The organism is Polyangiaceae bacterium (assembly GCA_020633205.1).
Lineage (GTDB): Bacteria > Myxococcota_A > Polyangia > Polyangiales > Polyangiaceae > JAHBVY01.
This window is the reverse complement of record JACKEB010000024.1, coordinates 1-57,671: the sequence shown is the minus strand read 5'-3', so window position 1 is coordinate 57,671 and position 57,671 is coordinate 1. Positions and strand designations below refer to the sequence as shown.

Below are 57,671 nucleotides of genomic sequence, written 5' to 3'. Positions count from 1 at the left end.
TCCAGCTCGAGCACCTCCGCCCACGGGTCGCATTCATTGAGCCAGCTTCGGGCCGCCTGCGCTTCGCCCGCGCGGATCGCGCACAGCGCAAGCTCGCAGCGCAGCAGATGCCGCAAGCCAGAGTCTTCGACCAAGTCGAGCGCCGTTTCGAGCTTGGCCCGCGCCTCACGGGGGCGGCCGGTTTCGCTGAACGTGGTCGCAGCGCGGATGGCGACCCAAGTCAGAGAACGTTGGTCTTCCAGATCTCGAGGTCCGGAGTTCGCTCGAAGCTGGTTCCACAACGCGGCGTACTCAGCGGACGCCATGCGATTGTGAACGCGCTGGTGAGCGAGCCGCGGTGGTGGCGAGTCCATGTCGTAGACATGCCCGGGCACTGGATGATCGAATTGCGCCTTCAGCGCCGACATGCGGGCGATCTGTTGCGCTGGCGTGAGGGTCTTCGCCGTCGCCCGCGGCCGGAGTTCCACGTGGTTGGTTGCTCCGCAATAGCTACAGCGTACCTGCGTTTGCTCACTTCCGGCTAGCGGAGCTCCGCAGTGGGCGCACTCGATCACACGCGTCAGCGTGTCGAAGGTCTGTTGCTGCACGGTCTAGAGATTAGACCGATGCGAGACGCCGCATCGGAAAAAAACGCACCTTGCTTGACCCGTGTCTGAGGCGAATCGAACGGCGTAGTCCGTGTCGAAGTAAGCGCCCTCGAGGTAGCACGGGCACCAGACCACCTGGACCTCCGTTGCCCGAGCATGGCGGGCGACAGCTGCCTCATGAAGACGGCGCCCATCATCACGTTCAAGCGCAGTGTATCCGCGCAGATATGATCGCAGCTCCCTTGTCGGCCAGTCGCTGCTCGAGTTCTCGATGTCAAGCGCTTCGCGTTGACGCTCGCGTATCGCGCGTGTCGCCAAGACAGATCATGGAGGGGGTGTCCATGCACCCGCTCTCCGCAGATCCTCCGGAGGTCTCCGGGGTGCAGCGAGGCGACGCACTGTCGCAGCGGTAGGTGTTGCAGCGACGTGTATGCAGCGGTCAGAGGCGCCAAGTTTCATCAGTGCGCCGAACGCGCCTGTACAATCCGTCGCTGCAAAATGCCCGCTCACGAACCCGATCTTGATGACTCGTAGACGATGGACGCCACGGTCGATCTCAAGCTGAGATGCACGCGTACCCAGCGGCACGATTCAGATCACTCATTTGCGTTGCAGGTCGGGCTTTGACTCGCGCGCCGTCGTGTGGTCCCATCTCCTGCTGAGGAGTCATGGGTGCGGACTTCATTGGCTGGCGTGCTTGCCAACTGCAGACGGAGCTGAAGCCAGAGGGCTTTCTCGGTCGGCTCAAGTTGCGTGCATACAAGCGACTCGTAGAGGAGCGCGTTCCTGAGGAGCGTCGCGAAGCCATTCAGATCACTGTCTCCGTCACCGGTCGCGGTCCTCGCACGTTGACCTATCCTGGCATCGTCCGCGAGGTCGCGAGTTTCGAGCGTGGCATCCCGGATTGCGCCAACTGTCCACTGTCTGGCGGGCAGCCACTCGGATGCTATCGCTATGTCACCTATCCGGTGGATGCGGTGTTCGAGCAGGCCCTGTTCGAGTTCTTCGTGACCCAGGTGGAGACGAAGGACACGATCTGCCAACAAATCTATGCGGATTTGATTTCTCAGCTTGAGGTGGGAGCTGGTTGGTACGCGCCCAGAGGGGAGCAGCCCGGCGCGCTTGCTGCGTTGCACGAGCCGGTCGAGCACAACTGGATCGATGGTGAAGGCTCGGAGCACTACCTCGACAGCGCGATGGTGCTCGAGGTCGCTTTCATCTCCCTCGAGTCCCGGGAGATGCTCGAGGCGTACACTCGCTTCTGGTTGGAGTTCCTCGAGCATGCGTCCAGGCGATCTTCGCCCGACCTGCGAGCTGACCTCACGAACTCCCGTACCGTGGCGGAGGTTCAGCAAGTGTGTAACTTACTGGCCGCAGTCTCGCCGGGTGCGGAAGACGAGGGTTGGGTGGTCCTTGCGGACAGCTGAGCCCGTGTTTGATAGGCAGCCACGGGAGTTCCCGGGCCTCGCTTATTTTGGTGGTTCGAGGTTGCAGTACACCGGCTTGTGGTCGAAGTAGGTGGTGCTCGTGACACCAGGCACCCCGTCGCTCACGCCCGCCGTGACGCAGTTGCCCGTGTAGTAGTCACTTACGATGTGGTCGATGTTGAATAGGCCACCGTAGGTTGGCGTAGCCGTAGGTCCTACGTCGGTCACGAAGTGAAACTTCGTCCCGTCGGCGTGGTCGGCGAAGTAGGCGGCGCTCTCGTCGAAGTCGAAGTTGCGACCGGGATCGGTGTTCAGGTCCCCGAGGATGAGGTTGCGGCTGCCATTGGCCCCGGGTGCGCCCTTGAGCCCATCGACGCCTGGGTCTAGCTGCTGAAAGATCTGCTGGAATTGTTGCATCCGGCAGTCCTGATCCTTCTGCTCGATCCCACTCGAGCCGTGCACCAGCACGACGGTCAGCTCATCGCCGCTCGTCAGCTCTAGCTCCGCGCGTCCCACCCTAGAACCGCCGCCGCAGTCGGGGACCCGCGCACCCGCCAGGGCATCCAAGCATAGGTCCTGGTCGCATCCGCGGATCGTTGCGAAGGATTTCCTTACGGCAATGCACTTGTCCGGCTTCTCGATGTTGCACGCCACCTGGTAGCCGGCTCCAAGTATCAGCTGGGCGACGCTAGGGGTTCCGGGTTGCCAGGTCTCGCAGACAAACCCTGGCTTGGCCTCTTCGGGCACACTCACGCAGTCTCCGGAGTAAAAGATCTCCTGAAAGGCGATCACATCGATCCCCGTGTCTGGATCCGAGTTGAGCCGGTCGAAGAAGGCGCGAGTGTCGTCCACCACCGTCTGCCACGCCAGGCCGTCGCCGTAGTACATATCTGACAGCGCGGCTTCTGCCGAAGTGTAGCCGTCGTCCGGTGGCTTGTCGTGGGCGAGTCCACCGGTGGTGCCGGTGTTGAACGTCAGGGCGCGTAACGTGCTCGGAGGGTCCTGGTTTGCACTGCTGTCGCCAGAGTCCGCGTTGCCGCAGCCTGTAAGCCCTAACCCCCAAAAAATCGCGAGGCAGGTCCAGGTGCCTCGGATGATGCCGTGAGGAAACGAACCCGGCTCTGTTCGGCCAGCCATGCCCGAGAGTGTCTCGGACAATCAGCCGTGTGGCAATTCGAGGGTGACTATCGCTAGCGGATCATCACGAATGTCTGTTGATTGAGGCCCACCAGAGCGCCCTGAACCGTCCATAGCTCACGAAACTCGGCGCAAAAGCCGTCGTGCATGGCTTCGCTGCGCGCTCGATAGAACAGCGGTGCATCGTCCAGACTTGCGGGGTCCACCAACAGCTCTGCGGTGTAGGTCAAGGTAGCCATCGGCCGCGGCGCGGTCTCCAAGACGAAGGAAGCTGGCCACCAAGCGTCGAGTAGCGCGAGCACATCGGCGGCGCTGAGCTTGGACAGCGCGGGACGGTTTCGGATCCAACCGCTCGCGATGGGTTCGCTACCTCCACTGAAAGGAGGTGCTCCAACGGGGCGAAACTCGAAGTGCTGAGCAAACTCGGGGCCCAGCGGTGCCCGCATGTTGACGACGTCCACCTCTGACCAGTGGGGGTGCCCCGTAGGAGGCTGGGGCGACCAACCCGCCGTCGAGACTCGCTGCTTGCCGTAGACCAGCGTCGCTTGCGCACGCACCTCGTTCTCTTGAACCAACAGTGATTGCCACGTAGAAACACCGCTTCCGATGCGCAAGGGACTGACGTACACGTCAGCGGGGCCCGCGACCACCGGGGCGGGGATCGTGGAAGTCAGCGAGCGCAGTTTGCGGTCCGCGTTGCTCTCGAGTTGATCGGTCGCCCGAGTCAACGCCGCGATCACGTAGCCACCGAACGCTCCGCGCCCCTGGCGCCAGCCCTCGGGTACATCGAGCTTGAAGGCGTGCTGGGGAAGCGCAAACGCTGCTGCAGCCGTTGGCGCGGGGGTGGAAACGTGGACGAAATCGGGAGCGGCCGGGGGCATGTGACCTCACATGGGGCATCGAGGGGAGGGGTCAACTGGCAATCTACCTGGCAGGCGCCCTGCAGAGGTGCAGTCTCCCGCTGCGAGCTTGCAGTCCTCGATTGCGCACCCCCGAATCGGCGCTGTAGCTTCCCGACGCACGGCGCGTCGCCGTGGTCATAGACGCGGTTGGTTCGGTGCACGGGGTCGTTCAAGATGAGCGGGTCGGTCGAGGTCGAGCGGGCGAGCGCGAAAGCGGACGGGTGGGGCTCACGCCTGGGAGTCATCCTGGCGGTGGCCGGGAGTGCTGTCGGGCTTGGGAACTTCCTGAGGTTTCCAGGGCAGGCGGCTCAGAACGGAGGCGGAGCGTTCATGATTCCGTACTTCGTTTCCCTATTCATCCTGGGGATCCCCATCGGTTGGGCCGAGTGGACGCTGGGCCGCAAAGGCGGAGCACATGGGTACCACTCCGCGCCGGCGATCCTGGGTCGTGTGAGTGGGCGCAAGGCGTTTCGCTACCTTGGGGTGATCGGCGTCCTCATTCCCTTGGTGGTCTACATGTACTACGTGCTGATCGAGTCGTGGTGCCTGTACTACGCCGTTCAGTACGTCATTGGCGGTATGGACTTGGGAACGGATCCCGGAGGATACGCCAAGGCGAGCGAGGCGGTGTTCACGCGGGCCACGGGCATCGGTGGCAATGGTCAACTGTTTGCTCACGGGCTCGACACCGAGAACATCGTGTTGATCGTCGTGCTCGCGCTGAACGTGTGGCTCTGCTACCGCGGGCTGTCCGCAGGCATTGAGAAGTTCTGCACCTATGCGATGCCAGTCATGGCGTTGTGCGCGGTGGTGGTGTTGATTCGGGTGCTGACCTTGGGCACCCCGGACCCAACGTTTCCGGAGCGGAACGTCCTCGCGGGCCTGGGGTACATGTGGAATCCAGACTTCTCGAGACTCTGGGACTTCAAGACCTGGCTCGCCGCGGCTGGACAGATCTTCTTTTCGTTGTCCGTCGGCTTCGGCGTGATCATCAACTACGCCTCCTACCTGCGCCGTAAAGACGACGTGGTGCTGAATGGCTTGACCGCCACCGCCACGAATGAACTCTTCGAGGTGGGCTTCGGTGGGATGATCACCATCCCGGCAGCGTTCGTCTTCTTGGGCGCGAGCGGCGCTGTAGGCGGGACGTTTGGACTTGGCTTCAACACGCTGCCGGTCGTGTTTCAGTACCTCGGGGCGTTTGGACGCTGGGTCGGTGCGATTTGGTTCTCCATGCTGTTCCTTGCGGCAATAACCAGCTCGCTCTCGATGCTGCAACCGGTCACCGCCTTCTTGACAGAGTCGCTGGGTGTCTCGCGGCGTCGCGCGACCAGCGTGCTCGTCGGCCTGGTGGTACCCGGGGTGGCTTGGGTGATGTGGTTCAGCAAGGATCTCACAGCGCTCGATACGATGGACTTCTGGGTTGGGACCACGCTGATCTTCGTGATGGGCTCGCTGCAGCTCTGGGTGTTCGCTTGGGTGTTCGGTGCTGAGCGCGGGATTGCCGAGGCGAATCATGGATCGGACGCGCGCATTCCCACGTGGTTCCGCTGGATGTTTCGTTGGGTCTCGCCGCTGTTCTTGCTGGTGGTGTTCGTCGGCTTTTGCATTCAGAGTCTGCCCGGCTACTTGAAGGCGCTCGGCGCCAATCCCATCGCACTGTGGACACTCGCGGTGGTGGGGGCGGTAGCGGGGGTGCTGGTGGCTTGCGTTTGGAGGGCTGAGGGGCGCTGGGCTACGGACCGCGGTACGGAGCAACCGGCAGTCGAGGAGGCGGAATGACCACGATGGGATGGGTGAGCATGGTGGTGTCGCTGAGCTTCGTTTGGGGTTTCGCCGCTTGGTGCTACGCAAAGGTGCTGAGAGGCCCCAAGGCGTAGCCACTCGAGCTCTTTCGCGTTTCCGGCGTGAATCGATTGCCGCTGGAATGCTCTGCTCACGCAGGAGCAAGCTCGGCCGCGGAATCGAGGGGAATTCGGTTTCCGCGACGCGCCTCGAGACCCAAAGGAGCGCTCTCAACGCGTCCTGAAGTCCGCCGGCGATTGTTCTTTACAACCCCCCACGACTTCCGGCCTGCTGATGAGAGGAGGCGACAATGGATCCGTTTGCACCCATCAATGGGATTTCACTGGAGCGCTACGCCGAGCTCGGCGCGGCCCTCGATGGCAAGGACAACGACCCTGCAGGCACTGCCCAAGTGTTGGCTCAAGAGGGGGTGAGTCAGGCCGACTACGAGGCGGCGAAGGCCGGCTGGACGGCGCGCATGCAGGACATGAGCCTCATGGGGCGCGTGGCCACTGCCTTCATGCCCCTTTACCAGGCGGCACTCGCGAAGCGGCAAGGTGGTGCCACGCGGATCAGCTACGACGACTTCGTCTACGTGTCGGCGATGATCAAGGTGTACAGCTTCGAGCCAGCCGTTCAGGCAGTTGGACTGACGCAAAGCGAGTGGACTCAGGCCGCGGGCTACTGGAACAACCAGATGGCTCAGAACATGATGCAGTACGCGGGGCACCCGCAGAAGCTGCAGCAATGGGAGGCGCAGATCCGAGGCGGCGCTCCCCCGCGTCAGGTGCAGAAGAGCGTCGACTCGAGCGCGGCGGCCCAGCAGGGGCCTTCGCAACAGCAGGCTATCAACTACGCCAATCAGGATCCGATCGCCGCGGCGATGAACAACCCCGCGATGATGCAGCAACAGGCCGCGGCAGCCAGCATCATGCAGAACCCGCTCGGGTTTGGCTTCGGGCAAGCCGCGGCCGTGCTAACCGGAGGCATCACCGCGGGCTCGCGCGTGATGGTGATGTGGTCAGATGGGAATCGCTACCCGGGGCAGGTCCTGCAAGCGGCGCCCAATCAATACCTCGTGCAGTTCGAAGGCGGCTCCCAGCAGTGGATCCCGTCGAACGCCGTCGTGCAGGCGTAGAAGAAAAACCATGCGGAAACGCCGCGCCGTCTCGCAGGGCCACGGCGACTTGCATGATCTGAGCGCCGTGTCCTGCACACTCAAGAAAGCGAGGGGGACGTGACCCAGCCGACGATGAACTGTCAGCACTGTGGTGGAACGCTAGCGCTCAACGACATGACGCGGCCAAACTGCCCGTTCTGCGGTCAGGTGCTGCCTCACCACGCGCGAGCGGCGGAGCATCAAGTGCTCATCAATCGCATGCTCGCCCAACAAATCGGGGCGCAGTACCCCGGCACCCCCCAGGATAAGATCCCGCAGGTGGGTTACGGCTACGGCGCTGGCATGAACAACCTTCAGCAGTTCCAGCAGTACCACGTGGATCAAGGCTTCAAACGGGCCCGCAACATGACGGTGATCATGTTGGTCGCTAGCCTGGTCTTCATGCTCGTGATCTTCGGTATCGTCGGCGCCATCCTGTTGCTGGTCTAAGGGCGTTGCTAAGGGTGCATCTCCCGGTTGGGGGATACGCTCGTCGGCTGACGTCGGGCACCTTTCCCCGTTGAGGCTTTCTCGACGGAGGGTGGCGATGGCTGACAAGCGAGTACGCGGGCGGGACGTATTGGGGTTGGGACTGGTGGCAGCAGTAGCGCTCTTGGCGTGCGCGTCATCTACGCCGTACATGGATCTTCCGCAGCAAGATCAAGACATGTACGACGCCTGTCGCGAAGACGCCGTGGACTGGTGCCTCGAGACCAAGTTCGGCGCCCCGCCGTTACTCACGGACGCCGACAAGAGCGTGGGCCGTGCCGAGGAGAACCTGCGCCGCGCGAAAGCGCGGGAGAAGGCGGTCGAGCAGCACTTCGACGAGTGCAACGGCGAGTTCATGGAGGACGGCATCGCTCGCTCTGAATATGTCGGCAAGGGCAACGCCCAGCAACGGAAGGCGTGGTTGCTCTCCATCGGTTGCTCAGAGACCAAGATGGCGAAGGCCAAGGACCAGCCCAAGCGAGAGTAGCCACTGCGGGCTCGAGGCGACGCGGGTGTCGTCTCAGCCCTGCGCGTGGCGCGGCGTGTCTCGTTCCAAGGCACTTGAACGGGGTAGTGCGCGCACGCCTTTTGCGATTACTCCTGCGGAAATAGACGTCCGCGGGCAAGCTGCGCCACGGCATCGGGTGTTGGTACGTGCCTTGCTGAGCGGCGTGCGCGATGCGCGCTCACGCGCCAGCAAGTGGGCTGTCTCACGCTGAGCCATACCCTTGCGCTACCCATCGCAGGAGACAGAGCATGAGCTTGGGACGACGCGCGGCCGCCGAGGCCTTTGGGACGTTTTGGTTGGTATTCGGAGGCTGCGGCAGTGCCGTGTTGTCGGCGGCGTTTCCGAACGTCGGGATCGGACTCCTTGGAGTGTCCTTGGCGTTTGGCCTCACAGTGTTGACGATGGCGTACGCCATCGGGCACATCTCTGGCTGCCACCTGAACCCCGCGGTTACCGCTGGCTTGGTCGCCGGCGGTCGTTTTCCGGCCAAAGAGGCGCTGCCTTACGTCGTCGCGCAGGTGGTCGGCGGTGTGGCTGGCGCTGGGGTGCTGTTCGTCATTGCCTCGGGGAAAGCGGGATTTGATGTACACGCCGGCTTCGCGTCGAATGGTTTCGGCGACCACTCTCCGGGCGGATACAGCATGCTGTCCGCGCTCGTGGCGGAGGTCGTGCTGACCTTCTTCTTCCTGTTCATCATCCTGGGCTCGACCCACGGCAAGGCGCCCGCTGGTTTCGCACCAATCGCTATCGGTCTCGCTCTAACGCTGATTCACCTGATCGGTATCCCGGTCACGAATCTCTCGGTGAATCCCGCGCGGAGCACCGGGCCCGCACTGTTCGCAGGGGGCTGGGCGCTCGCTCAACTCTGGCTATTCTGGCTCGCACCGATCGTCGGAGGCGTGCTCGCGGGGTTGCTGTTTCCCGTGCTCTTCAAGGACGAAAAGGCGGATTGAGGCGCGGACGGTGACTTCGGTGGCGTCAGGCGGGCCGCAAATCGGCTGCCTGGCGCTTGAAATGGGGCGACGGTGGACGCTTCCTTCGATGAGTGTAGAGTCCGCGCCGTGAAGCGAACTGCACTCTACTTCGGGCTCCTGGCGGTCACGGCTTGTGGCGGCGCTACCTCACCCCCAAACCCGCCCGTGGCTGAGCCTTCGGCGACGTCGACTGCTACAACCGCGACGGCTGAAGTCGCGCCAAAAGAGCCGGAATGGGTGTCCCCTTATGATGCCGTGAGCCAGGCGGGGGCAGACCCCGAGACCGACAAGAAGCTGCGTAGCGCTATTTCCTCAGGGCAACGAACTCGGCAGGACCAAGAGCGCGACGTCTGGCGGCACCCGCTGGAGACCCTGGAGTTCTTCGGTGTGAAGGACGACATGCAAGTGCTGGAGCTTTGGCCGGGCACTGGCTGGTACACCCAGATCCTGGCGCCGCTGCTCGCGGAGAAGGGTGGCCTACACGTCACGAACCTCGATCCGTCAGGCCCCCAGGACGTCACTCCGAACCGCATTGCGAAGCAGTTCGATGAGCTGTTGAAGGGCTCGCCTGATCGATTCGGCAAGGTGCAGGTGCATCAGGTCGCGCCGCCCGAGAAGATCGAACTTGGCCCGGACGGCTCCATGGATCTGGTGCTCAGCTTTCGCAACACCCACAACTGGGTGAAGGGTGGTTACGCGCTTGCCGTCTACGACGCCGCGTACCGCGTGCTCAAGCCGGGCGGGACCTTGGGCATCGTTCAACATCGGGGGGCGCCGGGCAAGACCCCCGAGCAGACTGGCTATGTCGGCTATCTCGCACCTGACTACGTCAAGCGATTGGTGGGCGCAGCGGGCTTCGAGTTCAGCGCCGAGAGCGAACTGAACGCCAATCCGAAGGACACCAAAGACTACCCCGAAGGCGTCTGGACGCTTCCGCCGGTGCTGCGCTTGGGCGAGAAGGACGCAGCGAAGTACCAAGCCATCGGTGAGAGCGATCGCATGACGTTGCGCTTCACGAAGCCAACGCAGATCGTGCCCAAGCTCAAGGGAGATGATGGCAAGCCGCTGCCCCAGCTACCCCAAGCCGAGGGGGACCCGAGTTTCGAGAGCCCTTTGTTCAAGCAGCACCTTCGGCTGCTCACTCGGGCAATCATCCTGGATGATCCCGAAATCGCTCGCTCGGTCTTTTTCCCTGTGGAAGCATACCAACAGGTCAAGGACATCCCCAAGCCTGAGCGCGACTGGGAGTATCGCTTGTGGAAGAACTTCAAGCGTGACGTTCACGACTATCACAAGCGGTTGGGTGACAACCCGAGGTTTGCCAAGCTGCTGCGGCTGGACACCTCCGGGCGGAGCAAGTCCTGGATGCAACCTGGTTCCGAAGGGAACAAGATTGGCTACTTCCGCATGACTCACCCGAAGCTCGTCTTTCAGCGCGCCGACGGCAAGGAAATGCGCGTCGACTTGACTAGCTTGATCAGCTGGCGAGGCGAGTGGTACGTCGTGCACCTCAACGGCTTCAAGTAGCGTTCGCTCGCCTGATATCGCGTCGTCTACGTCGTGCCGGAGCGCAGGATCTCGTCCAACTCCGCGGGAGAGAGCGGCTTCTCGTAACGGCGGTTAGGGGCCTCTTGCAGTAAGCGCTGTGCTTGCGGGGTCACCGCGCCACCGCTGAGGAAGACGATGCGCCTGGCTAGGTCCGGCGCGACCTGACTGAGTTGCTTGTAGACGTCCATGCCGGTGACGCCAGGCATCATCAGGTCGCACAGGATGATGTCGAAGCTCTGGTCTTCTGCGAGGTGAGCCAGTGCCTCGCTTCCCCCTGACATCAGCGTCAGGTCGTGACCGTTCAATACGCGCTTGAGCGAGCGCAAGATCATCGGGTCATCATCGATGATCATGACGCGCCGCTTTGGACCATGTTTCCGTGGGGTTGCCTTCATGCTCGCAACGCTCCCGCCGCTCTTGTGCAGCGGTAGGCGAATGCGCATGGTGGTCCCCACGCCTAGATGGCTATCGACCTCGAGGGTGCCCTGATAGCTCTCCACGATGTTCTTGCAGACGGAGAGGCCCAAGCCCGTGCCCACACCAACGGGCTTGGTGGTGAAGAACGGGTCCATGATCCTATCGACGAGCTCAGCGGGGATTCCCGTGCCGTTGTCCGAGACCTCGAGCCAGACCTCAGCGCCTTCAACCCGTGAGCTGATGGCGATGCGCCCTTCTCGGTCCTCGGGTACGGCCTGAGCCGCGTTGACCAGCAGGTTGAGGAGCACCTGCGACAGCCGAGTCTCGGTAGCCAGCACGCGCGCGTTACGACCTGCGGTCACCTCCAAGCGTGCGCGGTGCCTGATTTGTGCAGAGGCAATTTTCACCGTCGCCTGGATCACCTTCGCGACCAGCACGGACTGCGGCTTTTGGTCGTCATGGGTGAACGTCTTCAGGTCGCTCACGACCTGCCGCACCCGCTGAATGCCCTGGTGTGCCTCAACCACCGCTTCGAGCGCCTCTTCTTGATCTGGACTGTGCCGTAGCTTCTCCTCCGCGAAGCTGAGGTTCGCGATGATGTATGCGAGTGGGTTGTTTACCTCGTGGGCTACTCCAGCAGCGAGGGTTCCCACCGCGGCCATGCGGTCCGCTTCCCGGAGCTTTCCCTCGATGGATTTCCTTGAAGAAATATCGGACGCAGAGACGAGGAGCGCCGGGTTGCCCTCCCAGTTGAGGGTGAAGGCGTGCAGCTCCACCGGCACCACGTTCCCCTTGGCGCTAAGCGCTCGGCGCTCCACCGGACCAAAGCGCGCGAGTGTCCCCTGTTGTTCAGTCAGCGCACCGCGCACGTTGGACTCTGCCGCGTTGCGGTCCTCCGTCACCATGAAGCGGTGCCACGGTTGTCCAATCAACGCCGCCGGATCGTCGCACTCGAGGAGCTCTGCGGCGGTGCCGTTCGCGTAGACGACGTGCCCGCCCTGATGAATCAAGATGGCATAGGGCAAGTTGGCGAGGATGAAACGCAGCGCTGCGTCATCGATCGCGTCTTGACCGTCGGCGTGAGGGGGCACCGCTTGTGAGCATAGCAGTCGCGAGGGCGTCGGTGATCACCTTGGCGCTTCCGCCCAGCGGGTGTCGAATGCCCACGCGGAAAGACTGCCGGGAGGAGCCTCCGGCGCTTGGCGCTGTGGTTTGTTGAGGTGTTCCACCGTGCAGCGCGCCTCCGTTCGCTGCAGCGCGTCCGCTTGGTCCTTCGGAAGACCCACATATGCCCCGCCGTCGACCTTCCACCAGTGGAGGGTCACCTGCGCAGCCTGTGCCTGATCCTCTCGATACACGAGCGCGCTCAAGGGGCCGTGAGCAGGCAAGTTCGGATGCAGTCCGGGGTTTGGGATGAAGCTTCGGCAACGAATCGCACGCAGTAGCGCTGGGCCGTCCGCGTCCTTCGCCGTCGCCCAGGGGACGCCATAGCCATCGACGCTCAGGCGCCAACGCGAAAGCTGTTCCTCGGGGCAGCGCAGGCGAAGCTCGTAGCGCCGGGTACTGGAGTCCACAAGGCGGGTGGTCCCCGACTGCGCGGACAGATCTCCGACCAATGGCCAAAACTCCACCGCTTGACGGAGCTCGAGTACGGCGCCCTCCCAGAGCGAAACCCGCGCCAGGAGACGCTGCTCTCGGCGTAGCTCTTGAGCGATAGCGGGAGCCAACCCGAAGCCGCTGGACTGCAGTTCCTGTAGAACCTCCTCCAGATCCAGCCTGAGTTGAAACGGGAGCGCAAACCGGTCGTGTAGTTCGCGCCCCCACAACTTCACCTGAGACGGTGTGGACAGCTTGCTGAGATGCGCCGAGATGGCGCGCAGCAAGGCCGCAAGGCAAGCGGCGCGCTCCGGGGTATCCGCCATGCGAAAGGCGCGAAACTCCACCAAGCCTAGGCGCCCGCGGCCTGGGAGGTGTGGGTTGGCGAGCTTCTCGATATTTAGTTCCGCGCGGTGTGAGTTTCCGAAGCGGTCGACCAGGAAGGGCGCGAGGGTGGACCAAATGTCTTCAGGGCTGGGTGACTCGATGCGTTGCAGCAGCTCGAGGGCTAGGCCCAGCTCTGCCAGCGTCTCGACGCTACCCTCGTCGGCTCGCGGAGACTGACTCGAGCCTCCCACGGAATCGACGGCGAATAGGTAAGACAGCGCAGGGTGCCGCGAGAAGAAGCACACCATGCGGCTGAGTAGCTGTGGGTGACGGAAAAATGGGCTCTCCTCGAAGCTAGGTCCGCCGAGGGTGATTTGGCCTCCTCCACCAGAGTCGACCAGCTCACCGTTGTAGTGCATGCGTACTGGAGACAGCCCCAGCGCTTCGGCGACCTGATAGAGGATGCGCGAATCGTGAAGCAATCCGCGGGTGCCGGAGCACGGCGCCGTGTTGATCTCGATCACTCCTGGATCCGGCGTGATCGTCGCCCACGCGACGTTCCGATCCACCGGTGGTGGATAGCCCCCGAGGATCAAGCCTTCGATTCTTGCCGCGCGGCAAGCTTCGCCGATGAGCTCTAGCAAATCGGAGAATTCTGACACGTCGGTTAGCTGCGGTAGCTCGATGCGTACGACGCCTGGGTGTTCCGGACCCGCGTCACCGACACACAAGAGGGAGAGGCCTTGATCCGCCAGGGGATCGCTCAGGCCGGCGCTGGGGATGGCATCGCCGCCGAGGGGAGCACGGCCGCACTGCTCCTGGACCTCCTCGGATAGCTCGTCGAGCTCCTCATCGCGTACGCTCCACACCAAGCGCAGCGGCAGTGTGGGCATTGCGGCTCCCGCCTGCTCCTGTGATTTTTGGGGGGGAGGCGCGTCGTTCAGCAGGATGCGACGCGGCGCGCGTTGCCGTTTGGTCAGGCACGCTGATAGCTCTTGCAAGAGACGCTTTGGCGCGCTCGCGTCGCTCGCTCGGCCTCCCATGAGTGGATCCGGCGGCAGATGCCAGACCTGTCCCGCCTCGCGTTGCCAGTACAGTCCGAAACTCCAGCGCGGTGTCGTTTCCTCGGGGTACTGACGTCCCACGCAGCGCAGCAATACTGCCGTCGGGACCCGCGACGCGAGCATGGCGGCAAACCGTTGAGCCTTCCCGAGCTTCTGGGCTCCCAGAGCTGCGCCGACCCACTCAGCGTCGTAGGAGAAGCGATCGGTGAAGGTGGGTTCTGTTCCCACCCACACCACGAGTCCCGCGTCGCTGAGCTGCTCGTCGTGCTCGCTCAGCGCGCGTTCGATGGCGGTCAATCTGGATTCGGCGCTTCGGCCTTCCTCTGGATTGTGCATGCTAGCGGTCGGACACGGCGGACCAGCGCAAGTCCAGGGTGAGCGGGTGCTCCGGACGAGGCGTGAGATGACGCAGTGCCGTCGGGTACGGCAGGTGACCCTCGGTCGTGAAACGTTGCGCTCGGCGCGCCGCCGCCTCGAACGCGGTGAGTGGCGGTGTGTCGTAGGCGCGTCCCTGAGGATGCCACACGTGGTACTGGCACGCGCCGAGGGAGCGCCGACCCCAAGTGTCGATCACGTCGAAGCGCAGAGGATGGTGTACCGGGATGTTCGGTTGCAGGCAGTTCGGAGGCTGCCATGCGCGGAATCTCACCCCAGCCACACCCTCGCCAACGGTACCGCTCGGAAACAACGGGAGCTCGATGCCGTTCACCGCGACCACGTGGCGACCTTCGACTAGCCCCTGCAGCTTGACCTCCACACGCTCGAGCGAGGAGTCCACGTAGCGAGCGACCACCGATCCTGCCGGCTGTTCGCCGAGTGTTGGCCATGGCTCGAGCGCCGTGCGTAGCTCGAGCACCGTGTCTCCCAGCTGCAAGCGGCCGACGCTCGGGCAGCGGAAGTCCAGGAACGGGCGGTACCACTCGGGATCCATCGCGATGCCGTGGCGTGCGAGATCGAAGCAGATGTCACGGAAGTCGTTCCAGATGAAATGGGGCAACATGAAGCGGTCGTGAATAGCCGTGCCCCACGGAACCAATTTTTCGCGGTAGGGAGCCTGGCCAAAGCGCGCAATCAGCGACCGCATCAGGAGCGCCTGCGCAGCAGCCATGCGCTCGTGAGGCGGCATTTCGAATGCCCGGAACTCGACCAAGCCTTGGCGCCCGGCGGGACCGCCTGGATCGAATAGCTTGTCGATCGAAACCTCGGTCCTGTGCGGGTTTCCGCTGACGTCGACCAGCAGGTTGCGCAACAGGCGGTCCACGGTCCAGGGGAACTCCGACGCAGATAGCGGCATCTGTTCCAGGGCCATCTCGAGTTCGTGCAGCGAATCGAGCCGGGCTTCGTCTAGGCGGGGTGCTTGGGAGGTGGGTCCGACGAAGAGCCCCGTGAACAGGAACGACAACGAAGGGTGGTTCTGCAGGTAGCGCAACAGGCTCGCGAGCAGCTGCGGTTGCTTCAGGAAGGGGCTCTCCAGGGCGCTTGGACCGCCCAGGGTGATGTGATTGCCGCCGCCGCTCCCCGCTTCACGCCCATCGAGCTGGTACTTCTCCATGCACAGCCCCGAGTGGTTTGCGGCTTCCGTGATGGTGTCCATGAACGCGCCGTATTCGGCGAAGCTCCTCGCGACAGGGAGGTTCACTTCGATGACGCCCGGGTCCGGCGTGACCAGACAAGACTCGATGCGAGGATCACTTGGCGGCGGATAGCCCTCGACTCGCACCCTGACATCGCACTCCGCCGCCGCGAGCTCTACAGCCCGCACCAGCTCGAGGAAGTCTTCGCAGGTCGGCACCGGCGGCAGGAAGACGTGCATCACGTTCTCGCGCGGCTCGACACAGACTGCCGTGCGGATCCCGGTGCGCGGATCGCCGATGCGTTGTTCGGCGCCGATATGGCGCTCTCCCACGTGTGCATCGCGGAGCAGCGGGCGAGGCTCTAGCTGTCTGTCCCGCGTCACTTCGGTGCGGTCTGGATCGACGATGGGGGGCGGCTCGCCGCCGATGCGATCCAGCGGAAGCCGGAGTCCCATGGGGCTGTCACCCGGGATCAGGAATAGGTGGCCGCGGCGGAAGCTCCAGCTCCCCGTGCGCCAAGCACCGTTGAAGCGAGCGAGCGGTGCGGCGAAGCCTACCTCGCGCTTGAGGCCGTGCCCCAGCACCCGCGCCAAACGTCTGCGCTCTTCAGGGTCGTCGAGGTCTGCCTTCAGCGGATCGACGTCGAGAGGCAGGTTCTCTTCTTGTTGAATGAAGTGCCAAGGATCTTCAAACCCCGCCATCGGAGTCATCTGCAAATCCAAGTGAGAGCCGATCAACGCGAGCAGACGGGCGGCGCGGCCGAGCTGCTCATCGCTGATGCGATCTTTGCTACCGCCCTCGAACGACAGTCGCTCCGGGTTCTGCCAAATCGCCTCGCCGTCTCGACGCCACATGAGGTGTAGCGCCCAGCGGGGAAGCGATTCCCCGGGGTACTGCTTCCCCATGCGGTACTGTACCAAGCCTCCCACACCGAAGCGCTTGTGGAGCTCCTTGGCCATCACCAAGCCCTGCTGCCATTTGGTCTCTCCGAGCGCTTCGGTATTCCACTCGGGAAGCTTCGGGTGGAGCCGTGAAGTGAACGTGGGCTCGCCGCCCGTGGTCAAATCGATGCCTTGGGCGCGCAGCGCCTCGTCGACGCTCGCGCCGGTGGCGGTCAGCTGGTCCCACTGCTCGTCGGTGTACGGCTTGCGCGGGCGTGGTTCGTGGCCAAGCCGAATCACCTCCATGTGGTGTTCGAAGCCGCGCGCCTCTTGCTCTGCGGTGCCGGTGACTGGAGCGGCGAGCTCGGGGTTTACGGTGCAGGCCAATGGGATGTGACCTTCGCCGCACAACAAACCACTGGTGCCGTCCAGGCCAATCCATCCACCGCCGGGGACATACACCTCGGCCCACGCATGCAGATCCGCGACGTCGCTGCTCACCCCCTTCGCGAGATCCGGGATGTTGCCTTCATCCGCCAGCTGGATCAGGTAGCCGCTGACGAAGCGCGCTGCGAGTCCGTTGGCGCGCAACACATCGACCAAGAGCTGGGCGCTATCCCGGCAGCTCCCGGAGTTCTTGGTGAGCGTCTCCTCAGAGGTCTGCAAGCCTGGATCCATGCGGATCAGGTACTGCACGCGCTGGGCAACCCGCATGTTGAGCGCGACCAACCAGTCGATGAAGTTGCCCTCGGCGGGTTGCTCCTTGACGAAGGCGTCCAACAGATTTCCGCGCGGAGAAGCTAGGAACGGTGCGAGCTCCTCTGCCAAACCATCTGGGTACGCAAAGGGCAGGTTCTCACAGCGATCGTCGACGAAGAAATCGAACGGATTGACCGGGCGGATATCCAGAGCGAGATCGACGTCGATCTCCAGCTGCTCGATGCGCTGCTCCTTCAAAAACGAGAGCCGCGCGATGCGATTGCCCCACGGGTCCTGTTGCCAGCGCACCCCTGGTTCGGGCTCGAGGCGCAGGTTGTAGCTCTCGACCGTGGCCCGGGTGTGGGCTGCCGGCCGCAGCCGCACGATGTGGGGCCCTAGCGCAACGGGACTTCCGTACTGGTACTTGGTTTGATGACGCAGCAAAACTCGCATGAGACCCCGCGGTGGTAACTCAGAGCAGGGGCGACTACTAGGGGGGTCGCGGGCCTAGATCCCCCCGTGCCAGAGCGGCGCTGGGCTGCGTTACGACGCTGTTTTGCTGTGTGGCGCGGATGTTTCGCGTACAAGACGAGTCATGAGTCAGCTGCTCGGCATGAGTTTCGACGGCGTCGCGTCGCCTTCCATCCGCCTCAGCGGTTGGGCCCGCCACGATGCAGCGGTGCAGCCCTCGGGGTGGGGTTTCGCTTGGTACCCAGCGGGGGACTACGCCGCTGCGGTGATCAAGGACCCGATCGCAACCGGGGAGACCGCGATGACGGAGCTGCTGCGGGACTGGGATCGCTTTCGCGCGGCGACGTTTCTGTGTCACTTGCGCGGTGCGGCGAAGCGGGTGGCTCAGGAGGACACGCTGCCCTTCAGCAGGAGCTTTGGCGGACGTGACTGGGTCTTCGCCCACACCGGAGACTTCGATCCGGTGAAGCTCGCTGCGCTCGAGCTTCCAGCGGTGTTCGCACCCGTCGGACACACGAACTCCGAGCGAGTCTTTTGTTGGCTCCTCAATCGAGTCGATCAGCTCGGCGCGCGTCGTCTCGCGGACGTGGGTTGGGAAAAGCTCCACGAGCTCTTGAGCGAACTCAACGGCTTCGGAACAGCGAACCTGCTGCTCAGCGATGGTGAAGACTTGATCGCCTACCGCGATGCTCGGGGCTTTGGCGAGTTGAGCGCGGGGCGTCGAGTGCCCCCGAGCGTGGGTCAAGCTTCGTGGAGCAATCGCTTCCTGGAGCTCGGTCTCGAGCCGGGGGAGGGGGCGAACCGCAGCTTGGTGTTGGTCGCAACCACGCCCCTCGAAGGGCTGGACTTCGTGGGCCTGACGCCGGGCACCACCTTGGTTTCCCGACGGGGCGCGGTGATTTGGTCGAGTGATCCTCAGCTGGTTGGCTGGGTGAACGGAAACGCGCCGCCCCCCGCCCTCGCAGCCCAAGGAGTGATGAGCGCACCTCCCGGGCCCAGCTTGGCGCCAACCGCTCCCTCGCGGGTCCTCTGGGTGCGTCACGAAACGATCTATCGCTATGCGTCGCCTGTCGAACGCTCCACTCACGTCTTTCGCCTCGAGCCGGTGCACGACTCGCGCCAGAGGCTCCTGGAGTACGACTTGGAAATATTTCCCCAGGGAAAATTTCGTCGCTACGAAGATGTGTTTGGAAACGTGGTCGTTGGAGTGGACTTCGAGCATCCTTACTCCGAGCTCCGACTCGTCTCGAAGGCGAAGATCGAGCTCGCGCGTGAGCCCGATCTGTGGGCCCCTTCGCGCCGTGCGTCCATTCCGCTGGTTTGGATGCCGTGGCAGCGCCAGATGATGGTGCCCTATCTGCTGCCTGCGGAGCTGCCCGAGGTGCAGCTGCGAGAGCTATCAGAGTTCGCGATGAGCTTTGCCGAGCGTCAGGACTACGACCTGGACGAGACGCTGCGGGACATGAACCAGACCATCTATCGCGACTTTCGCTACGCGTCGGGTTCGACGACGTTGGCCACCACGCCCTGGGACGTCTACCGATCCCGACAAGGAGTGTGCCAGGATTTCGCGAACCTCTTCATCTGCCTGGCCCGGCTGCTGAACATCCCGGCCCGTTACCGTGTGGGATACATCTATACAGGCGGCGACTACGAGAACAAGCAGCAGTCCGACGCTTCTCACGCCTGGGCGGAGCTGTATTTGCCGTACGTAGGCTGGCGCGGCTTCGACCCGACCAACGGTTGCATCGCGAACCTGGACCACATCCGGGTTGCGTGTGGGCGTAATTATCAGGACGCCACCCCCACTTCCGGCACTTTGCTGCGGGGGGGGGGAGGGGAGAGCCTGACCGTCGGTGTACAAGTCGACGCGGAGCAGTTGCAGATGCAGTTCATGAGTACGCAATCAGGCATGCAGTCGCAGGGGATGTAGCGAGCAGGAACGGCGGCCGTACTGCAGCGGAACCGCCAGGAGCGTCGAGGTCACGGCTTGTGACCGAACCATGACTGAAGCGTCCGTCCCCCGACACTAAGACCATCAGGTTCTCCCTCCCTTCCACCGACGATGACCGCAACACTCGCAGCCACCGCCGCTCCTCACGTCATCGAGCTCTACGAGACTCTGCGTGAGCTCGACCCAGTCCGATTCCGCCGCGAGATGGCCGAGCGCCTCAGCGCGAAACTGGTCAGCCTAGGCGACGAACTGGAGCGTATTGGGGAAGCCGTCGTGAACGAGTCCGTGAACCCCATGGACGCGTCGGAGATCCGCTTCGGGCTAGAAGCAGGGACGGCGGAAGCCGAGTCCGAACTCAGGGTGCGCATCGCCCAGCTCGCCGTGACGTTGAAGTCGCTCAGCGACCGCGGTGAGATTTCCCGAGAGCGCTGGGGCGAGCTGCGCGCCAGTCTGCTTCCTGCATACGAAGCGCTGGCTCGCGTGCTGCGCTTGCACGCGGTGCACGTGCCGAGTCTCAGGCCGACCAACTGGCATCGCTCAGTTTTCCATACGGGTTCAGGGCTCGCGGCATTGGCTTGCGCGGTGTGGCTCACCGATTGGGTTCCCTACCTGGCGTCAGCGTTCTTCATGAGCGCGTTCGTGATGGAGACCATGCGGCGGGTCAGCCCCCGCGCGAACCGTCTCTTGATGGGCCTGTTCAGCCGAGTGGCACACCCCCACGAGGCGCATCGCATCAACAGCGCGACCTGGTACGCCACCGCGTTGGTGCTCCTCGCGTTCTTCGCGCAGCCCTGGATGTGCGCGATCGCGGTCACGGTGTTGGCCTTCGCCGATCCTGCCGCGGGTCTCGTCGGAAGGCGCATCGGCCGCATCCGCTTGGTCCACGGGCGCTCCCTCGAAGGTTCTCTCACCTTCGTGGTGTTCGGGGCCCTCAGCGCCTGGGCGGTACTCGCCATCTTCTATCCAGGGACACCCCACGCGCTCCGCATCGCTCTCGGCTCTGCCGTCTGCGGAGGACTCGCGGAGTTGTTCTCGCGTCGCCTGGACGACAACCTGACGGTGCCTCTCGCGGCTGCCTTTGGCGCCTGGCTGATGGCTTAGGTGGGGAGTCTCGGCCGACTGCGATTTAGGCTCGAGTGTTTGCTCGGGCAGTCTGTCGCCTGATCTTGCCGCACGGAATCGGATCTGCGATCGCTGTACATCCCACGTTCCGGCGCGTAGGGTGCGACGTATGGCGCACATCGCATTCATTGGTACCGGGTTGATTGGTGGTGGCTTGATTGCCGCGGCGGCCGAACGAGGCGAGACGCTTCGCGTCTTCAATCGCACTCGCTCGAAGGCGGAGGCCCTCGCCGGCCCGCAGGTGAGCGTGAGCGATAGCGTCCAGGCTGCTGTCGACGGGGCCACTCGAGTGCATGTGGTGATGAGCGACGACTCGGCGGTGGACGCTTGCCTCGAGCCCGCACTGGAGGCGCTACGGGGCAAGCTGCTGATTGACCATACGACCGCGTCACCCGCGGGTACGGCAAAGCGCGCGGCCCGCTTGGCGGAGCTGGGCGTTCGCTACCTTCACGCGCCGGTGTTCATGTCGCCCGCCATGTGCCGTCAGGCGGGAGGCATGATGCTCGCTGCGGGGCCGCAAGCTACGTTCACCGCGGCGGAACCCGCCTTGAAGCAGATGACAGGCAAGGTGTTGTACCTGGGGGAGCGGGCAGACCTCGCTGCCGCTTACAAGCTCTTCGGAAATGCGATGATCATCGGGATCACGGGTGCGCTCGCAGACGTGCTCACCATGGCCCAGCAGCTGGGGATCGAGCCGACGGAGGCCCAGCAGCTGTTCACCCATTTCAATCCGGTGGGCACGCTCACCTACCGAGGCGCCAACATGGCGGCGGGCAAGTACGACCCGAGCTTCGAGCTGACCATGGCGCGCAAGGATGTACGGCTGATGCAAGAGACAGCCGGGGACGCCACGCTCTGCGTGTTGCCAGGCATTGCTGAGCGTATGGAGTCGCTGATCCAGGCTGGGCACGGCGCGCTGGACTTGGCTGCGTTGAGCATCGAAGCCGTTCCGCCGAAGGCTTGAAGCTGCATCGAAAACCAGACTTGCCAGTGACGAACATCGCACCGACTCGCTGTCCGTTGAACTGATCCGCGTCGAGCGCTAGCTTTGCCCGATGCAGGTTCGGCTTTCGCTTTGGGTCACCGTCGGTGCCTTGGTTCTCGCGGGCTGTGGAGACGATCCGTCAACGGACGGTGGTAACGCCGGCAGCGCTGGCGTTAGCGGTTCCGCAGGGCAATCAGCTGGCGGTGTGGGTGGCGTAGCCGGCGCCGGAGGAAGTTCAGCTGGCTCTGGAGGGGCAGCCGGGGGGAACTCAGCTGGCAGTGGAGGCAGCGGCGCAGCGGCCGGGAGCGGCGGCAGCTCAGGCGCGGCGAGCGGAGGCACCGCGGGATCGACCGGTGGAACCGGAGGAACCGGGGACGTGCCCCTGCCTGGGTTCGGCACCATCAGCGGAGACTGCGGCCCCATCGACTCCGAGGAGATCCTCTCCCCCGATCCCTTCTCCTTCGAGACCCACCTTGACTTTGGAATGGACGCCTTCAGCTACGATCTGCTCAGCACAGGCGGGAAGTACGTCTACGACGCTGGCAACCTGGGCGGCAACTCACTCTACTCGGAAGTGTTCAGCTACGAGGTGCTCTACCGCTGCGAGCTTGCGACGCTGCTCAAAACCGAGACTGAAATCGTCTATCAGGACCCTGGCGGGAAGAAGACGGACATCCTGGTGGAGATCGACGGCTACAAGGTTGGTGTCAGCGTGACCCGCGCCTTCGCATTTCCGGCGGGAAGCACGTATAGCGAGGCGGACGCGCTGAGCCTGTTGCAAAAGAAGCTTGGTGACATCCCGCTCTCCAGCGCGAACGCCGCTCCGGCCGATCACTGGCAGAAGCAAATCCTGCACATCCTCGCGTACAACGACCAGCACAGGGACGCAGTGTTTCAGGCGTACTCCACGCTGGACTCCACCTACAAGGCAGACACGCTGGTCTACGTCACTGTGACTGACGGCGCCGACGACTTCATGTACTGAAGCGCGGCTCTTGCCCGCCCGCGTCGCTAGATGAAGACGATCTGCGCGCCGACCGTCTTCTCGTAGAAGTCCGTGGCTGTGATCACGTCTTCGACTTGAGGGATCAAGTCGTCGCGCTGGAGCTGAAACATCTTCATCGCCAGTTCACAGGCGTACAGCCGACAACCGGCGTCGCTCAGCATCTCGAGCATCTCGCGAGCGCCGGGTAGCTCGAGCTCGTCCATCTTCTTCTTCATCATGTTCGCGGCTAGGCGCTCCATGCCCGGAAGACCTGCGACCATGGTGGGCATCGGGCTCGATGGATTGCCGGTCATGTTGACGTGCAGGTGATCGACCTTCTTCTCTGTCACCACGTCCAAACCATAGAACGTGAAGAAGATAGTCGCCTCGATACCCGACGCGCGGGCGGCGTTTGCCAGGATGAGGGCTGGGTAGGCTTCGTCGAGCCCGCCCTTGGCGCAAATCAGCGCGATTTTTCTGTCTTCTTGCGGGTAGGGCATGATTGCCTCCAGAGGGTGCTTGGGCCGCGTCATTCGCGGCGATCGCAGTTCAGATGCAGCCGACGGGTTTCGGAATGCCAGCGACACGGGCGACCGTCATGCCTGGTGCCCTGGGGAATAGCGCATAGAGTTCCTTGGTCGGAACACCGGAGCCCATGGTGATCCGCCTGATGTTCGGCGACTGACCCTGGCTGAGGAAGTCATTGCGCGCCCAGTTGATGGCTTGCCAGTGGCGCTCGCTCAGCTCCGTGAGGCCCTCAGCGCTTGCGATTGCTGTCGCCAGCTCTGGTGTCCACTGATTTGGATCCGCTAGGAAACCATTGCTGTCGAAGGCGACGCCGTCGATCTGCATTGTTCGCGGGGCAACGACCGGTGGAACCGGCGCTCGCTCCGCCGACTTGGGTGCTGCTCGCACTTCCGCGGCGGGCCTAGCTGGAGCGCTCGCGCGAGTCGGCTTGGGACGTCGTTCGTTGTTTTCCGCGTCAGAAAGCCGTTTCACTCCGCGGCCGACCTGCCGGAGCACCCCGAGTAGGACGGCCATGCCTTGGCGCACGTCGTCGTCGCGACTCGCGCGCATCATCCCGAACACCCCGGTTGGCTCAAGCTGCTCTGATTGCTGCACCACGTCGCTAGCGTCGTTGAGGATCTCCAGCACTTCTGGTTGAGTGAGGTTCCTCACGGTATCCATGATGCGGACGATGTTGTCGCCAAGGGCTCGCACGTCGTCTTCGGAGTAGGCCTGAACGACGCGGTCAAGAGCGCGCAGTCCCTCCCTTGCGAAGGTGAAGTAGCCCCGTTCCTCCAGGTCCGCGAGGCGTTCGGTTCCGCCTTTCATGACCTCTTTGAGAATGGGCTTCATCTCCTCTAGCAGCTCGTCGCGCTCACGCTGACGGTCAGCGAGCACCTGCATCTGATGACTCAGAGTGCTGAGCCGAAGGTTGATCTGTTCGAGTTGTGCCGAGATGTTCTGCATGGCTTCAGCTCCACTTCCCTGCCATCAGCATGCGGTGGTCCAAGGGTAGCTCTTCACCCGCGAGCAGCAGGTTCCAGTAGACCCATTTGAAACCCAGCTTGCCCCAGTGATTGACCCGGCTCTCGCGCAGCAAATCGAAGGGCCCAACCCCAGGCAACGGGAACTTGCCTGGCAGTGGTTCCGTTTCGTAGTTGAAGTCGATCAAGATCCCTCTGCCACTTCCGGTCTCGATGAAGCAGTTGGCGTGACCATCGAAGTCGGGCAGCGGAGACTGACCGCGGATGTCCCGCAAGATGTTCTCGAGCAGAACTTCCGCCTGGAAATGCGCGACGCTGCCCGCTTTGGATGTCGGCAGATCCGTCGCGTCACCGATTGCAAACACCCCGGGTGCCACTCGTGATGCCAACGTGTGCTTGTCCGTCTTGACAAAGCCGCTCTCGTCCGCGAGCCCTGACTGGAGCATGACATCGCTGCCATTGTGCAGCGGGATGCTCACCAACAAGTCGTAGTCGAGCTTGCGCCCGTCGTAGCTGTGTAGCTCGCGCTTCGCCCCATCGACCGATGAAGTAGCGAAGCTAGTTTCAAGGTGGATTTGCCGTTCTTGCAGCATGCCGCCCAACAGCGCCGATGCCCGCGGTTTGGTGAACGCGCCGTCCAAAGGCGTGACGAAGTGCAGCTCGACTGCGTCACGTACGTTCTTCTGTTTGAAGTAGGCGTCCGCCAGAAAGGCGAACTCGAGGGGCGCGACCGGACACTTGATTGGCATGTCCACGACGTTGATGAGCACGCGGCCTTCTTCGAAGCCATCGAGCTTGTCCGCCAGGGCCAGGGCGCCTTCCAGAGAGTAGAAGTCAAACGCGCTCTCACGCCAGCCGGACCCGGTGAGTCCTTCCGTTGACTCGGGACTCAACTTGGCGCCGGTCGCGACGACCAGGATGTCGTACGAGAGGCTGGTCCCGTCGCCTAGCTTCACCTGCCTGCGTTCGACGTCCAGTGCCCCGATCCCGCTCAGGTTGAGGTGCACTCTGGACTGCACGAAGCGCTTCCGTGGACGAATGATTTCCTCCCGGCGATAGCTCCGGAACGGAATGAACAGCAGCCCTGGTTGGTAGACGTGCAGGTCGTCGCGGTCGACCAAGTGGATGTTCCACTCCGCACCGAGACGCTGGGCGAGTTTGTTGCCGAGCATTGTGCCGGCTGTACCTGCGCCTAGGATCACGAGGTTCTTCATCGGGCGTCCCTCGTGCAAGCGATGCGCCAAGGGTCGCCGCGAGTTTTTCGAAGCTCCAGCGAGCGTTCCGCGAATCTTCTGCGTATGCCGGCTGTACGGGCGAAGAAACTAAGGCGCCGCTACTGCTCGAGAGATGTGCCGCCGGGTGACGCATGTTCCCGGTGCTCGCGCACCGATGCGTTGCGAGCGCGGAACCTTCCGTCGCCGTCGACGTCGACGAAGATGGGGTTACTGAAGGCCAACGGCTTCGCGTCGATTCTGGGCAAGATACTCTCGAGCGCTTGATCGCCTCGCACCAGCACCACCACCCACGAGTCCTCGATGAGCTCCAGAGGAAACTCCAGCTCGCGCTGCCCTCCACGTAGATCCTCGGGGAAGCGCTGCTCGAATACCACCGCGCCATTGATGACCAGCTGAACTCGATTCACCCCCACGAAGTCCGCCGTCGCCACGCGCACCTGGAGCCGATTCCCATCGCTCAGGTTGGCTGTATCACCGGGGCCAGCGCCGTTCAGGCGCACATCCAGGGCGGGACCATTGCTCACCCAGGCGTGACCGCCACGAAGACCTTCAGCGATGCTCGTCTCCGTCACGGGAGTACCTGTCGGGACCTTCACATAGGTCCTCGGGTACCCGGCATACTCACCCACGAGCCTGTGGGAGTCCGAGTTTCCAACGGCGGTGAATCGCCAGCCGTTCTGGAGCAGGCCGTACCAGCTATCCAGGCATTGCTGAACCGCGCCCGGGTTCCCGAGGTCAAAGCCATTGAAGACCTCGATGGTGTCGAAGTCGTAGCTGAAGCCAGCTGCCGCGTCGCCCGTTTTCAGGTCTAGCTTGGCCTGATTGAAGTAGCCGATGTCGCCCATGCGCGGGTGGTTGACCTGCAGAACAGCACCGGGCTGGTCTCGGCGAACCTGACCGAAGATCTCCTCCGGCTTGCGATCTTTGACGGTCGGCGCTTCAGATATACCGTAGGGAAACGCGTTGAAGTGGCCCCAGCCCCGTGTGGTGATCTCGACACCCTTCGTGGTTCCAAGATCGGCTTCAGGCGCGAGCGCTGCAAGCGCCGGAGCGTAGTCAGTCACGACGTTGTGGTCGGTTGCGGCAGCAAAGCGAATTCCGTCGGACAGTAGCGAGGTGAGCCGATCCTCCAAACTGACTTCAGAGTCGAAGCTGGGCGCTTGGTGTAGATGAAAATCCGACGCCACCCAGCCGCTCACGTCGAGCTGGCGACGGAGCGTGGCACGGACCACCGCTCCCTGGTCGGCCTTCACGCTGACGACTTGTTGGAATAGCCCGTACTCAGGGCCATGTGTCGCCGTGACTTCGTACTCTCCAGGAGCGAGCGCGATCTTCTCGCTCCCGTGCAGCGTGAATAGCATCCACGCGTTCAGCTCCGACTGAGGATTCAGCACAGGATCGGGTGTCTCGCCCATTCCACGCAAAATCCAGCGCGCCGGCAGCGGCTTGCCGTCCTCCCCCAGCGCCCACAGCTCGAGCTGACCGGGAGCTGGTGGCACTAGGTTCAGCGTGCTCTCACCGCCCGCGCTGACTCTGGTCTGCAGCTCATCGGCGCCACCCGGAGACTTGCTGCGAATCTTGTAGTTACCGGGAGGAAGCGAAAGCTGCCAGCTCCCGTCCGCGTGGGCTCGGGAGGATATGACCAGCTGATTGGCGTCGTTCCGAGCTTCGAGCACTGCCCACTTCGGCGGTGGTTTCAGCGTTCCGCTGACAGCGCCCAGGGCCTCGCCAGCGAACTCCCACCCCAGGCGTGCCGCTTCCGCCAGGGAGTCCGAACCGAGGAACAAGCGATGGCGTTCTTCATGCACCTTGCCTTGCGCCAGTCGAGTCTCGGCGCCCCAACTCAGCGCCCCCAGGTGACCGACGTGTTCCGCGACAAGCTCGATCTCGGAGGGATGCTTGCTTGCGAGCACGAAGGCGCCACCCCGTGTCTGACGACCCACCCAGGGCGCGACCGTGTGTCCTTGCGTGGCGAAACCCAGACCGGGGACGAAGCTTCGTCGACCGGGCCAGTCGACACGCCACCCGAGCCGCAGCGTGCCGGGTTTCGTGCAAAGCACGCGCAAGCTCAGGTCCAAGTAGGCTGGAGCGGAAGCGTCGAGCCTTGCGTCACTCGTCAGCTCGCAGTCTCCGGAGCGCTGGATGAAGCTGAGGTGATCTTTGCCGCCATCCGTGTGGAAACGTGCAAGTCGCGCCTGATGCCGGTCGCGCTCGAGCAGCGGCATTAGATAGACTCCGTGCTGCTCTCGAGCAGGGCGTAGTCGGTAGCCAGCTTGCAACTCCCCCGCCGGGCTCGGCGCGACTCCTAGCTCGAAGCCTGCCAGCCTGACCGTTGAGACGGGCGAAGGGCTGGCTCCCGACGTGCGCGGCGGAGTGCCGGGCTGACATGCCACCCAAACAGCGACGCAGACCGGCGCAAGGCCGAACCAGGGAGCCCACTGGGCGATGCGCACCGCGTTCACCCGCGCTACTCTTGCACGAACCCGCACGGATACAAGCTTCGCCCGCTTGCGCCCTTCCATGCCCCGGAGCCCGCTTCGCCTGGCGAGCCGCGAAGAGGCTCAGCGGATACCGGGGAACATCGACTGAGCCGCTTGCCAAACGGCTACACGCGGGATCGCGCCCTCTTCGTCCACTGGATAGTTGTCGCTCTTGATCTTGAGCGAGCTAGTACCCGTCACGTCCGCGCTACCCTTGACCCGATACTTGATGCTGGGCTTGGTGACCGTTTCTGCAAGCAGCGGTGGTACCAAGAGCCACGGGATGAGCGTCGGAGCGTCGACGATCACGGTGCGGTCCGAAGGCAACCAGACGTTCGGGCTGTACTCGAGGTAGGGCATCTTATACTTGCCCTGCAGCGTCGTGTTCACCCGCACGTTGCGCACTTGGACATCGAAGCTGTTGTCGTTGTGCACGCTGAAGAACACCTGCATGGTGATCCCGACCGGAGACGCCGAACGGATCTCCGCGTGATGCAGGGTCATCTGCGGCTTTGAAACACACGCCGGCACCACCAGGGAGGCGCCGGCCCCGAGCAAGAAATCGCGTCGCTTCATCGCATCATGGAGTTGGTACGTAGCCGTCGCGTAGGAAATCCCCACGACCGGTGGCCCAAAGCAGGCAGTTCGGTGCTGAACCTGGAACACGATACACCAAGACTTGTGCCTCGTTGTCGCCTCCGTCTTTCAGACTGACGACGATTTCGAGGGTGCCGTCACCGTCTACGTCGGCGATCGTGGGCACTGGCATCGCGCCCCGCTTCGGTAGCGGCAGGTGGTGGAGCAGGTTGCCTCCGCCATCGAGAACGAACAGCTCGCTCACATTCTCCTTGGTGGAGTACGTGTTGAATACGACCTCCGGAGCGCCGTCCTGATTCAAATCCGCGACCAGGACACCGCCGGTCGCGACCTCAGCGTCGGTCGTATAGGTCATGCTCCACATCTCCTGCTGTGAGGAGTCGACGGCGTGGATGCGTCCATCGAACCCGGCGAAGATGAACTCGGGGCCAGTGCGGTTGGGATCGATGTCGGCGACGGTCACTTGATTGGTGATCGCGACGATGTTGTTTTCCCCATAGTCCCAGAGGCCGCTCAGGTAGTCGGGGAAGTGCTTCGGGGTCTCCCAGCCCGCGGGACGAGTGCCGTCATGGTTGAGCGCCCACAATGCGACGCCCTGTTCCCGGTTGTCTTGCGCCGCGTTCTGCACTGACGCCACGTAGACCAGCTCGCCTTCACCGTCGCCGTCTAGGTCCACGATCGCCGGGGCCGTGTTCGTGTGGTGCGCTTGCAGCGCGGTGGACTCGTCGTCCGCGTAGCCTTGCAGTGCCTCCGCAAAGTCGTGGAGTGCGCGCACGCCCATGAACTTGGTCTTGTTCTTGAACTCGCTGGCGCAGTCAAAGGCCCTGCCCGTGCCGTCGTGGAGAGAGTTGTAGGCGTTGTCTTGCGTGGCGAAGATATCGCTCCGGCCATCGCCGTCGACATCTCCCAAGGCGACGTTCTGGTCGTAGCCGTTGTAGACGTAGCAAGCATCATCGCATCCAGAAGCTCCGGAGGTGTTTGGGGGGAAGCCGCCCAACACCGATCCATCGGCGTTCACCGCGATCACGATGTCGCGCTGACCGTTGGACTCCAAGTTTTGCGTCGTCACGCTCACCAGCTCGAGCTGCCCGTCACCGTCGATATCGCCAGCCGCAAGGCTCCTCAGTTCCCCGCGGAACGTATAAGGGAAGCCAGGTAGTGCGGTGCCATCCGCTTGCCAGGCGTAGATCTTGTCGGCAGACGCTTGGGCGACTTCTAGGCCGGGCAGGTCGGGGCGCAGATCCGCAACGACAGGCGAGGCCCAGCAGCGGCCATCGACCTCCTGACGAAACACGACGTTCCCGTCCAGGTGCCACCCGAGCACCAAGCCGTGTCGCGCAGCGATGATCTCCGTGGTGCCATCGCCGTCGAGATCTGCGACTGCGGGCGAGGCGAGCCACGACTCGTGCCAGCGGTCTCCGAGCTCTGCGAGCAGCTCGGGCGCTGCAACCGTCGTCGAACCCGCCGCGCCGGGTGAGCACGCAGGTGCTGGCGGTTGGATGCCACCCCCAGAGCCCCCGCTAGCGCCGATGCCGCCATTGGCTCCCGAGCCGCCATTGGCTCCCGAGCCGCCATTGGCTCCCGAGCCGCCATTGGCTCCCGAGCCGCCGCCTCCGCTTCCACCACCGTCTCCGCAAGCGGCCAAGCCCCACGCACAACAAGACCCCAACGCCAACCAAGCCCAAGTTCGCATGGCTCAAGCATAGCGTGCTTTGGATTGACCGTGCGTGGGCGCCGCTTTGCGCTGATTCCCGCAGGAAAGCTGCTTGATTTTTCGTGATTGGGGGCTCCACCCCAGCGCTGTGGGCACGCGCCTACGCCTGTGTGACGCCCGCTTCCCGTGTTGACACGTGAGCGGTCGAGGTTCCGATAGAATTTCCGGAAGGAAATAAACTCGCAACGGTGGCCACCCGTAGGGAGTGCGGGTGCCTGACATCGCCCGTTCCGCCAACCGCCCGCTAGGGTTTTTGGGGGGGAGGGTGAGTCGGGGACCGCCAAGGGCAAAGCGTGGCGAGATGGGACGCGGTGGCGGAATGCCCCTGAGTACCTTGCGACCTGTGTCGCGCGATGCCGCATACTGAGCGGCTCTCCCAGGGCAAATCCCTAAGGAAAATACAATGCAGCGTGTGCGGAAAACCCAGACACAGGTTCCGCCTTCAGGAGATTGTGGGAGACGCTTCGACCCTCTACGCTGTGGGGTATGTGGAAGCGAATCGCACAGGTTATCGTTCTCTCTCCGTTGGTAGCGCTGTTCGTTGCGTGCGGCAGTGACGACCCGCCTCCTCCAGCGTCGCTCGAGTGCACCGGTGAACAATGCAACCTCGAGTGCCCGGCGGGCACACCAGATTGCCAGGCGGAATGTACCAAGGGCGCAGACTGCGACCTGGCTTGCAACGACGCCACCTGCAACCTCGACTGTGGATCCAAGAGCGACTGCACGGCCGACTGCACCCAGGTGGGCGGTTGCGACGCGAGCTGTGAAGGTCAGTCCAGCTGTGCCATCGACTGCACAGGCACGGGCGGCTGCGACCTCGGGTGTGCAGGGGGCAGCGATTGCGAGATTGCCTGCAAGGAGAACTGCGGCGGCGGCTGCACAGGCAACTCAGACTGCCACCTCAGCTGCGAGCAAGGCTGCAACGTCGGCTGCAACGGGAATGCCCGTTGCGACCTCACCTGCAAGACGAACTGTTTCGTGTGTTGTAAGGGCAGCACCGATTGTCAGTTGAACTGCACCGACGCCGAGGTCACGGCGTGCGAAGGTGACGACGGCAGCACGATCTACGTCTGTGGCCGGGAATGCCCGAGCAGCGCCGAGTGTAAGTACGACGAAGCCGCGGCGAACGACGGCACGGCGGCGGCGAACCTGTAGCGTTTGTTGCAGCTTCTACGCGCGTTCTCCGGGCGGGGTGTGTTTTGCGCACCCCGCCCGCGCCGTTTGGGACATGCTTGGATGCGCCATGGGGAAGCGAGAGCTAGACGGGATCGGGAAGGGTTGGGGGCGGTTGCTCTCTACCGGGAAAGCCGCCTCCTCCGCGGTGCGCCTGGCGGGTGCTCAAATCCTGAATGCTGCCCCAGGGAAACATGAGCAGCTCGGTGAGCTGTTGGCAGCGGAGCTCGACCAGATGAAGGGGATGGCGATGAAGGTCGGCCAAATCCTCTCGTATATGGACGGCGCCCTCCCGGAAGAGGCGCAAGGCGCGTTGCGCAAGCTCCAGGCTGGCACGCGATCGGTGCGCTTCGAGGTGATGCAGGCAGCGATCGAGGGATCCTTGGGGGGAACCCTGGAAGAGCTATTCGACAGTTTCGAACCGGAGCCGATTGCTTCGGCTTCGGTGGGCCAGGTGTACCGTGCGCGCTTCGCTGGCCGAGACGTGGCCGTGAAGGTTCAGTACCCGGGGATCCGTGACACCATCCACGCGGACTTTTCACGCTTCGAGGGCTTCAGTCGCATCGCGAGTTTGGCTTCGGCTGTGGACGGTCCCGCGATTGTCAGCGAGCTGCGCGAGCGCTTCGAAGAAGAGTGCGACTACCGGCGGGAGGCCGAGTGGCAAAACTGGTTCAGGCAGCGCTTCGCCGCGCAGGCTGGGGTCTACGTGCCTGAAGCGATTGGCGAGCGCAGCTCGGAGACGGTGCTCACCAGTGAGTGGGCTCCAGGCAGCGACTTCTACCAGTTCGCAGCCGAAGCAGATGCCGCGAGGAAACAGTTGGCGGCTCGCACATTGCTGATCTTTGCTTTGCGGTCACTGTTTGAGCTCGGTTGTCTGAACGCCGATCCTCACCCCGGAAATTACCTCTTCCCGAAGACCGACCGGGCTGATCAGGCGGTGGTGTTTCTCGACTACGGTTGCGTGCGGCGTCTCGACCCAGACTTCGTCCGTCACGAGCGACGGCTCTTCGAGTTGGTGTTGGAGAACCGGCGCAGCGACTTCGAGGACGCAATGCTGGCGACTGGAATGATCGCCAAGCCGAAGCGCTTCGACTTCGATTTTCATTGGCAGCTGATGTGTCATCAATGGGCACCCTATTGCGGCGACCACTTCGAGTTCACTTCCGAGTATATCCGTGCAGGTGCGCAATATACGGGGCCTAGCAACCCGAACTTGCGGCTGCTCGCGTTCCCTCCTCAGTGGATTTGGGTCCAGCGCCTGGTCTGGGGACTCCACTCAGTGCTTACCCGCCTGGGTGCTCGAGGTAACTTCGGTGAGCTCGCCCGCGGCGTGCTCGGCCAGCGCGAGTCAGCGAGTCAGCAGAGCCTCACACCTTGAACGCAACGGTCAGTCGCCCTCATTCAAGAGGCGAAGAGAGCGTCCAGGGCGACTTGACTCATGCAGCAGCACGTCGAGGAACTCCCCGATCTCGCGCGCGGAGGCGTAGTCGGGCGGAATCGCCAGATCCTGTCGCTCCATGCGTTTGCCGTCGGCGCCTATCTGCAACACCCGCCAGGTGTCGCCGTGGCGCTCGACGACGAGATGATAGAGCCCATAAGCGTCGAATCGAAAGCGCACTCCGCAGCAGATGCTCCGCGGGGCCGGGGCGTCAAGAGGCGCTCAGGCGACGAGTGCTCGACTGTAGTCGAGGCGTCGCGACCACCGACGAGCGTTGACTCACCGGAGGCTTCGGCGCAGCGTTAGGCCATGAGCGTACACATCCTCGGTGGGTACCAGAGTGACTTCGCGAGGAACCTTGCCCGTTCGGAGCAGGGCATCGACGTGCTGGCCCGTGAGTGTGTGGAAGGCGCGTTGGGTGACGCCGGACTCGAACCCGCCGATGTGCAATGTATCCATGTGGGAAATGCCTTCGGTGAGCTGTTCCTCGGACAAGCACAGCTCGGCGGCCTACCGGCGACGGTGCTTCCCGGCCTCTGGGGAGTCCCCGCGATGCGCCACGAGGCCGCGTGCGCTTCGGGAAGCATGGCGGTGTTGGGCGCCATGGCGGACATCGAGGCAGGCCGGTATGAGGTCGCGCTGGTACTAGGCATCGAGCAGGAGCGCAATGTCCCGGGAGACCTTGCGACCCAACACCTCGGTGCGGCAGCCTACGTCGGCCACGAGGCGACTGAGTGTCGCTACATCTGGCCGCACCTCTTCGATCGAGTCGCGGAGGAGTACGAACGGCGTCACGGCCTCGACCACACTCACCTAGCCCAAATCGCCCGCAAGAACTTCGAGAACGCGCGCAAGAACCCGCTCGCGCAGACTCGGCGCTGGCAACTCGACGAGCGCCACTTCTCCGACGATGACGAAGTGAACCCGGTCGTCGAAGGGCGGCTCCGACGCCATGACTGTAGCCAGCTCACGGACGGGGCTGCGTGTGTGGTGCTAGCCTCCGAGGCGTTCGCGCGGTCGCGGCGGGCCAACGCTCAGCAGCCGCAGATCCTTGGCTGGGGACACCGCACGGCGGGGCTCTCGCTGGAGCAAAAGCTCGAGCGTAGTCGTGAGTCGTCCCATGTCTTTCCCCATGCGCGTCAGGCCGCTCTCGATGCACTCCAGCGCGCGGGACTTGGTTCCGTGCGGGAACTCGACGGAATCGAGACCCACGATTGCTTCAGCATCACGGAATACGTCGCTATCGATCACTTTGGCATCACCGAACCCGGCCAGAGCTACCGCGCGATCGAGTCCGGCGAGCTCTTGTTGTCTGGCGCCCTCCCGATGAACCCGAGCGGTGGGTTGATGGGCTTGGGTCACCCGGTGGGTGCAACCGGCGTGCGCATGCTCTGGGACGCGGCGCGGCAAGTCGTCGGTCGAGCGGGCGACAATCAGGTGGAAGGCGCGACCCGTTTCGCGACCTTCAACATCGGAGGAAGCTGCACTACCGTCGCGAGCTTCGTCGTTGGAATTTGAGGAACAGCAAGTGGATATCCAAGTCATCAAACGCCACACGAGTCACCTGCCTCAGGATGACGACCACCCGTATCGTCAGGGGGCGTGGACCCCGAACCTGGTGGAGTACGACGCGCTCGACCTCGAGGTGCTGGAGGGCGAGCTGCCGAAAGACTTGAACGGTGTCTACCTGCGCAACACCGAGAACCCGTTGTTTCCCGCGTTGGAGCGCTACCATCCATTCGACGGCGACGGGATGCTGCACGCGGTGCATTTCCACGATGGGAAAGCTGACTACAGGAACCGCCTGATCCCGACCCGTGGCCTGGCCGAGGAGCAAGCCGCCGGGGAGACGCTGTTCGCAGGCATTCTCGAGCACCCAGGCATGAGCAAGCGCCCGGGTTGGGGAGCGCGCCAGGGCATGAAGGACGCGAGCAGCACGGACGTCGTCGTCCACGCGGGGCGTGCGCTGAGCACCTTCTATCAATGTGGTGATGCCTACGCTTGCGATCCGGTGACCCTCGAGCCACTGGGCGCGGAGACCTGGAAGGGAAATTTCCCCGCGGAATGGGGTGTGTCAGCTCACACCAAGGTGGATGAGGTCGCACGAGAGCTGTTGTTCTTCAGCTACTCGAAGCACGCGCCATATCTCCGCTACGGGGTGGTCGATGCGTCGAATGAGGTCGTCCACCACACGGATATCCCGCTACCTGGGCCTCGGCTCCCTCACGATTTGGCGTTCACGGAGAACTACGTGATCGTGAATGACTTTCCGCTTTTTTGGGATCCGAAGCTGCTTGCTCAAGGCATCCATCATCCCCGGCTGTTCAGCGAGCTACCCACGCGGTTTGGCGTACTTCCCCGCAGAGCGGCAGGCACCGAGGTGCGCTGGTTCGAAGCCCCACCCACCTACGCACTCCACTTCGCAAACGCCTACGAGGATGGCGATGAGATAGTGTTGGACGGTTACCCGCAGGAGGACCCGGCGCCCCGTCGCCAGGCGGACGACGGTCCGTACTCGATGCTGATGCGCTACATCGATTTGCACACGCTGCGCACTCACCTCACGCGCTGGCGCTTCAACCTGCGCACAGGGGAGACCACGACGCAGCGCCTGGACCAGCGAATCGCCGAGTTTCCCATGATCAACGGGCGCTACGGCGGTCGCCCGTATCGCTTCGTGTATGCGATGACGAGCAAGCCCGGTTGGTTCTTGTTCAATGGACTGCTCAAGCACGATCTCGAAACCGGTGAGAGTCAGTCCTACTCGTTTCCTGAGGGAACCTACGCTAGTGAGTCACCGTTCGCGCCGAAAAGCGCCCACGGGGCGGACGAAGACGCGGGCTACATCGTGACGCTGGTCACCGACACCACGCACGATCGCAGTGAATGCCAAGTCTTCGACGCCAAGCGGATAGCCAACGGCCCAATCGCGCGTCTGCGTCTACCCGAGCGGATCAGCAGCGGCACCCACTCGTTCTTCGTGCCCGCCTGGGACCTCTAGCAGGATGCTTCAGCATCCTGCGTGCTAGAGGCCGACCCAGCCGGAGATGTAGAAGAAGTAGAGCCCTCCGAGTGCCCACAGCGGGAAGGTGACGAAGCTCGAGTGGCCGCCGTCGATCTTCAGGTGGTTGTACTCCCACAGGCCACGCTCGAAGAACAGGCTCATGATGCGGCCATAGAGGTACTCCGTGGCGAAGCCGACGACGGAGAACAGCAGCATCAGCTTGATGTAGCTTGGGTGCTCAGTACCCAAGACGATCAGCACGCCGAGTATCGGTCCGCAAAACAGCGAGAAGCGCCAGACTGCGAAGCGCCCCCGGTCCGCCTTGCGCAGGAACGCGAAGGGCCAGAGCAAGAGCCCAAGCGCCCCGCCGATCAGGCTCAACGTGAGCGGCGCCGTCGCCTCGAGCAGCGGGGCGCCCCTGGGTGCTTCAGCCCCGAACATCGTCGCGGTGGCGTGAAACAAGAACGCACCGACGGCCCACGGAAAGAAGTTGAGCTCGCTGGTGTAGCCGCGGAGCAAGGAGCGATAGCTGTAGGTCCAGATCGGAACCTGAAAGAACAGCCGCCAAGCGACCGACACGATCAGCTCCCCAACGACACCCAACATCCCCGTCCACAGGAACAACCAGAGGTAGCGTCGATCGTAGACGGCGATCAGGCCGAGGAAGCCCGCCGGGACCCAGCCCATGAGCAAATAAAATTTACGCACGGAAAAGCGCTGGCTCAGTATCTCCTCCTGAAACCAGCGCGCGCCGATCGCCGACAAACCGACGATGTAAAGGTTGGACCAGATCCCAAATGTCACCAGCGGCAAGAGCCGCGGGTGAATCACGTCCGCGAAAGGGATCAGATCGAGTGCCGCCAACCGAATCAGCCTGCGGGCTTCGTGAACTTGAACACGAAGCGATCGCTGGTTCCGCGCTTGTCGGCTGAAGCGGAGGGCGCGTCGTTCCAGTCGAGCGTATCCTTGGGGTTGCGCAGGAACTGCCCTTCCGACTCGAGCTCGAAGCCTGCGGCCTCGATCTCCTGCTTGACCAGGTCCTCCTCGACGCGGTGGAGCGTCTTGACGTCCTTGCTGCCACGACCGGGAGCCGCGCTGTGGTCCACGATGGCGAAGACACCTCCCGGCTTCAACGCCTTGAAGATCGCAGCGTTCATCTTCGCGCGGTCGATCTCCATCCAGTACGTATCGTGATAGAAGAGCACCAGGAAGACGGCATCCAGGTTCTTCGCCTCCTTGGGGAGCGGATCGTCGAACTCGCGATCGACTCGAACGACCGGTTTCATCACTGGCTTCGCGAGACGCTCGCTCCACGGCTTCTCCGCGAACTTTTCGAGCACGAACTTGGGGTTCTGCGCGAAGACTTTGCCCTTCTTGCCGACGCGCCGTGCAAGCAGCTCCGCGGTGTACCCCGTGCCGGCGCCGAGCTCGGCGACCTTCATGCCGGGTGCGATTCCGAAGAACGCTAGGAGCTCTCCTGGGTGACGACCAGCGTCTAGCTCCCGATCTTTCGGATCGCGGTCCTCAGCATCCAGCAGCTTCTGAATATCCTCGGGGATCTCCACAGCGACCGCCTGGGGGCGCGGCGGACCTGCCGGTTCCGGCTCGGCGGTGACTTCCGGGGCGGGCGGCGGTTCCGGAGTAGCGGTCTCCGTCGCAGGCGGCGGTTCAGGCGCCGTCGGAGGCGGGGCTGCCTCCGAGCACGCGAGCAACGCGAAGGTGGTGAGCAGTGATAGGCATCGTGACGAGCTCAGCATGCACGAGGCGTAGTGAAGTTGCTCGGCCGCCGCAATGGCCAGCGCTGCTCGTGCCGAGGCAGTTTGGCGACTGTTGCGCAATCGAACACGCTGAGTTGCAGAGGACGTTTTGCCGGATCCCATAGATTTCATGGGGCATGCTGCGCCCATGCGAAGTCTGCTCATCCCGGCGCTTTTGGCCGTCCTTCACAGCGGGTGCACTCCCAACAAGTGCGCAGAGGCACCGCCTCCAGTGCCGCCCACCCTCGACGAGCCCAGTGCAGAACCGACGCCTACTCCTGCGGCGGAACCGGCAGAGGCGTCGTCCCCGCCTGCGCCGAGTCGCTTCGACGCGCGCTTGTCGCTGTATGAGTATCCCTATCCCGTGAAGTTCGCGGATCTGAAGGCCCAAGGGCGTCCGGTTCAGATGGCCTATATGGACGTACCAGCCGTCGCGGACAAGCCAGCCAAGCTCCCTGTGCTGTTACTTCACGGAAAGAACTTCAGCGGCGCGTACTGGGCAAGGACTGTGGATGCTCTGACCAAGGCTGGACATCGCGTCTTGGTGCCCGACCAGATCGGATTCGGCAAGTCGAGCAAGCCGACCGACGTGCAGTACAGCTTTCAGCTGTTGGCCGAGTTGACGCACGAGGTCGTGACCCAGGTAGGGTTGAGCGAGCTCGCCGTCGTTGGACACTCCATGGGCGGCATGCTCGCGACGCGCTACGCATTAATGTTCCCGGAGGAAACAAAGCGGCTGGCGCTCGTGAACCCCATTGGCCTCGAAGATTGGCAGACGGTGGTGCCCTACCGTGACGTGGAAGCCTGGTATCAGCGGGAGCTCGGGTCAACGCCCGAGGGCGTGAAGAAGTACATGCTGAATGCCTACTTCGCAGGGCAATGGAAGCCGGAGTACGATCCGTTGTTGGAGATCCAGGCTGGCTGGGCAACGGGACCAGACAAGGCGACTACGGCGCGCGTGTCCGCGCTGACGTACGACATGATCTTCACTCAGCCCGTGGTGCAGGACTTTCCGCGGATCCGGCAGCCGACCCTACTCATCATCGGCCAGCGGGATCGCACTGCGCTCGGCAAGGACGCCGTCTCGCCGGAGGTCGCTCAGAAGTTGGGCGACTATCCCGCCTTGGGGCGCCTCGCCAAGCAGCGCATCCCCGGGGCGAAGCTGGTCGAGCTCAAGGGCGTTGGGCACGTCCCTCAGTTCGAGGCCTTCGACAGCTACATCAAGGCGCTCACCGAGTTTTTCGAGTGATTGGGTGCGACGAATTCCGGCGTTGCGGTGAACAACCCGCTCCGCGCTAAAGTTTCGCGCTTCGCGCCCGTATCCGGAGTGTGACCTACGAGCCGAACGAGACCTCCGACGAGGCTATTTGGGTGACCTTTCGCCTGCATGGCCAATTGTACGCGATGCCCGCGGACCGCATCGGCGAGATGCTGCTGCTCCCAAGGACGCTTCCGGTGCCGACTCAGCCCCCGTGGATTCGCGGTGTCACTCGAGTGCGTGAAGACGTAGTCCTCGTCGCCGAAGCGCGGCGCCAGTTTGGGCTTCAGGCGCTCAGCGAGGAGACCAACGCGTTGGTTGATCTGCTCACCACGCGGGAGCAAGACCACAGAAACTGGTTGGATGCGTTGGAGAAGTCAGTCCGCGAAGGCACGCGCTTCGCGCTCGCGACCGACCCCCATCAGTGCGGCTTCGGCAAATGGTACGATAGTTACCGTACGGATAATTTGCTCTTCGCGGCGCACCTGAAACGCTTCGACGAGCCCCACAAGGCCATTCACGCGCTCGCAGCGAAGACCTTGGCGATGGTCACTGATGGCAAGAGGGAAGAGGCGTTGGCGTTGATCCAGGCTGCGCGCGAGACCGAGCTGAACGAGATGATTCAGCTCTTCGAAACCGCAAAGCACCTGGTTCAAGAGTCAACGCGGGAGATCCTGATCGTGCTACGCGGCGCGTCTCCCAAAGCGGGGCTGTGCGTCGACGCGATCGCCCGAGTGGGTGTGATCAATTCAGTGCAAGGCATCGCTCAGTCACCGGCGGGCGGTGGAGTGATCAACAACGTGGCTCAGGTCGGGGACGACGTCGTGATGTTGGTGGACGAGGAGTTCCTCGCAAACAGCTTCAGCTCCATCGGCGTCGCGTTCGAGGCTCAGAGCGCTGCTTAGCCATTGCCGTGCGGTGTGGGGACGACTCCCCCCGATGTGCCCGCCGACTGAGGGCGCCTCGCCCCAAGCCACGACGGCTCTTGCGCGGCGGGCGCTCAAGCTGAGCGTGCATCAGCTTTTTCTCACATAGAAAAGCCTCGCTAACGCTCCGCCCCGGCAAGGCCGGGCGTATACTCGCGTCTCGTCTCCGCGTGAGGATGGAGACAGCAGGAGGCAAGATGCGGCTCGGGCTTACCACGTTTGGCTTATGTGCGGTGATGTGCGTCGCCGGGATGGGATGCGGCGACGATTCTTCGAGCGGAGGCAGCGGAGGCAGCGCCGGTGCAGGCGCCAACGGCGGTTCCGGGAACTCCGGTAACGGCGGCTCTGGTAATGGCGGCTCGGGGAATGTCGGCAACGGCGGCTCTGGAACCGGCAACGTAGGCAACACCTTCACGGGTGGCGGTCCCGACGCTGGAAATCCGGATGGAAATGCGACGGTCCCGGCAGAGGGGCAAGCGGCGGATAGCTCGAACCCGACGAACGTGGTGGGCGACGGCACACCCGCGAGCTGCACCTCGGACGCGTTCATCAGCGCCGTCGAAGCAGGTGGCGTGATCACCTTCAACTGTGGCGACGATCCAATCACCATTCAGACCGATCGCACCGCGAAGATCTTCAACGACGCCTCTGACGACATCGTGATCGACGGAGGTGGCAAGGTGACGCTCAGCGGTGGAGGCACGCACCGCATCCTGTACATGAACACCTGCGACGAAGCGCAGCACTGGACCAGCTCGCACTGCCAAGATCAGGAGACCCCGCGGCTGACCGTGCAGAACATCACGATGGTCGAGGGCAACTCGACGGGCCAACTCGAAGAGGGCGGAGGTGGCGGCGCTATCTTCGTTCGTGGTGGTCAGTTCAAGGTGGTGAACAGCCGCTTCTTCAACAACACCTGCGACAGCACCGGGCCCGACTTGGGTGGCGCTGCGCTTCGAGTGCTGAGTCAGTACCAAGGCAGGCCCGTCTACGTCGTCCACAGCACCTTCGGTGGTGCCGACGGCTATGGGAACATCTGCTCGAACGGAGCCGGCCTCTCCAGCATCGGTGTCTCTTGGACGGTCATCAACAGCCTGTTCACTCACAACAAGGCGATTGGCAATGGGGCGAACCCGGCTCAATCCGGGACGCCTGGTGGAGGCAGCGGTGGCGCCATCTACAACGATGGCAACACCATGACGCTGACGCTCATGGGAACGAAGATCGAGGACAACGACGCGAACGAAGGCGGCGGGGCCATTTTCTTCGTCTCGAACGATCGCAGCGGTCACATGGTCATTCAGGACTCCACCCTGCGGCGTAACCCCAGCGGCAAGTTCGAGACTCAAGGCTTCCCCGGTATTTTCGTGTTGGCCGCCGAGGATCCCCAAGTCACGAACTCCACGATCGAGTAAAAGCAGCGGGCACATGACCCGCAGCGACACCATCGAGCTCCTCACCACCTACTATCAGCGCTTCAACGCCGCCGACTGGGCTGGCTTCCTCGACCTCTTGAGCGATGACGTGATTCACGACATCAATCAGGGGGGGAGGGAGCGCGGTAGGGCGGTGTTCGGCGCCTTCATGCAACGTATGGAGCGTTGCTACCGTGAGGAAATAAAGAGCATCGTCATTCTAGCCGACGACTCCGGGAAGCGCGCGGCGGTTGAGTTCGTCGTTCACGGTACGTACCTCAACACCGATGAAGGCCTGCCTGAGGCCACTGGGCAAACCTACGTACTGCCTGGCGGCGCGTTCTTCGAGATCGAAGCGGGCAAGGTGAAGCGGGTCACCAACTACTACAACCTCGAGGAGTGGCTGCGGCAGATCGGAGCGCCCACGTGAGCGATCTGGTTGTTCGCTCCTACGTTGGGGGCGCTGCCATGCGGGAAGCCCGAGATGCGCTGGCAGCGCTGCGCGTCTCCGTGTTCCGCGATTTTCCCTACTTGTACGAGGGCAGCCTGAGCTACGAGCTCGAGTACCTCGAGGTGTACTTTCGCTCCCAGGGGGCCTTCTCCGCGGTCGTTTGGCAGGGGGAGGAAGCCGTGGGGGCGACCACGATGCTGCCGCTCACCGACGCGGAGGCCGAGGCGCAAGAGCCCTTCCTCGAAGCCGGCTATGAGCGCGCGGAGCTCGCCTACTTCGGCGAGTCCGTGCTGCTGCGAGCGTTTCGTGGTCGCGGCTTGGGGGTGAAGTTCTTCGAACTGCGTGAGGCGCACGCGCGGTCGCTGGGGCTCAAGCTGGCGACGTTTTGCGCCGTCGACCGCCCTACAGACCATCCAGCGCGCCCCGCAGACTACGTGCCAAACGATAGCTTTTGGCAGCACCGGGGCTACCGCAAGGTGCCTGAGCTTCAAGCGAGCTTCAGCTGGCCCGACGTCGGAGAGACGGAGTCGACGTCGAAGAGCATGACCTTCTGGCTAAGAGAGTTGTAATCCGTGCGGAAATATTGCTCTAGCTTTACCCTCGGTGTTTTTCTCGCAGGGGCGCTGTGCGTTGCTTGCTCTGCCGCTCGGCCTGAACCGAGCGCCACACCCAGCGCAAGCACGTCTGAGCCCGTGAGTGCCCCGAGTCTTGCTGTGACCAGCGGGACCACGGACAGCCCAGCGCCAAGCGTCGCTCCTCCCCCCCAAAAAAAACCGGAGCCGGCCGCCCCTGAAGTTGCCCAGAAGGAGCTCGGGGTCGTTGAGCACTCCCTGGACAAGCCGGTCATCTCGCTTGCTCTCGGCAAGCCTCGGGTTGCCGCGCTGGTGAGTGAAGGCGAGCAGGTCACCCCGTGGCTCTTCGAGAACGGCAAGTGGCGCGCGATCGCGATCCCCGAGCGGCTCAAGGTGACCGCGTCTGATCTGAAAACCGCGCGGATATATTTTGGGCGCGACGACAAGCCGCGCATCATGGGAGCGCGGGAGGTAGAAGGTCAGGTGCGCCAGCTCTACCTACGCTACCGCGGTGGTGAGTGGAAGGTAGAGAAGGCCGAGATCGCGCGGCTCGCGAATGATCCGCCCGCTGCGATGTGGGGCTTGCTCGGACATGCGGATCCCGAGGTCGTCTGCAAGCACGGGGACCAGTGCATCATCAAGCGGCTCACTGGTTGGAAGACGATGGATGCCGGACAGAAGATGCCCCGCGTCGACCTCTCAGGAAAAGAGGCCTTCGCCCTGTATGACGACTCCGTTGCGATCCTGGACGGCCTCGCGTGGCGAGAGCTTGCGAAGGTCGAGGCACCGCGGGGGATGTGGGGCAACGCTGAAGAGTTCTGGATTAGCTCTGCAGCCAAGGCACCCAAGGTGTTTCACGGCAAAGCGGGCAAGCTCGATACGTTTCCGTCGCCCGTTTCCGCGCCCGGCGGCATGTGGGGCACTGGTCCCGCGGATGTTTGGCTTGCGGGGGCCGAAGGGCTCGCGCACTACGCGGGCGACGCGTGGGTTCGCGCCGCGGGGGTCACCGGGCCGCTCTCGGAGGTGTTTGGCCGGGATGGGGAAGTCTGGGCCGCCGGTGAGAGCGGTGTTTGGCTCGTCAAGCCTGCTTCGTCGTCTTGAGCAGTGACGCGAGCAGCGGGTCGACGAGGGCGCGTCCCTTGAGCTCGCCGAGCCATTCCTCGGGGATCTGCGCGTCCCCGTAGAGCACACCGGCGACTCCACCGGCGATGCACGCGGTGGTGTCGGTGTCCTCGCCCAGGGCGATCGCGCCGCGCACGACGTCCTCGTAGCTCGCCTCCGTCGCCAGCAAGTGCCGGGCCGCGCGCAGGGAATCCACGACATAGCCCGAACCGCGGATGGCTGCGTCTTCTTCCGGGCGGATATGAAATTCGAGTTCTTGCAGGTGCGGACTGTCCGCTGGGTAGAGTGCCCGCAGCTTGCTGATGGCGGCGGAGAACGCGGCCTCGCTTGGAACTCCGTTTAGCAACCCCCGCGCCCACAAGCAGTAGATCGCGCAGCAGACCTGGGACCGCGGGTGGGGGTGCGTGATGATCGACTGAGCTTGGGCATCGACCGCGAGCTGCGTGTCGTTGCCCTGGTGCCACAGCGCCAGCGGCAGGCAGCGCATGAGTGAGCCGTTGCCGTTGCCGCGCTCGTCGTTGCGCCCAGCTTCACTGAGCGGGACACCACGCCGAATCGCGTTGAGCGCACCAGACGTCTGCACCCCGACGTCGAACACCACGCCGTCCGGGGTCAGGTACGCGTCGTGATACCAGCGCACGCAGCGATCAGCGAAGTCGTTCAGCTCGAGGCGTCCCTGCTCGAGCAAGGAAACCAAGAGGCACAACGCCTGAGCGCCATCGTCGCTCCAAGTGCCTGGTGGCACGCCCTGATGCGCGCGCCGGAACGTCTCACCGCCTGGCAGTGTCGCCGGCGGGTTCATTGCGAGGGCGCTCTTCGGGGGGAGCTCCGACGCGGGATGAAACTCGTAGGGCACACCCAAGGCGTCTCCAACCAGGAGGCCGTAGATCCCGCCTCGCAGGCGCGCAGCTCGATCGATGCCAGTCACCTCACGAGCATACGTCGAGGTCACGCAGCTGTCGGGGTCAGTTCCACCACTGCTCGCAGTGGCCGGCCTTGCCGAGCGCGATGTGCCGTGGACGATCCCGGGTGTTGGGCCAGTTCACGAACAGCGACGCGCGGTCCTTGCGCCGGCAAATGCGGATCTTCTGGGTCGTGCCCTTCTTCATGCGGATCACGACGCTCGCGTACTTGCCGATTTGCGACGCACGGAACCAATCTTGCGTGTTCTTGCCGAGGTTCGTGTCGTCGTCGAAGCCGACGAAATCGCCTTCACACTTGATGCTGACCCACTCCCGCCAGACCTGCATGCGGCAGTTGTCGGGGTGCGAGTTCGCGCCTTGGGTGTTCACGAGCGGCGCGTTTGACCACTCGGCGACGCTTGGCGGGTTCGAGCGTCCGGTGGGGATGGGTGGAACCCCGTCCAGCCACTGATTGGTGTCTGTCTGGTCGAAGGCGGGCGCTTGCGCGACGGGTTGCGGCGCGGGCTGAACCGGAGGTGGCTGGGGCGCCGGGGCAGGCTGGGGCGCTGGTTGCTGAACGGGCGCTGGTTGCTGAACCGGTTGTTGCACGGGTTGCTGAACAGGGGCTGGCTGTTGAACCGGTTGCTGCACCGGGGTGGGCTGCTGCACCGGCACTTGTGCTTGGGCGATTGGCGCCTGCTCATTGCCTTGCGGAACCGGAACTTCCGGTTGGGCGGGAGTCGGCGCTTGCTCCTTGTTCTTGCACGCTAGGAGCGCGAGGAGCAGGAGCCCCAAGGCTGCAGGTCGCGATTGGCGAGCACGGGAGACAGGAGTCTTCATCGTGTCCAAGGATACGCCCAGCCGTCAGCTTCGAGAATCGGCCGATTCGCCGGGATGTGAGCTTTTTCCTAGAGTTCCAGACCTAGGCCGGGGGACCTATGTCGCTCTCCCCCACCAGCGCCCGTGGAGTAGCCAAGGCCCGCCCGGTTCGCGGGTACCATACCCCGGAGCTATGAACGGGACGCGCGCTGCAGGCTTGGTCGTTGGGGTGGGGATCGCCATCGGGTTCTTGTGGTTCGTCCTGCGTGGCGGACCCCCTGCGAGCCAGACTGATGCAAGTCAGGTGAAGGCCAGCGCTCACGCAACGTCCAGTTCGAGCGCCCCACGCGCCACCCTGGGCCCTCGAGCCAGCGTTGAGCCATCCGCTTCCGCTCCGCGCAAGCGCGGCGGGCGCGAGCGACGCGATGAGATGCGTCGACGCATCTATGAGGCATTTAAGCAAGCGCCACCGCCCGAGGCGCCGGCGCCCAAGCCGGCCAAGGCTGCGACAGCTCCCGCGCCTGCTGCCCCTCAGTCGGCGAAACCCAGGGGTACCTTGCCCAAAGGGTACATCCAAAAGCGTATCCGTGAGGATTTCATCCCCTTGGCCAAAGAGTGCTACGAGGCGGCGCTCGAGCGGGACCCCGACCTCGGAGGCAAGCTCACCGTGAACTTCGAAATCGTGGGCGATGAGTCCGTGGGAGGCATCGTCGAGTCTGCGGAGCTCGCGGAAGACAGCGAGATCCAAGATGAAGAGTTCATGTACTGCATGCGCGAGTCGATGCTCAGCATGACCTTCGAACCCCCGAAAGGCGGAGGTTCAGTCGGTGTGACCTATCCCTTCCTGTTCTCGAACGAAGATGGCGATTCTGAAGGGCCATCACGTTGAGCGAGCTGGTTGCCAAAGCAACATTGCGTTCCCGTGATAAAACGTCCGCGAGCCGATTTGGCTATTCTGGGCTGCGATTCGGGCACTGGCACCCTGGCCGGTGTGCCAAGTGCATGGTCCCCAAAGGGGACGAGCCGAACTATCGATTGTGAAGCTGCCACCTTTCTCGGATGATGCGCCGCGAGGAACCTGTATGCGTCGAATTATCCCTGTCATCGTTTTCAGCTTGGCTCTCCCCCTGGGTTGCGGCGGTTCGCCTCCGCCCGAGGCTCCCGAAGCCCCCGAGGCTCCCGAAGCCGCTCCCTCGGACATGGAGCCGGAGCCGCCCGAGTCGGTCGAGCCAGCCGCGGAAACGCCCGAAGAGCCGCCGGCGCCCGCCAAGTGGGCGGACATGAACATGGACCAGAAGAAGGCCCACATGATGAAGGTCGTCATGCCCACCATGGGCAAGGTCTTCAAGGACTACGACGCCAAGAAGTACGGCGAGTTCAGCTGCGTGACCTGCCACGGCCCCGAAGCCAAGGAAGGCAAGTTCGAGATGCCGAGCCCCGCGCTCCCCAAGCTCCCAGCGAAGGGCGACTTCGCCGCGCTCTCGAAGAAGCATCCGAAGGTCATGGAGTTCATGGGCAAGCAAGTCGTGCCCGAGATGGCCAAGACCCTCGACATGGAGCCCTACAACCCGGAGACCCAGTCGGGCTTCGGTTGTTACGGCTGTCATCAGAGCAAGTAGCTCTCAGCGCGCGTCGCGGAAAGCGGCGAGCCACGACCAGGCGCCGACCCCCGAATGGAGGTCGGCGTCTTGCTTTTGTGCTCGACGGGGGCGCCCGCTCTGCCGCTGGTGACATTTGGTCAACTGAGTTGACTGATCGGTTGGGGGTGAGGTAAGACTGTTTGGTCAACGAAATTGACTAGGGCGCGACGTGCCGCCCGACCAGCTCTCTGGAGGAACCATGCCTGTGATTCAAGCCCCTGAGCGATGCACCCACGAACTCCCGAACGCCCACTTCACCTCGCTGGCGACGCCGTCTCGAGGCACCCAGGAAACAGCGCTGTGGCGGGTGCAAATTCTCCCCAACACAGCTCCCACACCCCACGCCCTCACCCGAGAAGAGCTGTTTTACGTCATCGCGGGTGAAGCGAAGGTCGTCATCGCAGGAGAGACACATTCAGCGAAATCCGGTGACGTGATCGTGATCCCCAAGGACACGCTATTCGCCTTGGACAACGCCGGTAGCTCGACGCTCGAGCTGTTGTGTTGCTTCCCCGTTGGTGGACAAGCCAAGCTCGATGGCAAGACGTTTACACCGCCCTGGGCCGAGTAGGCAGCGCCGGCGCCGCGTAGTAAGAAGCTCGGAGTGTCCAAATCAGCCTCATCGACGAGCTACGGAGATCGCCAGGACGTCCCCATCGCCCGGCTGTGCGCCATGGCGTATCGCTCGTTGATCGACGAGCTGCATCAGCGCCTGGTTGCTCGTGGGTACAAGGACGTGAAGCGGTCCTACGGCTTCGTGCTACTTCCCGCACGGGAAAAGAACAAGACGGTCAACGACGTCGCGCTCGAAATGGGCTTCACGAAGCAGGCCGCCTCGAAGCTCGTCGAAGCCATGAGCGAGTCGGGCTACGTGAAGCTCGTGCAGAACCCTGATGACGCTCGCTCCAAGTTGCTGCGCCTCACGCCCAAGGGTGAGCGCTTGCTAGGCCACGTAGAGAGCATCTATCGCGAGCTCGAAGACGAGTGGGCTCAAGTGCTGGGCGCTAAGCGCTTGGAGGGGCTGCGCGGTGATCTCGAGCGCGTCCTCAGAGCGAGGGGCGAGGGGGCGCTGCCTGGCATTCGGCCCGCCTGGTAGCCCCCCGCTATCGGCTGCCGTACTTCATGAGCTCCATGCGTGCGATGAGCCCGCGGTGCACGGCGTCCGGACCATCGGCGATGCGCAGCACACGTCCAATGGCGAACAACGCGGTCAGGGGCACGTCTTCAGACACGCCCGCGCCACCAAATAGTTGAATCGCTTCGTCCGCGACCTGCTGCAGCACGTTGGGGGCCACGACCTTGATCGCGCTGATCTCCGTGAGCGCGCCTAGGGCGCCCACGTCATCTAATTTCCATGCGGCATACAGCGTCAGCAGGCGCGCCTGATCGATCGCGATGCGCAAGTCCGCGATGCGCTCGCGGTTCCCTCCTAGGTTGATCAGCGCTTTGCCGAACGCCTCGCGCTGCATCCCGCGCTCGATCATCAGCTGGAGCGCTCGCTCTGCGGCGCCGATGCAGCGCATGCAGTGGTGGATGCGACCAGGGCCAAGGCGCCCTTGAGCGATCTCGAAGCCGCGCCCGGGACCAGCGATCAAGTTGGCCTTGGGGACGCGCGCGTTCGTGAACCAAATCTCCCCGTGCCCGTAAGGTGCGTCGTACTCGCCGAACACGGGAACCATGCGCTGGATCTCGACCCCGGGGGTGTCTAGGGGCACCAGTACCATGCTGTGACGCGAGTGGCGATGAGCGCCCGAGTCGGTGACGCCCATGAAAATGACGACCCGGCAGTTCGGGTGACCGATGCCGGTCGACCACCACTTCTTGCCGTTCAGGATGACCTCGTCGCCCTCGACGACTGCCGTTGCGGCCATGTTCGTCGCGTCGGAGGACGCGACGTCGGGTTCGGTCATGCAGAACGCCGAACGGATCTCCCCCTTCAGGAGCGGTTCGAGCCATTCGGCCTTTTGCGCTTCGCTGCCGTACTTCGCCAGCACCTCCATGTTCCCAGTGTCTGGCGCGTTGCAGTTGAAGACTTCTGGCGCGAGAAAGCTCCGGCCCATCTCCTCCGCGAGCGGCGCGTACTCCACGTTGGACAACCCTGATTCCTCGGGGAGAAACAGGTTCCACAGGCCCGCTTCCCGCGCCTTACGCTTCAGGACCTCTACCGCGGGCGGTACGCTCCACTTTCGCCAGTCACCGTGGCGCTCGCGATTCTCCAGCAGTTCGCGCTCTATCGGCTCAATCTCGTCCTGCACGAAGCCCTTGATGCGATCCCGGAGCTCGGAGGCCTTGGTGCTCAGCTGGAAGTCCATGCCCGTTTGTCGCATTGGCGGGACCGAGACTCAATCCCGTAGTGTCTTTTGCGGCGAATCCTCAAGCGGGAATCAGTTTATTACCCCACGGCAAAGCTTGCAGTGGGAGCTTCCCTGGGGGACCTCTACTGGCGGATTTCGCTTGCGGCGGTGCGGGGCCGTGAGACACTCAGCACCGAGATGTTGGGGGTCGGACAGGCAAAGGCTGAAACAGCAACCTTCGCTCCACTCTGGGCTGTCACTCTCAGCGCGGGCCCTGTGACCGCTCTGTGCGCGCGTCGCTTGGGGCGCCGATTCGAGGTCGCTGTGGGTACGGCGTCCGGAGAGGTTGCACGCATCTCAGGCGGCGAGGTCGTGAACCGGGGGCAGCGGCACGCGGGCCGAGTGCGCTTCGTTCAGCACGGAACCAACGCAGAAGACACCTCGGTCTACAGTGGGGGGGATGACGGGCGAGTCTTCTCCGACGACCGGCTGCTCTGGAAGCACACCGGCGGCGTTTGTGCCGGTGTGATGACTCCCCACGGCTTGCTGACCAGCGGTGCGGATGCGCGGGCCCGCTTGGGGACTGCAGACCTGAAGAAGCCTGCGTCGAAGAAGTTCGGTTCGCGCCCGCTCACGGCCCTCGCGTTGCTCGAGGACGGAAGGGTCGTCATGGCAGCGACCGGAGGCTGGCTACGTGTGCTCAGCTTGCCCGCGCTGACGGTTGAGCGAGACTTCAGGTTCCAGGCGGCGGGCAGCGTCATTGCCCTCGCGGCGCTCGAGGCCGGAGAGTTCTTCGCGCTGACCCTGCACGGAACCTCATGTTGGGACCTGAGCTTCGAGGAGTGGCAGGCGGAGCGGACAGCGAGCTATCAGGAGCTCCAGAGCAGCATCAACCGTGAGTGGACTGCTTGCGCTGGTGGGGCCGCTGGGTTGATGTATGCGACGGAAGGGGGCGTCGAGTGGGCTGACAAGGGCTTTCTCCCCAGCGAACCTTTGCCAAGCGCTATCGCTGGTGTGGAGCGACAGATCTTCCTCGGCACTCCCCAGGGAGAGGTGCGGGCGTTCGAGTACCAGGGTTAGCCCGACGCGCCAGGTCGGTGCGTTCAATGGCTCGCGCGTAGATCGTGGTGCGTACCGGGGAGCCGGGTAGGCTGTGGCTCTGTGGGACGCTCGAAGCCCGAATTCAGTCAGCTGAGCGGTGGTGTGCGTCTCGGGCGAGGCTTCTACCGGCGTCATGGCTGGGAGTGCGACGCTGGGAGCGGGCGCCAGGAGCCGCGCGGAGTGGTCGACTCTCTCGAGGACCTGCGGCAACCTGCGCTCGCGACGCATAGCGTGCATCCCAGCGTCCGACGTTTCTTCGAGGATACAGCGGGCCTGGAGCTATTCGTGGAGAGCCACTGGCGAGGACCGTTCTTCGTGCTCTGGCTCCTGGTGAGGCCTTTGATGGCCTGGTTTGGTCAGTTCGTGTTGCCGGTGCGTCGCGCTCGGATCCTGACCCGTTGCTTCTGCCTCGACGTGGCGGCAGACGGGCGCAGCGACGTACGTGGCATCGAACGTTACTATGCGGAAACGCAGCAGGCGTTCCAGGTGGCCGCGTATGCCACCTGGGAGCATGCTGGCATTCACTACATGCACGCGAGCTTCCCGATGCCATTTGGCCAGATTGCGGGTCTCTTGCGCCTCGACCCGCTGCTTGCAGACAGTAACGGGCGACTGGGTGTCGCGCTGACTTCCAAACGTCGCCGAGGGCACCCGGAAGATCGCGCACGGGTGTGGGCGTTGATCGGGCGAGTCGCCATTCCATCACCTTTTGGGGAACGGCTGAGCCTGTGGGCGCCCGGCGCGCCGGACTGCAGCGTGCCTGCGAGCCCGCGTTGCCCTGACGCGACGATCTTGGGCTGCCACGAGCAGAGCCTGTTCGGGCTGCGTTTCGTGCGCCACTACTACTGGTTTCGACCGCTCGCAGGATCCCCCGAGCCGAGCTCAGCGCCACGCAGCGTGAGGGGGTAGCTGTCGTGAGCCTCGATGGCGAAGGAGAAGCTGACATTTGCCACGCGGAAACAAATCGGTGCGGTCAAGTCGGCAGAGTCGCCGAGATAGCGCCGTGCGGCTTCTGAGTGCACGCTGCCCGTCATCGGTTCGCAGGCGTCGATGGGGATCCCCAGATCGATCTCCTGGCGCGAGATGCGCTTCTTGAGTGGCTGACTCGACATCGCGCGGTCTTGAGGCACGCAGTACTCGAGGAAGGCGCGGAACGTCGGCCAGCAATCAGCCCAGGGGCCTTCCCATGTGGGTTCTTCTGCCGGGCTGAGCGAGAGCCGAGCGTCGGGGGCAGAGCCCGTCCCCGGATCGAGCTCGACCTGGAGCGCGGTGTCGGCCTGGCGCACTTCTGCCTGCTTCAGCACGTGCATGGGCATGCCTTCAGTGAGCAAGCGCGCGGCCAGCGCAGGCAGCGCGGCGTCGATGGCGTTGGTCAGGAAGTAGATCCCGCGGTAGTCCGTGCGCGGGTCGTAGACATGGACGCGCCAGTTCGTCTGAACGGGGTTGGGCATGAGCTTGCGCAGTGGACCCATGAAGGCGAAGCCGAAATGTCCGTGCTGATACGTGAGGAACGTAAACAGCGCATACTCACCCCCCGATCCCAGGCGTTGAAGCTCTAATCCGTGGGGAACCAAACGTTTGGCGTCGCTGGCGCGCATCAGGTAATTCACGTAGACCACGTTGGTGATCTCGCTGCGCATCTCCGCCTCCGGCAGTGGCTCGAGCAGCGCGCCAAAGAAGCGCGAGTTCGCGAGCCAGTTGGCCACCCACGCTACCGGGCCGCGCCCTGGGTAGCGCCAGCGCGCGAGGCGACCGTGGGGCTCGTCCGGGCGCGCTCGAAGCAGCACGCGCTCCGTCACCAACCCAAGCCACACCTGGAGTAACGCAAAGCCAACGGCGTTCGCCGCGGAAATGAACTGGGGGCTCGGACGCACGCTCTGAGGCAGCACCGGAGAGCTCGCCGCGATACCCATCGCGAGCCAGAGCGGAACGCTCAGCACGCTGAGCAGCCGCGACCAGGTCCCAGCACGCGCGAAGCAGTAGGTCCAGCCGAGCGCTGCGATCGTGTAACAAACGGCGCCCCAGCCCGCGGTGAGGGGAAACAGCTCGCGCTCCAGGGCGAAGTAGGCGACGCGGTCGGTCTGCGCCAGCTCGACACCGCGGGTCACCCACACCGTCTGGGCGTATTGATCGGGAAGCACCGCGAGAAGCGTGAAGAGCAGCACCCACGCCGTTCCCAATTTGGGCAACCAGCGCGTGCGCAACATCGCGATCGCCATCCACAGGTCGATCGCCGCACACAGTTGCCAGGGCAGCCAGCCCAGGCGGAAACGCCAGGGGTGAGCCGCGATGGTCGCGACGCGCACAGCCGAATCTGGCTCGCTTCCGCCGGGGAGCGTGGGCAACAAGAGCGCTGCCATGCTGATCAGCGCGAGGCCATGAATCAGGAAATTGGCCAGCAGCGCCCACTCCAGCGCGCGCTCGCGGCTCGAGTAGCTGGCAGACTTCCCTCCAGGCTGTGGCATCCTTGCCGAGGATAGGCGCCGCGCGCCAGCTGAACAATGAACCCCAACGCCGTGCGCCCTTGGCGAATGGGGACGAGTGCCTTAGGGATAGCCCGCAGCGGTCCGTAGCGCACTGAAGCGGGGGGCGAGACCGTTTCGCGACCTTAGACTATGTCCTCCTCGACCCCCCGTCAGACCCATCGCCCCGCCACCGTGGTGGCGCTGCTCTTCGCGCTCTTCATGGCGGCGATGGAGATGACCGTCGTCTCCACGGCGATGCCGACGGTGGTCGGCGATCTCGGCGGGATCCGGCTCTACTCGTGGGTGTTCACCGCCTACATGCTCGCTGCGACGGTCACGGTGCCGATCTACGGCAAGCTGGCGGATCTCTACGGCCGGAAGCCGATCATCCTGTTTGGTGTCGCGGTGTTCTTGGTTGGCTCCGTCGCGAGTGGCCAGGCGCGTAGCATCGAACAGCTGATCGCGTTTCGAGCGCTTCAAGGCCTGGGCGCCGGCGCCATGCAGCCGATCACGATGACCATCATCGGCGATCTCTTCGACGTCGAGCGGCGCGCCAAGATCCAAGGCCTGTTCGGCGGGGTGTGGGGCGCGGCGGGCATCATCGGGCCGCTGCTCGGCGGCTATATCGTCAGCGCGCTCTCGTGGCGCTGGGTGTTCTACATCAACGTGCTGCCTGGCATCGTCTGCATGGCCGTGTTGGCTTTCGCGTACCATGAATCCGTAGAGAAACGGAAGCGGGTGTTCGACGTCGCGGGGACGCTGGTGCTCACGGCGATCTTGCTGCTGCTCCTGGCTGGTAGCAGCGGCAGCGCCGGCGGCGTGGTGATGCTGGGCATCGCGGGTGTGTTGACCGCGATCTTCATTGGTATCGAGAAGCGGGCAGCGGAGCCGATGTTGCCCATCGACTTGTTCAGTCGCCGTGTGATGGCGGTGGCCACGGTGCTTGGCACCTTGCTCGGCGGCGCGATGATCGCGACGGTCACCTTCGTCCCGCTCCACGTGCAGGCGGTGCTCGGGGGCTCCGCAAAGGAAGCTGGGCGCGCGATCACCCCGATGCTGATCGGTTGGCCGGTGGCCAGCGCAATCAGTGGGCGCCTCTTGGTCAAGGTTGGCTTCCGTCCCTTGATCTTGACCGGGCTCTGCGTGCTGACGGTCACCAGCATCGGGCTCGCGTTGGTCCTCTCCCCCGAGCTCAGCCTCACCTGGATCAGCTTGGCCACGGGCTTGTTCGGCGTCGGCATGGGGCTCGCGAATACCGCGCTCATCATCGCGGTTCAGTCGTCGGTTGCGTGGAAGCAGCGGGGGGTCGCAACCGCGAGCACCATGTTCTTCCGCACCATCGGTGGCACGCTCGCGGTCGGGGCGCTGGGGGCGGTGATCGCCCGTGAGCTGGCGAAGACTCCGGGGGTTCCCGTCGAAGCAGCGAACGCCTTGCTGGGGCCGGAGCATGGCAAGAACTTGGCACCTGAGGTTTTGCACAGCCTCGCCTGGGCGCTCGAAGACGGCCTGCACACCGCGTTCTGGGCGATCGCCGTGCTTGCGGTCATCGCGGCGGTTTCAGGCCTATTTTTCCCGCGTATCGCCGTCGCGGATCACGCGGAAGCCGAGGTGCGTCCGCAGCCGGATCCACGGCCACAGCCAGATCCACAGGCCGCGCTGCCCTCTTCGCCAACTGCGGAGTAAGTTTTAGTAACTGGCGAGCGTGCCGATATGACAAGCTGAGGCTTGTCTCAGTGATCTCGACTACTCCAGCGTCCAAGCTGCCTACTTTTCCGCGAGTCAAAGCCTACATCGACGCTTTGCCGGAAGGCTGGGACTGCTGTCCCACCTATCACGCCAAAGGAGCCTTGTTGCTCCACTGCCTCGAGGTGAAGCCCCTCGCTGAAAGCTCCGAAATGCCGAGCCAGCTCCAGCGGGTGCTCCGGCAGCCGCCGCTGGCTAGCGAGTGGATCAGTGAGGCAACCTACTGCGCGGTGAACCTGGCCATCGCCGACCACTACCACTTGGACGAAACGGGCTTTCGCCAGTTTTACTACGACGTGATGAGCCGGATGGCGACCAGCCGCATCTATCAGCTGCTGTTCGGATTCGTCACCCCGGATACGCTGCTCGGGGCAGCGGCACGCTACTGGGGACGCTTTCACCAGGGCGTCAGTCTCCGTGCGGTGCCTCGGGGAAATGACGGCATCCTGTACACGGTGACCTGGCCTACCGGCTTGGTGCCCGAGCTCGTCGCCCACGGTTACGCGGGTGTCTTTGAGCGCGTCGCGGAGCTCTCCAGGCGCGGCAAGCCTCGCATCGAAATCGTACAGATTGGGGCCAGTGGGGCCGCCTATCGCCTGCATCAGAGCTGAACGGAGTCAGATCTACCGGCCTTTTTTGGGGGAGAGGTGCTCCGTCATGCCCTGCGGCTGCCCCCTGACAGCGTCCTGTCGGGAGAGCCTATGCGAGGTGACATTGGGGCTTTCATAAGCTGCGCTCGGGGGCTACGTACAGCGGCGGAGGCGAGATGTCTGACGCGACTGTTACGTTCTATTCCAACCCCCGCTCACGAGGGCGCACGATCCACTGGATGCTCGAGGAGGTCGAGGCGCCGTACGACGTCAAGCTCCTGCGCTTCGACAAGGGCGAGCACAAGACACCGGAGTTTCTCGCGCTGAACCCCATGGGCAAGCTGCCCACGATCGTGCACCGCGGTGTGGTGGTGACGGAGAGCCCTGCGATCTGCGCCTACTTGGCGGATGCTTTCCCTGCGGCAAAGCTTGCGCCTGCTGTGGACTCGGCGGAGCGCGGCGCCTACTACCGCTGGCTGTTCTTCGGCAATGGCTGCCTCGAGACCGCGATGGTCGACAAGGGCCTGAATCGCCCTGAAGTGGAGCGCAAAGGGGCGCTTGGCTATGGCAGCTTTGGTGACACCATCAACACCCTTGAGCAAGCACTCAGCCAGGGACCGTACTTGCTGGGCGAGCACTTCACCGCGGCGGACGTTTTCATGGGCTCGGCGCTCGGCTGGGGAGCGATGGTTGGTACCATCGAGCCCGGCAAGGTGTTCGGCGCCTACCTGGCGCGCCTGACGGAGCGCCCCGCCTACAAGCGGGCCCAAGAGAAGCTCGCAGAGCTAAGCAAGCAACTCGAAGGCTGACGTGAACCAGGCGGGGGACAGCGCCGCCGAGCTCACTCGGGGCTCGGTGTTTCGCATCGCTTGGCCAATCATCTTGGCCAATGCGGCGGTGCCTCTCCTCGGTATCGCGGACACTGCGGTGATCGGCCATGTTGGCACCACCTCGGCGCTCGGCGCGATCGCCCTCGGGGCGTTGATCTTCAGCTTCGTCTATTGGTCCTTCGGCTTCTTGCGCATGGGCACGACGGGGTTCGTCGCGCAGGCTGACGGCGCCGGTGAGCCGGCGGAGGTGCGAGCGGTGCTCGGGCGCGCGCTGTTGCTCGCAGGGCTGATTGGCGTTGGGTTGTTGCTCCTGCAGTGGCCGATCGCCCAACTGGCGTGGGCGGTATTCAGCGCCAGCCCGGAGGTCGAGGGCGAAGCCGCTCAATACTTTGCCGCGCGGATTTGGGGTGCGCCGGCTGCTCTCGGCACCTTCGCGCTGATGGGTACCTTGATCGGCCTTGGCAAGAGCCGGCAGCTGCTCGTGCTTCAGCTGCTGCTCAACGGCTTGAACATCACCCTCGACGTCACCTTCGCTGGCGTGCTCGGCTGGGGCGTCCGAGGTATTGGGCTCGGCACTGCAGTTGCAGAGTGGGTGACCCTGCTGGCGTCGTTCTGGACCGTGCGCTCCTTGCTCAAGGCCCAACACAGCGACGCTGAAGCTTTCTGGTCCAGGGCGCGCATCCTCGACCGAAGTCGCCTCGCGGAAATGTTCAAGGCGAACGCGGACATCATGCTCCGCACCCTCTTCTTGCTCGGTGGCTTCGCGTGGTTCACCGATCGCAGCGCGAAGTTCGGCGACACGAACCTGGCGGCGAACCACGTGTTGCTCGAGCTCGTGAGCTTTGCTGCCTTCTTTTTGGATGGCTACGCATTCGCGGCAGAGTCGTTGGTGGGGCGCGCGATTGGGGCTCGCTCGCGCCGACGCTTCGACGCCGCTGCGTTGCGTTCGAGCGAGCTAGCGCTCGTTACCTCGTGTGCGCTGGCAGCAGCGTGCTGGCTTGGTGGTGAGCTGGCTGTGCGGTCGTTGACCAACATCGAAGAGGTGCGGCGCACCGCGGCGACCTTGGTCCCCCTTGCGGCGCTCTACATCTTGCTCTCCTTCGCGGCCTTTCAGCTGGACGGCATCTTTGTGGGGGCAACTCGCACCCGGCAGATGCGCAACGCGTCGGTGATTTCCATGTGCGTTTTCGTGGGCTCGAGCTGGCCCATGATGCAGCACTACGGCAACCGCGGCCTATGGTTCGCCTTCATTGGCTATGTCGTCATCCGCGCCGTTTCACTCGGCGCCTACCTTCCGGGCTTGCGCCGCGCAATCGACGATCGAAGCGATTGCTCCGCGGCAAACAGCCTCCTAACCTAGCCTCGCTTTTCCCGGCCCTGCCGGACTTCTTTGGCTGCAGGTCAGCCCGTCACAACACAACAAGGTCATAGGGGTTCCCATGTACAAGCTACATTTCCATCCGTTTTCTCAGCACTCACGCCGCGTCGTCGCGTTGCTCAACGCCGCCGGCATCGAGCATGAGCTCGCCATGGTGGATCTCATCAAGGGTGACAACATGCAGCCGAGCTATCTGGCGCTGAACCCGAACCACAAGGTGCCCACGCTAGAAGACGGCGACTTCAGGCTCTACGAGTCCAACGCGATCTTGCGCTACCTGTGTGACAAGCACGACCTCAGCGACTGGTACCCGAAGGACCTCAAGCAGCGCGCCCTCGTGGATCAGTGGCTCGACTGGAACCAGACGCGCTTGGCAGGCCCCGTCTTCGACGTCGTCTTCAACAAGATGTTCGCCGGCGACAAGGCTGACAAGGCAGCCATCGAGCGTGGCGAGAAGACGCTGGTCGAGCTCGCCAAGATCCTCGACGACGCACTCGCCGGAAAGTCGTTCCTGGTTGGCGACAAGCCCACGATCGCGGACCTCTCCGTGGCGTCGAATGCGACTCAGCTCCAGATCGGTCAGTCGCTCCCAGCGGGCGCGAACATCGGCGCTTGGCTTGGGCGCGTGATGGAGATCGAGGGGTTCCGTAAGGCGATGCCGCAGATGTGAGCTGATGGGCCCGAGC

General features: G+C 63.7%; 51 protein-coding genes (1 of these 51 running past the window's edge). 32 read left to right on the top strand and 19 right to left on the bottom strand.

Annotated features, from left to right (window positions below; genetic code table 11):
• Positions 1–587, bottom strand: the 5' end (the start) of a protein-coding gene (locus tag H6718_35130) for a hypothetical protein (GenBank protein ID MCB9590694.1). The gene continues 892 nt to the left of window position 1, outside the view; the window shows 587 of its 1,479 coding nt (coding positions 1–587); it begins with the start codon at positions 585–587; its stop codon lies off the left edge, out of view.
• A 668-nt stretch (positions 588–1,255) separates the two neighbouring features.
• On the opposite strand from H6718_35130, the gene H6718_35125 reads away from it, so the two are divergent.
• Positions 1,256–2,014, top strand: coding sequence for a hypothetical protein (locus tag H6718_35125; protein ID MCB9590693.1), 759 nt, complete (start codon positions 1,256–1,258; stop codon positions 2,012–2,014).
• Positions 2,015–2,056: 42 nt separating this feature from the next.
• On the opposite strand, the gene H6718_35120 is transcribed toward H6718_35125, so the two are convergent.
• Both H6718_35120 and H6718_35115 read right to left on the bottom strand, forming a co-directional pair.
• Entirely contained in the window at positions 2,057–3,151 is a 1,095-nt protein-coding gene (locus tag H6718_35120) for a hypothetical protein (protein MCB9590692.1), read from the bottom strand.
• A gap of 53 nt (positions 3,152–3,204) precedes the next feature.
• Positions 3,205–4,032, bottom strand: a complete 828-nt coding sequence (locus H6718_35115) for a thioesterase family protein (GenBank protein MCB9590691.1) — start codon at positions 4,030–4,032, stop codon at positions 3,205–3,207.
• A gap of 195 nt (positions 4,033–4,227) precedes the next feature.
• On the opposite strand from H6718_35115, the gene H6718_35110 reads away from it, so the two are divergent.
• From H6718_35110 to H6718_35085, 6 genes are all read left to right on the top strand, one after another.
• Positions 4,228–5,835 carry a sodium-dependent transporter gene (locus H6718_35110; GenBank protein MCB9590690.1) on the top strand — a complete coding sequence of 536 codons (1,608 nt, stop codon included), beginning with the start codon at positions 4,228–4,230 and terminating at the stop codon, positions 5,833–5,835.
• Between the two features lie 313 nt (positions 5,836–6,148).
• Positions 6,149–6,976: a hypothetical protein gene (locus tag H6718_35105; protein ID MCB9590689.1), complete on the top strand. Its 828-nt coding sequence runs from the start codon at positions 6,149–6,151 to the stop codon at positions 6,974–6,976.
• 99 nt (positions 6,977–7,075) lie between these two features.
• A complete protein-coding gene (locus H6718_35100) occupies positions 7,076–7,447 on the top strand; it encodes a hypothetical protein (protein MCB9590688.1) in 372 nt (123 codons plus the stop codon).
• A 97-nt stretch (positions 7,448–7,544) separates the two neighbouring features.
• Positions 7,545–7,973, top strand: a complete 429-nt coding sequence (locus H6718_35095) for a hypothetical protein (protein ID MCB9590687.1) — start codon at positions 7,545–7,547, stop codon at positions 7,971–7,973.
• A gap of 269 nt (positions 7,974–8,242) precedes the next feature.
• A complete protein-coding gene (aqpZ, locus tag H6718_35090; protein ID MCB9590686.1) occupies positions 8,243–8,947 on the top strand; it encodes an aquaporin Z in 705 nt (234 codons plus the stop codon).
• 108 nt (positions 8,948–9,055) lie between these two features.
• The gene (locus H6718_35085; protein MCB9590685.1) at positions 9,056–10,495 is read left to right on the top strand and encodes a class I SAM-dependent methyltransferase; all 1,440 of its coding nucleotides are present in this window, start codon (positions 9,056–9,058) and stop codon (positions 10,493–10,495) included.
• A 26-nt stretch (positions 10,496–10,521) separates the two neighbouring features.
• Here H6718_35085 and H6718_35080 read toward each other — a convergent pair whose 3' ends face one another.
• Genes H6718_35080 through H6718_35070 form a run of 3 tightly spaced genes read right to left on the bottom strand, consistent with a single transcriptional unit; the run spans position 10,522 to position 17,527 of the window.
• The gene (locus H6718_35080; GenBank protein ID MCB9590684.1) at positions 10,522–12,024 is read right to left on the bottom strand and encodes a response regulator; all 1,503 of its coding nucleotides are present in this window, start codon (positions 12,022–12,024) and stop codon (positions 10,522–10,524) included.
• 36 nt (positions 12,025–12,060) lie between these two features.
• Complete coding sequence (locus H6718_35075) at positions 12,061–14,256, bottom strand: transglutaminase family protein (protein MCB9590683.1); 2,196 nt, start codon at positions 14,254–14,256, stop codon at positions 12,061–12,063.
• 1 nt (position 14,257) lies between these two features.
• On the bottom strand, positions 14,258–17,527 hold the full coding sequence (locus tag H6718_35070; GenBank protein MCB9590682.1) for a transglutaminase family protein: 3,270 nt from the start codon (positions 17,525–17,527) through the stop codon (positions 14,258–14,260).
• Between the two features lie 142 nt (positions 17,528–17,669).
• Between H6718_35070 and H6718_35065 the strand changes: the two genes are divergently transcribed.
• The 4 genes from H6718_35065 to H6718_35050 all read left to right on the top strand — a co-directional run bounded on the left by H6718_35065 (position 17,670) and on the right by H6718_35050 (position 22,591).
• Positions 17,670–19,478: a class II glutamine amidotransferase gene (locus H6718_35065; GenBank protein ID MCB9590681.1), complete on the top strand. Its 1,809-nt coding sequence runs from the start codon at positions 17,670–17,672 to the stop codon at positions 19,476–19,478.
• Positions 19,479–19,610: 132 nt separating this feature from the next.
• Complete coding sequence (locus H6718_35060) at positions 19,611–20,600, top strand: hypothetical protein (protein MCB9590680.1); 990 nt, start codon at positions 19,611–19,613, stop codon at positions 20,598–20,600.
• Between the two features lie 130 nt (positions 20,601–20,730).
• Positions 20,731–21,585: an NAD(P)-dependent oxidoreductase gene (locus tag H6718_35055; protein MCB9590679.1), complete on the top strand. Its 855-nt coding sequence runs from the start codon at positions 20,731–20,733 to the stop codon at positions 21,583–21,585.
• A 91-nt stretch (positions 21,586–21,676) separates the two neighbouring features.
• A complete protein-coding gene (locus tag H6718_35050; protein MCB9590678.1) occupies positions 21,677–22,591 on the top strand; it encodes a hypothetical protein in 915 nt (304 codons plus the stop codon).
• A gap of 26 nt (positions 22,592–22,617) precedes the next feature.
• Here the strand turns inward: H6718_35050 and H6718_35045 are convergent, their stop codons facing one another.
• The 6 genes from H6718_35045 to H6718_35020 form a co-directional block, all read right to left on the bottom strand.
• The gene (locus H6718_35045) at positions 22,618–23,091 is read right to left on the bottom strand and encodes a DsrE/DsrF/DrsH-like family protein (protein ID MCB9590677.1); all 474 of its coding nucleotides are present in this window, start codon (positions 23,089–23,091) and stop codon (positions 22,618–22,620) included.
• A 49-nt stretch (positions 23,092–23,140) separates the two neighbouring features.
• Positions 23,141–24,064, bottom strand: a complete 924-nt coding sequence (locus H6718_35040; protein MCB9590676.1) for a TusE/DsrC/DsvC family sulfur relay protein — start codon at positions 24,062–24,064, stop codon at positions 23,141–23,143.
• Between the two features lie 4 nt (positions 24,065–24,068).
• Positions 24,069–25,295, bottom strand: a complete 1,227-nt coding sequence (locus H6718_35035; protein ID MCB9590675.1) for an NAD(P)/FAD-dependent oxidoreductase — start codon at positions 25,293–25,295, stop codon at positions 24,069–24,071.
• A gap of 119 nt (positions 25,296–25,414) precedes the next feature.
• Positions 25,415–27,805, bottom strand: a complete 2,391-nt coding sequence (locus H6718_35030) for a CehA/McbA family metallohydrolase (GenBank protein MCB9590674.1) — start codon at positions 27,803–27,805, stop codon at positions 25,415–25,417.
• Positions 27,806–27,877: 72 nt separating this feature from the next.
• A complete protein-coding gene (locus H6718_35025; protein ID MCB9590673.1) occupies positions 27,878–28,372 on the bottom strand; it encodes a hypothetical protein in 495 nt (164 codons plus the stop codon).
• Positions 28,373–28,376: 4 nt separating this feature from the next.
• A complete protein-coding gene (locus H6718_35020) occupies positions 28,377–30,086 on the bottom strand; it encodes a VCBS repeat-containing protein (protein ID MCB9590672.1) in 1,710 nt (569 codons plus the stop codon).
• 507 nt (positions 30,087–30,593) lie between these two features.
• Here H6718_35020 and H6718_35015 point away from each other — a divergent pair.
• Positions 30,594–31,262, top strand: coding sequence for a hypothetical protein (locus H6718_35015; GenBank protein MCB9590671.1), 669 nt, complete (start codon positions 30,594–30,596; stop codon positions 31,260–31,262).
• 88 nt (positions 31,263–31,350) lie between these two features.
• On the top strand, positions 31,351–32,658 hold the full coding sequence (locus H6718_35010) for an AarF/ABC1/UbiB kinase family protein (protein ID MCB9590670.1): 1,308 nt from the start codon (positions 31,351–31,353) through the stop codon (positions 32,656–32,658).
• A 9-nt stretch (positions 32,659–32,667) separates the two neighbouring features.
• On the opposite strand, the gene H6718_35005 is transcribed toward H6718_35010, so the two are convergent.
• On the bottom strand, positions 32,668–32,898 hold the full coding sequence (locus H6718_35005) for a hypothetical protein (GenBank protein MCB9590669.1): 231 nt from the start codon (positions 32,896–32,898) through the stop codon (positions 32,668–32,670).
• 129 nt (positions 32,899–33,027) lie between these two features.
• Between H6718_35005 and H6718_35000 the strand changes: the two genes are divergently transcribed.
• The gene (locus tag H6718_35000) at positions 33,028–34,236 is read left to right on the top strand and encodes a thiolase domain-containing protein (GenBank protein ID MCB9590668.1); all 1,209 of its coding nucleotides are present in this window, start codon (positions 33,028–33,030) and stop codon (positions 34,234–34,236) included.
• Positions 34,237–34,246: 10 nt separating this feature from the next.
• Positions 34,247–35,719, top strand: coding sequence for a carotenoid oxygenase family protein (locus H6718_34995; protein ID MCB9590667.1), 1,473 nt, complete (start codon positions 34,247–34,249; stop codon positions 35,717–35,719).
• Positions 35,720–35,743: 24 nt separating this feature from the next.
• Here H6718_34995 and H6718_34990 read toward each other — a convergent pair whose 3' ends face one another.
• Together H6718_34990 and H6718_34985 are read right to left on the bottom strand one after the other, a co-directional pair.
• Positions 35,744–36,586, bottom strand: a complete 843-nt coding sequence (locus H6718_34990) for a hypothetical protein (GenBank protein ID MCB9590666.1) — start codon at positions 36,584–36,586, stop codon at positions 35,744–35,746.
• A 5-nt stretch (positions 36,587–36,591) separates the two neighbouring features.
• Complete coding sequence (locus tag H6718_34985; protein ID MCB9590665.1) at positions 36,592–37,479, bottom strand: class I SAM-dependent methyltransferase; 888 nt, start codon at positions 37,477–37,479, stop codon at positions 36,592–36,594.
• A 148-nt stretch (positions 37,480–37,627) separates the two neighbouring features.
• On the opposite strand from H6718_34985, the gene H6718_34980 reads away from it, so the two are divergent.
• The 6 genes from H6718_34980 (at position 37,628) to H6718_34955 (ending at position 43,202) form a co-directional block, all read left to right on the top strand.
• Positions 37,628–38,728: an alpha/beta hydrolase gene (locus tag H6718_34980; protein ID MCB9590664.1), complete on the top strand. Its 1,101-nt coding sequence runs from the start codon at positions 37,628–37,630 to the stop codon at positions 38,726–38,728.
• 80 nt (positions 38,729–38,808) lie between these two features.
• Positions 38,809–39,642: a chemotaxis protein CheW gene (locus tag H6718_34975; protein ID MCB9590663.1), complete on the top strand. Its 834-nt coding sequence runs from the start codon at positions 38,809–38,811 to the stop codon at positions 39,640–39,642.
• A 197-nt stretch (positions 39,643–39,839) separates the two neighbouring features.
• Positions 39,840–41,078 (top strand): hypothetical protein, encoded by a 1,239-nt coding sequence (locus H6718_34970; GenBank protein MCB9590662.1) that lies wholly within the window; start codon positions 39,840–39,842, stop codon positions 41,076–41,078.
• Between the two features lie 13 nt (positions 41,079–41,091).
• Positions 41,092–41,508, top strand: coding sequence for a nuclear transport factor 2 family protein (locus tag H6718_34965; protein MCB9590661.1), 417 nt, complete (start codon positions 41,092–41,094; stop codon positions 41,506–41,508).
• Between the two features lie 38 nt (positions 41,509–41,546).
• The gene (locus H6718_34960) at positions 41,547–42,098 is read left to right on the top strand and encodes a GNAT family N-acetyltransferase (protein ID MCB9590660.1); all 552 of its coding nucleotides are present in this window, start codon (positions 41,547–41,549) and stop codon (positions 42,096–42,098) included.
• Between the two features lie 123 nt (positions 42,099–42,221).
• Positions 42,222–43,202, top strand: a complete 981-nt coding sequence (locus tag H6718_34955) for a hypothetical protein (protein MCB9590659.1) — start codon at positions 42,222–42,224, stop codon at positions 43,200–43,202.
• Here H6718_34955 and H6718_34950 read toward each other — a convergent pair.
• Both H6718_34950 and H6718_34945 read right to left on the bottom strand, forming a co-directional pair.
• Positions 43,180–44,142: an ADP-ribosylglycohydrolase family protein gene (locus H6718_34950; GenBank protein ID MCB9590658.1), complete on the bottom strand. Its 963-nt coding sequence runs from the start codon at positions 44,140–44,142 to the stop codon at positions 43,180–43,182. The two genes, H6718_34955 and H6718_34950, sit on opposite strands and share 23 nt — an antisense overlap.
• A gap of 46 nt (positions 44,143–44,188) precedes the next feature.
• Positions 44,189–44,965: a hypothetical protein gene (locus H6718_34945; protein MCB9590657.1), complete on the bottom strand. Its 777-nt coding sequence runs from the start codon at positions 44,963–44,965 to the stop codon at positions 44,189–44,191.
• Positions 44,966–45,137: 172 nt separating this feature from the next.
• On the opposite strand from H6718_34945, the gene H6718_34940 reads away from it, so the two are divergent.
• The 4 genes from H6718_34940 to H6718_34925 all read left to right on the top strand — a co-directional run bounded on the left by H6718_34940 (position 45,138) and on the right by H6718_34925 (position 47,680).
• On the top strand, positions 45,138–45,833 hold the full coding sequence (locus H6718_34940) for an AgmX/PglI C-terminal domain-containing protein (protein MCB9590656.1): 696 nt from the start codon (positions 45,138–45,140) through the stop codon (positions 45,831–45,833).
• Positions 45,834–46,026: 193 nt separating this feature from the next.
• The gene (locus H6718_34935) at positions 46,027–46,563 is read left to right on the top strand and encodes a hypothetical protein (protein MCB9590655.1); all 537 of its coding nucleotides are present in this window, start codon (positions 46,027–46,029) and stop codon (positions 46,561–46,563) included.
• A 220-nt stretch (positions 46,564–46,783) separates the two neighbouring features.
• Entirely contained in the window at positions 46,784–47,155 is a 372-nt protein-coding gene (locus H6718_34930; protein MCB9590654.1) for a cupin domain-containing protein, read from the top strand.
• Positions 47,156–47,188: 33 nt separating this feature from the next.
• On the top strand, positions 47,189–47,680 hold the full coding sequence (locus tag H6718_34925; protein ID MCB9590653.1) for a winged helix-turn-helix transcriptional regulator: 492 nt from the start codon (positions 47,189–47,191) through the stop codon (positions 47,678–47,680).
• Between the two features lie 7 nt (positions 47,681–47,687).
• Here H6718_34925 and H6718_34920 read toward each other — a convergent pair whose 3' ends face one another.
• The gene (locus H6718_34920; GenBank protein ID MCB9590652.1) at positions 47,688–48,896 is read right to left on the bottom strand and encodes an acyl-CoA dehydrogenase family protein; all 1,209 of its coding nucleotides are present in this window, start codon (positions 48,894–48,896) and stop codon (positions 47,688–47,690) included.
• 306 nt (positions 48,897–49,202) lie between these two features.
• On the opposite strand from H6718_34920, the gene H6718_34915 reads away from it, so the two are divergent.
• Together H6718_34915 and H6718_34910 are read left to right on the top strand one after the other, a co-directional pair.
• On the top strand, positions 49,203–49,958 hold the full coding sequence (locus tag H6718_34915; GenBank protein ID MCB9590651.1) for a hypothetical protein: 756 nt from the start codon (positions 49,203–49,205) through the stop codon (positions 49,956–49,958).
• Positions 49,959–50,039: 81 nt separating this feature from the next.
• Positions 50,040–50,888 carry a hypothetical protein gene (locus H6718_34910; protein MCB9590650.1) on the top strand — a complete coding sequence of 283 codons (849 nt, stop codon included), beginning with the start codon at positions 50,040–50,042 and terminating at the stop codon, positions 50,886–50,888.
• On the opposite strand, the gene H6718_34905 is transcribed toward H6718_34910, so the two are convergent.
• A complete protein-coding gene (locus H6718_34905) occupies positions 50,822–52,444 on the bottom strand; it encodes a DUF2071 domain-containing protein (protein MCB9590649.1) in 1,623 nt (540 codons plus the stop codon). The two genes, H6718_34910 and H6718_34905, sit on opposite strands and share 67 nt — an antisense overlap.
• Before the next feature lie 150 nt (positions 52,445–52,594).
• Here H6718_34905 and H6718_34900 point away from each other — a divergent pair, with 150 nt between their 5' ends.
• From H6718_34900 to H6718_34880, 5 genes are all read left to right on the top strand, one after another.
• Positions 52,595–54,127 (top strand): MFS transporter, encoded by a 1,533-nt coding sequence (locus H6718_34900; protein MCB9590648.1) that lies wholly within the window; start codon positions 52,595–52,597, stop codon positions 54,125–54,127.
• A gap of 50 nt (positions 54,128–54,177) precedes the next feature.
• Complete coding sequence (locus tag H6718_34895) at positions 54,178–54,798, top strand: hypothetical protein (protein ID MCB9590647.1); 621 nt, start codon at positions 54,178–54,180, stop codon at positions 54,796–54,798.
• Positions 54,799–54,953: 155 nt separating this feature from the next.
• A complete protein-coding gene (locus tag H6718_34890) occupies positions 54,954–55,586 on the top strand; it encodes a glutathione S-transferase family protein (protein ID MCB9590646.1) in 633 nt (210 codons plus the stop codon).
• A gap of 1 nt (position 55,587) precedes the next feature.
• Positions 55,588–56,967 (top strand): MATE family efflux transporter, encoded by a 1,380-nt coding sequence (locus tag H6718_34885; protein ID MCB9590645.1) that lies wholly within the window; start codon positions 55,588–55,590, stop codon positions 56,965–56,967.
• Between the two features lie 79 nt (positions 56,968–57,046).
• Positions 57,047–57,655: a glutathione S-transferase family protein gene (locus H6718_34880; GenBank protein MCB9590644.1), complete on the top strand. Its 609-nt coding sequence runs from the start codon at positions 57,047–57,049 to the stop codon at positions 57,653–57,655.
• Positions 57,656–57,671: the final 16 nt, after the last annotated feature.

Coding starts and splice junctions, on each gene's coding strand:
- H6718_34970 (MCB9590662.1), top strand. CDS start 39,840: ATGGAGACAGCAGGAGGCAAGATGCGGCTCGGGCTTACCACGTTTGGC.
- H6718_34985 (MCB9590665.1), bottom strand. CDS start 37,479: ATGCTGAGCTCGTCACGATGCCTATCACTGCTCACCACCTTCGCGTTG.
- H6718_34960 (MCB9590660.1), top strand. CDS start 41,547: ATGCGGGAAGCCCGAGATGCGCTGGCAGCGCTGCGCGTCTCCGTGTTC.
- H6718_35025 (MCB9590673.1), bottom strand. CDS start 28,372: ATGAAGCGACGCGATTTCTTGCTCGGGGCCGGCGCCTCCCTGGTGGTG.
- H6718_35040 (MCB9590676.1), bottom strand. CDS start 24,064: ATGCAGAACATCTCGGCACAACTCGAACAGATCAACCTTCGGCTCAGC.
- H6718_35110 (MCB9590690.1), top strand. CDS start 4,228: ATGAGCGGGTCGGTCGAGGTCGAGCGGGCGAGCGCGAAAGCGGACGGG.
- H6718_35000 (MCB9590668.1), top strand. CDS start 33,028: ATGAGCGTACACATCCTCGGTGGGTACCAGAGTGACTTCGCGAGGAAC.
- H6718_35125 (MCB9590693.1), top strand. CDS start 1,256: ATGGGTGCGGACTTCATTGGCTGGCGTGCTTGCCAACTGCAGACGGAG.
- H6718_35010 (MCB9590670.1), top strand. CDS start 31,351: ATGGGGAAGCGAGAGCTAGACGGGATCGGGAAGGGTTGGGGGCGGTTG.
- H6718_35065 (MCB9590681.1), top strand. CDS start 17,670: ATGAGTCAGCTGCTCGGCATGAGTTTCGACGGCGTCGCGTCGCCTTCC.
- H6718_34900 (MCB9590648.1), top strand. CDS start 52,595: ATGTCCTCCTCGACCCCCCGTCAGACCCATCGCCCCGCCACCGTGGTG.
- H6718_34980 (MCB9590664.1), top strand. CDS start 37,628: ATGCGAAGTCTGCTCATCCCGGCGCTTTTGGCCGTCCTTCACAGCGGG.
- H6718_34920 (MCB9590652.1), bottom strand. CDS start 48,896: ATGGACTTCCAGCTGAGCACCAAGGCCTCCGAGCTCCGGGATCGCATC.
- H6718_35095 (MCB9590687.1), top strand. CDS start 7,545: ATGGCTGACAAGCGAGTACGCGGGCGGGACGTATTGGGGTTGGGACTG.
- H6718_34890 (MCB9590646.1), top strand. CDS start 54,954: ATGTCTGACGCGACTGTTACGTTCTATTCCAACCCCCGCTCACGAGGG.
- H6718_34905 (MCB9590649.1), bottom strand. CDS start 52,444: ATGCCACAGCCTGGAGGGAAGTCTGCCAGCTACTCGAGCCGCGAGCGC.
- H6718_35045 (MCB9590677.1), bottom strand. CDS start 23,091: ATGCCCTACCCGCAAGAAGACAGAAAAATCGCGCTGATTTGCGCCAAG.
- aqpZ (MCB9590686.1), top strand. CDS start 8,243: ATGAGCTTGGGACGACGCGCGGCCGCCGAGGCCTTTGGGACGTTTTGG.
- H6718_34940 (MCB9590656.1), top strand. CDS start 45,138: ATGAACGGGACGCGCGCTGCAGGCTTGGTCGTTGGGGTGGGGATCGCC.
- H6718_35120 (MCB9590692.1), bottom strand. CDS start 3,151: ATGGCTGGCCGAACAGAGCCGGGTTCGTTTCCTCACGGCATCATCCGA.
- H6718_34880 (MCB9590644.1), top strand. CDS start 57,047: ATGTACAAGCTACATTTCCATCCGTTTTCTCAGCACTCACGCCGCGTC.
- H6718_35015 (MCB9590671.1), top strand. CDS start 30,594: ATGTGGAAGCGAATCGCACAGGTTATCGTTCTCTCTCCGTTGGTAGCG.
- H6718_34930 (MCB9590654.1), top strand. CDS start 46,784: ATGCCTGTGATTCAAGCCCCTGAGCGATGCACCCACGAACTCCCGAAC.
- H6718_35070 (MCB9590682.1), bottom strand. CDS start 17,527: ATGCGAGTTTTGCTGCGTCATCAAACCAAGTACCAGTACGGAAGTCCC.
- H6718_34935 (MCB9590655.1), top strand. CDS start 46,027: ATGCGTCGAATTATCCCTGTCATCGTTTTCAGCTTGGCTCTCCCCCTG.
- H6718_35115 (MCB9590691.1), bottom strand. CDS start 4,032: ATGCCCCCGGCCGCTCCCGATTTCGTCCACGTTTCCACCCCCGCGCCA.
- H6718_35035 (MCB9590675.1), bottom strand. CDS start 25,295: ATGAAGAACCTCGTGATCCTAGGCGCAGGTACAGCCGGCACAATGCTC.
- H6718_35075 (MCB9590683.1), bottom strand. CDS start 14,256: ATGCACAATCCAGAGGAAGGCCGAAGCGCCGAATCCAGATTGACCGCC.
- H6718_35020 (MCB9590672.1), bottom strand. CDS start 30,086: ATGCGAACTTGGGCTTGGTTGGCGTTGGGGTCTTGTTGTGCGTGGGGC.
- H6718_35105 (MCB9590689.1), top strand. CDS start 6,149: ATGGATCCGTTTGCACCCATCAATGGGATTTCACTGGAGCGCTACGCC.
- H6718_35055 (MCB9590679.1), top strand. CDS start 20,731: ATGGCGCACATCGCATTCATTGGTACCGGGTTGATTGGTGGTGGCTTG.
- H6718_35060 (MCB9590680.1), top strand. CDS start 19,611: ATGACCGCAACACTCGCAGCCACCGCCGCTCCTCACGTCATCGAGCTC.
- H6718_34965 (MCB9590661.1), top strand. CDS start 41,092: ATGACCCGCAGCGACACCATCGAGCTCCTCACCACCTACTATCAGCGC.
- H6718_35050 (MCB9590678.1), top strand. CDS start 21,677: ATGCAGGTTCGGCTTTCGCTTTGGGTCACCGTCGGTGCCTTGGTTCTC.
- H6718_34945 (MCB9590657.1), bottom strand. CDS start 44,965: ATGAAGACTCCTGTCTCCCGTGCTCGCCAATCGCGACCTGCAGCCTTG.